Genomic DNA, 56,028 nt, shown 5'->3' with positions numbered 1-56,028 from the left:
CTCCCGTGCCACGGCGGCCGATCCGACCACACCCACCCGCTATGTGCCGTACCGCCCGGCCCCGTACCCGCGTCCCTACGACCTTGCCCACCCAGCCGACGGCCGGTGATGCCGTACGACCGCCCGCCGCGCCGGCGGTGGGCGGTCGTACGCTGTGCACCGTGGAGGACGACGACATCCTGGACACCCCGGTCACCTCGGAGGGCCCGCAGCCGCGACCTCAGTCGCTCATGCTCGCCTTCTTCGGCAATCACGTCCTGGAGGAGGGCGACCTGTGCGTCTACTCGGGCAGCATCATCGAGGTGCTCGGCCGCGTCGGGGTCGGTGAACAGGCCGTACGCTCCACGCTCACCCGCATGGTCAACCGCGGTTTGCTGCGGCGCCGGCGCGACGGCCGCAAGATGTACTTCGGCCTGACCCCGCAGGCGACGCGCGTCCTGGAGGACGGCCGTACCCGCATCTGGAAGCAGGGCGCGGTCAACGACGACTGGGACGGCTCCTGGACCCTGCTCGGCTTCTCCCTCCCCGACTCCTGGAAGCGCCGGCGCCACGACCTGCGCTCCCGGCTGGCCTGGTCCGGATTCGGCGCGCTGTACAGCGGGCTGTGGATCGCCCCCGGGAAGGTCGACGTCGCCGCGGTGGTCTCGGAGCTCGATCTGGCCGACCACGTCAAGATCTTCCACGCCCTGGCGGACGACAGCACCGACATCGCGCAGATGATCCACGGCACCTGGGACCTGGAGAGCATCGCCGCTCGTTACGTCACCTTCGACAAGCGGTGGACGGCCCACCTCGACGCCGGCTCCGGGGACGACCCGATCGGAACCCGGCTGCGGCTGGTCAGCGAATGGCTGTGGACCATCCGCACGGATCCGAGGCTCCCCGCCCGGCACCTTCCCCCCGAGTGGCCGGCCCGCGCCGCCCAGGAGACCTTCCGGCGCGTCGCCGAGCACACCGAGCTGCCCGCGCGGCGGATGGCCGGCGAGCTGCTGGAGACCACCCCGTTCGGGTAGGCGGGCGGCGCCGGGCAGCGGCGCGACCGGCCGGGAATGCGATCCGGATGGCGGACGGGAACCGGCGGCGAGCCGCGAAACGCCGCCGTGGTCCTTCGCGGCCCTCCCCCGACCGGCGATATTGCCTGTCATGGACATCTTGCTCGTCGCCAGCGCGTTCAACAGCCTGTCCCAGCGTGTGTACGCCGAACTGTCCGACCAGGGGCACCGGGTGGAGGTCGTACTCGCCTCGCACGGCCCCGAAGCAGTCCGGGCCGCCGTACGCGAGACGCGTCCGGAGCTGGTCATCGCTCCGATGCTGAAGACGGCGCTGCCGGAGGAGGTGTGGCAGGAGCACACCTGTCTGATCGTGCATCCGGGCCCACCCGGCGACCGCGGCCCGTCCTCCCTCGACTGGGCGATCGCCGAGGGGGCGTCCCACTGGGGTGTGACGGTGCTTCAGGCCGAGGCGGCGATGGACGCGGGCGCCATCTGGGCGGACGGGTCCTTCCCGGTGCCGGCGGCCGGCAAGAGCGACCTGTACCGCAACGAGGTCTCCGACGCCGCCTCGGCCGCCGTCCTGCTGGCGGTGGAACGGTTCGCCGACGGATCGTTCAAGCCGAAGGCACAGAGCGATCCCGCGATTGCCGTGGTGTGGCGCGACTTCCTCCGCCAGGAGCGGCGACGGATCGACTGGGAGAACGACAGCACGGCGACGGTGCTGCGCAAGCTCCGTGGGGCCGACTCGCAGCCGGGTGTCCTGGACGAACTGTGCGGCCGGGAGGTGTTCCTGCACGGCGGGCACGGCGAGGACCACCTGCGCGGGCGCCCCGGCGAACTGCTCGCGACGCGGTCCGGCGCGGTCTGCCGGGCCACCCGGGACGGCGCGGTTTGGATCCCGGAGCTGCGCCCCCGCAAGAGCTCAGGCGACCCGGCGCCGTTCCGCCGCCCCGCGGCCTCGGTGCTCGCCGGCTTCCCGGCTCCGTCCGGCACCGGCCAGGGGACCCCGCGCCATGACGGCGGCCCGCACTGGCTGCCGGAGGACACCGTCCCGCTCGAACCGCCCGCGGACCGCGCCACCTGGACCGACATCCGCTACCGGCAGCGCGGCGAGGTCGGCTTCCTGTCCTTCTCCTTCCCGGGCGGCGCGATGAGCACGGACCAGTGCCGCAGGCTGCTCGCCGCGTACCGTCGCGCGCTCACCCGTCCTACCTCGGTGCTGGTGCTCGGCGGCGCCCGCGACTTCTTCTCCAACGGCATCCATCTGAACGTCATCGAGGCGTCGGCCGACCCGGCGGGCGAGTCGTGGGCCAACCTCAATGCCATGAACGACCTGGTCGAGGCGGTAGTGCGCACGACCGACCGCCTGGTGGTCGCGGCCCTCGGCGGCAACGCGGCCGCCGGCGGCGTGATGCTCGCCCTGGCCGCCGACCAGGTGTGGTGCCGCACGGGCAGCGTCCTCAACCCGCACTACCGGCGCATGGGCCTGTACGGGTCGGAGTACTGGACGTACACGCTGCCGCGCCGCGTCGGAGCCGGGACGGCCGCGCGGCTGACGACCGAGGCGCTGCCGGTGAGCGCGGCGGCGGCCGCACGGATCGGGCTGGTGGACCGTCTGGTGCCGGTCCCGGCGCGGGAGTTCACCGGGGAGGTCGAGCACATGGCTGCCGCCCTCGCCGAGGACCCGGACCTCGCGGAACGGATCGCCGCCAGGGCCGCGGCGCGGCAGGCGGACGAGGCGCGGCGACCGCTCGGCGAGTACCGGCGGGACGAACTCGCCCGCATGCGCGCCATCTTCTTCGACCCGCGCGCCCCGTACCACTGTCTGCGCTCGGCCTTCGTCCGCAAGCAGCCGAGCGGCTCCGCCAACCCACTGGCCACCGGGGGTGCGCGATGAGTACCCGCCTTCTGGTGGCCGGCGTCGGCAACATCTTCCTCGGGGACGACGCCTTCGGCCCCGAGGTGGTCCGCGCCCTGGACCTGCGTCCGCTGCCGCCCGAGGTGCGGGTGCGGGACTTCGGCATCCGCGGCATGGACCTCGCGTACGAGCTGCTCGACGGTTACGACACGGCCGTCCTTGTCGACGCGTCCGTACGGGGACACGAGCCGGGCACCCTGTCGCTGATCGAGCCGGAGCTCCCCGACGGCACCGCGGGCGGGCCCGTTCCCGAGGCGCACGGCATGGACCCGGCGAAGGTCCTGGCGCTGGCCGGCCACCTGGGCGACGAGCCGCTCCCACGCGTCCTCGTCCTCGCCTGCGAGCCCGAGCTGCGGCCGCGCGGCGACGAGGACATCGCGCCGGGCATCAGCGCGACCGTGCGCGACGCCATCGGACGGGCCGTCGCCGCCCTGCACACGATGGTCCCGGTGCTCCTCGCCGACCCGGCGGCCACGCCCCCGTTGAGCCGCCCGGAGGAATCCACGGACCCGCGCGCGGCCGGTCTCCCGCGCCTGGTGGCCGAGGGCGCGGAGGATCGATAGCGGTCCGAACCCCCGATCCCCCGCTGGGAGCAGCGCTCATGTGCGATTCCGTGGACGAGGTCACTCAGGCCGTCCTGGCGAAGAACGACGATCTGGCCGCGAGCCTGCGCGAGGAACTGGCCCGGCGTGGTGTGAGCGTGGTCAACCTGCTGTCCAGCCCGGGCAGCGGCAAGACGGAACTGCTCGGGCGTGTGCTGGCCAGGGCGGTGGAGCGGACCATCCCGGTGGCCGCCCTCACCGCCGACCTGGCGACCGACAACGACGCCCGCCGGCTCGCCCGTTCGGGGGCGCCGGTGAAGCAGCTGCTGACCGACGGGCTGTGCCATCTGGAGGCCCGGCAGCTGCGCGGCCATGTGGAGAGCTGGCTGCCGGAGGGCACCTCACTGCTGTTCGTGGAGAACGTCGGCAACCTGGTCTGCCCGGCCTCCTACGACCTCGGCGAGAGCCTGCGGATCGTGCTCATGGCGGTGACGGAGGGCGAGGACAAGCCGCTGAAGTACCCCACGGCCTTCGGCTCCGCCCATCTGGTGGTGCTCACCAAGACCGACCTGGCCGGGCCCGCCGGTTTCGACCAGGCCGCCTTCGCCGCCAACATCCAGCGGGTCAACCCCGGGGTGGAGCTGATGTTCTCCTGCGCCCGGACCGGCGACGGGGTCGATACCCTGCTGGACCGGGTGCTCGCGGTGCGGGACGGGGCCGCGGTCCACCGGCCTCCGCTGGCGCCCCGCCCCCACAGCCACGCTCACACACACAGCGACACCCACACCCACGACCGCAGCCACACGCATGAGGACGCCGCTTCCGGCCTCGCGGCCGGCCGCGTCTCGTGACGGCGCCCACCACAGAGGCGTTGCGCCGCCGCGTCATCGTGCGCGGCACGGTGCAGGGCGTGGGTTTCCGCCCGTACGTGCACCGTCTGGCCTCCGACCTCGCCCTGGCGGGGTTCGTGAGCAACACGGCGAGCGGTGTCCTCATCGAAGTGGAGGGCCCGCCGGACGGTGTCGCCGACTTCTGCGAGCGGCTCGCCGCCCAGCCCCCGCCGCTGGCCTCCGTCACCGCCGTCGGGTTCGAGGATCTGCCCGTCACCGGCGCCGACGACGCCTTCACCATCCGCTCCACCGACCGCTCCCCCGGCCGCACGCTCCTGCCGCCCGACACGGCGACCTGCGCCGACTGCCTGCGGGAGCTGGCCGATCCGGCCGACCGCCGCCACCGGCACCCGTTCGTCACCTGCACGCACTGCGGGCCGCGCTTCACCATCGCCACAGGCATGCCGTACGACCGGGCGGTCACGACCATGGCCGGCTTCCCGATGTGTCCCGACTGCGCCCGGGAGTACGGCGATCCGGGCGACCGCCGCTTCCACGCCCAGCCCGTGGCCTGCCCCGACTGCGGCCCCCGGCTGCGCCTGGTGCCCGCTGCCGGGAGCGCCGTCCGGCCCGCGCGGGACGCCGATGCCCTGGCAGCGGCACGGGCGCTGCTCGCCGCCGGAGGGATCGTCGCCGTCAAGGGCCTCGGCGGCTACCACCTGGCGTGCGACGCCACCGACGCGCGGGCCGTCGACACGCTGCGCGCCCGCAAGGCACGCGGCGGCAAGCCGTTCGCGGTGATGTGCGCGGACCTCGATGTCGTGCGGCGGATCGCCGTGCCGTCCACACCCGAGACGGCCGCCCTCACCGGCCCCCGGCGCCCCATCGTCCTGCTGCGCCGACGCGCGGAGCACAACACCCTCGCGCCCGGCGTCTGCCCCGGCAGCCCGCACGTCGGTGTGATGCTGCCCTACACCCCCGTACACACCTTGCTGTTCGGCCTCCCCGGCGATCCGCCCGGCCCGCGGGTGCTGGTCATGACGAGCGGCAACCGCTCCGGGGAACCGATCGTCACGGACGACGCCGAGGCCCTGACCCGGCTGGCCGGGCTTGCCGACGCCTGGCTGGCACACGACCGGCCCATCGCGTCGCCGTGCGACGACTCCCTGCTGCGGGTACGCCCCGACGGCACGGAGCAGGTGCTGCGCCGGTCCCGGGGTTACGCACCCCGCCCGCTGCGTCTGCCGGTCGCGGTGCGGCCCGCGCTGGCCGTGGGCGGCGACCTGAAGAACGCCCTGTGCCTCGGCGAGGGCGACCACGCCTGGTTCGGGCCGCACATCGGCGACATGGGTGAGCTGGCCACCCTGGAGGCGGCCCGGCGGGCGGAGTCCCAGCTGCGGGCACTGACCGGCGTCAGCCCCGAACTCGTCGCCGCCGACCGGCACCCGGGATACCACTCGTCGCGCTGGGCCCGGCAGAGAGCCTCCCAACTGCCCGCGCACTCCCCCGTGTTCGTCCAGCATCACCACGCCCACATCGCCTCGGCGATGGCCGAGCACGGCCTCGACGGCACCACACCCGTGATCGGGGTCGCCTTCGACGGCACGGGCTACGGCGACGACGGCACCGTCTGGGGCGGCGAGATCCTGCTCGCCGACTACACCGGCTTCCGGCGCTACGGCCGGCTCACCCCGGCTCCGCTCCCCGGCGGCGACGCGGGCGTGGCCAACCCGTGCCGCCTTGCCCTGGCCCGGCTGTGGGCGGCAGGCGTGCGGTGGGACACGGACCTGCCCAGCGTGGGCGCTTGCGCTCCCGACGAACTTGCCTTGCTGGAACGCCAGTTGACGCGCGGTCTGGCCTGTGTGGCGACCTCCAGCATGGGCCGGCTCTTCGACGCGGTGTCGTCGCTCGTCGGCGTATGTCATCGCGCGCAGTACGAGGCGCAGGCGGCGATGGAGCTGGAGTCCGCCGCCGCGGGGGCCTGGGACGCCGACACCTCGGCGTACGCCTTCGGACTCGCCGACGGCGCCTACGATCCGGCGCCCGTGCTCGTCGCGCTGGTCGCCGATCTGCGCCGCGGCACACCGGCTCCCGTACTCGCCGCGCGCTTCCACCGCGGCGTGGCACGGGCCGTCGCGGCGGGCTGCCGGCGGGCGCGCCGGGACACCGGGCTGACCACCGTCGCCCTGAGCGGCGGGGTGTTCGCCAACGCGCTGCTGGAGGAGGAGTGCACTCGGCTGCTGGCCGGGGACGGCTTCACACTGCTCCGGCACGGCGAAGTCCCGCCGAACGACGGCGGGTTGGCCCTCGGCCAGCTGGTGGTCGCGGCGCACGAACGACAGAAGGAGTGACGCATGTGCTTGGCAGTGCCCGGCAAGGTCGTGGCCATCGACGACACCGCGGATCCGCTCACCGGGCTGATCGACTTCGGCGGGGTCCAGAAACAGGCGTGTCTGGAGTACGTCAGCGACGTGAAGGTGGGTGAGTACGTCATCGTGCACGTCGGATTCGCGCTCCAGCGCCTGGACGAGGAGTCGGCGCTTGCCTCCCTGAAGCTCTTCGAGGAACTGGGGCTGCTGGAGGAGGAGTTCGGGGACGCCTGGGACCAGGCGGCCAAGGAGGCGGGCGGCGCCGCGGTGGCGGATGGCCAGGACAGCGGGAGTGAGGCCCGGTGAAGTACATCGACGAGTTCAACGACCCCGATCTCGCCCGGCGGCTGCTGGACGAGATCCGCGCCACCGCCACCCGGCCCTGGGCCCTGATGGAGGTGTGCGGCGGGCAGACCCACTCGATCATCCGGCACGGCATCGACCAACTGCTGCCCGAGAATGTCGAGTTGATCCACGGCCCCGGCTGCCCCGTCTGTGTCACGCCGCTGGACGTCATCGACAAGGCCCTGGAGATCGCCTCGCGGCCCGACGTGATCTTCTGCTCCTTCGGCGACATGCTCCGGGTGCCGGGCACCGACCGCGACCTGTTCCGGGTCAAGGGCGAGGGCGGCGACGTACGCGTGGTCTACTCCCCGCTCGACGCCCTGGAGCTGGCCCGCCGCAACCCGGACCGGGAGGTGGTGTTCTTCGCGATCGGCTTCGAGACGACCGCCCCGGCCAACGCGATGGCCGTGCACCAGGCGCGCCGGCTGGGCCTGACCAACTTCAGCCTGCTGGTGTCGCATGTGCGGGTGCCCCCGGCGATCGAGGCGATCATGACGGCGCCCGAGTGCCGGGTGCAGGGCTTCCTGGCCGCCGGGCATGTGTGCAGCGTGATGGGGACGGCCGAGTACCCGGGGCTCGCCGAGCGGTTCGGCGTTCCGATGGTGGTGACCGGCTTCGAACCGCTGGACATCCTGGAGGGCATCCGCCTGGCGGTGCGCCAGCTGGAGCGCGGTGAGCACCGGGTGGAGAACGGGTACCCGCGCGCCGTGCGCGAGGAGGGCAACCCGGCCGCCGTGCGCATGATCGAGGAGGTGTTCGAGGTCACCGACCGGAACTGGCGCGGTATCGGGCGCATCCCGCTGAGCGGCTGGCGGCTGGCCGACGCCTTCCGGGCGTACGACGCCGAGCACCGCTTCGACGTCAGCGGCATCCGCACCGAGGAGCCCGCCGAGTGCCGCAGTGGCGAGGTCCTCCAAGGGCTGATCAAGCCGACCGAGTGCGCCGCGTTCGGCACCACCTGCACTCCGCGCACTCCGCTCGGCGCCACCATGGTCTCCAGCGAGGGTGCCTGCGCGGCCTACTACCTGTACCGCCGCATGAACGCGCCGACTCCGCAGGCCGACCGGGCCGCGCGGGAGGAGATGAACCCCGTTGCCTGAACAACTCGCCGAGACGGTGGACCCGGCCAACTGGTCCTGCCCCGCCCCACTGCGCGACCAGGGGGTCGTGGTGATGGGGCACGGCGGCGGCGGTGCGCTGTCGGCGGAGCTGATGGAGCAGATCTTCACCCCCGCCTACGGCAACGCCATGCTGGCCGGGCTCGCGGACTCCGCCGTCCTCGAACTGGGCGGTGCCCGGCTGGCGTTCTCCACCGACTCCTACGTGGTCAGGCCGCTGTTCTTCCCCGGCGGCTGCCTCGGCGACCTCGCGGTCAACGGCACCGTCAACGACCTGGCGATGAGCGGCGCCGGGCCCGCGTATCTGTCCGCCGCCTTCGTGCTGGAGGAGGGCGTCGGGCTGACCGTGGTCGAACGGATCGCGCGGGCCATGGGCGCGGCGGCCGGGGCGGCCGGGGTCACGATCGCCACGGGTGACACCAAGGTGGTGGAGTCCGGGCACGGCGACGGCGTGTACGTCACCACTGCCGGGGTGGGACTCGTGCCCGACGGGGTGGACATCCGCCCCCAGCGTGCCCGGCCCGGTGACGCCGTCATCGTCAGCGGACCGATCGGCCTGCACGGGGTGGCGATCATGAGTGTGCGGGAGGGCCTGGAGTTCGGGGTGGAGGTGGCCAGCGACACCGCGCCGCTGGCCGGTCTGGTGGCGGCCATGCTGGCGGTCACCCCGGACATCCATGTACTGCGCGACCCCACCAGGGGCGGCCTCGCCGCGTCCCTCAACGAGATCGCGCGGGCCTCCGGAACCGGTGTGCGGCTGCGGGAGCGGGCCATTCCGGTGCCGGACGCGGTGGCGAACGCCTGCGGTTTCCTGGGGCTCGACCCGCTCTACGTCGCCAACGAGGGCCGGCTGGTCGCCTTCGTGCCCCCGTCGGAGGCGGAGGATGTCCTCGCGGCGATGCGCGCCCACCCGCAGGGCGCCGGGGCCACTCTGATCGGCGAGTGCGTCGCCGACCACCCCGGGATGGTGGTGGTCGCGACGGGGCTCGGCGGGACCCGGGTGGTGGATCTGCCGCTGGGTGAGCAGTTGCCGCGTATCTGCTGATCCGGTCCGGACGTGCGTGGGCCCCGCCGATGGTGTTCGGCGGGGCCCACGCACGCTATGCCGAGGCCGGTAACGGCTCGATTCCGGTGATCTCCAGTTCCCGGCCGCTGCGCAGGTCCGTGGAGGGCTCGTCGCAGCGCGGGCACCAGAAGAACGGGGGCATGCCCACCGGGAACTCCTCGGCGCACGGGCCGCACCAGGCCTGCGCGGGGATCTGCTCGACCACGAGCCGTGCCTCGGCGAGGGGGGTCCCGTCTCGGGCCACCTCGAAGGCGAAATCCAGGGCGTCGGGGACGACGCCCGCCAGTTCGCCGACCCGGACGGTCACCGCCGAGACGGAGTCGGTCCCGTCGGCCCGGGCCAGCTCACCGGCCCGCTCGATGATCGCGGTCGCGATCGACAGTTCGTGCACAACCGGCTCACGGGTACCGGCGACCGGCGCGGAACCCGCCGGACATCCGCCAGATCCGCGCCTCGCGCCTGAGGCTGGGCAACTCCCAGAGCAGCGCGGCGAGGACCAGGCCGCCCACCAGGGCCGCCTCGGCCATCAGCACCCGCTGTCCGCTCATCCCGGCTCGTCTGCCCGTGGCAGCCGACCTATGTGCTCGTTGGACCTTCATGTGCGGCGACTCCCTGCTGTCTCTCATCCCGGTGAGATGTTCGGCATGGTCTCCACGAGCACGTCATGCCGTTTCCAATGGATCCCGGTGGAGCGGCGCGCGTCGGCGGTGCCGTCCTCGTGGTGGCCCTTCTGGTCCTTGTACCGCCCCCGGTTGCCCTGGTGCATGCCGGTCACGTGCCCGGGGGTGTCGGGCTTCGCCTGGGCCCGGCCCACTCTGATGCTGCCCATGGGGTGATCTCCTTCCTCGCCTCCGACCTGCGGAGTACGTGCTCAGGACCGCTCGGTGAGGTCCTCGAAGAACCGCTCGACGGCCGGCCAGACCTGGCCGCCGCCGGACAGGCCGCGCCACTCCCGGCGTACGACGGCGACCATCCGGTAGCAGTCGTCGATCGGCACGATCCAGTGGTGGTCGAGGCCGTGGACGGTGTTCACCAGCAGTGCCTCCACCTCGGGTTCCACGGAGGCGAGCTGCGGACACGTCTCGGCGAGCTGGACCCAGGCCGCCGCGTCCACCTCCCAGCGCATGGCACCCGCCGGGCTCGGGCCCTGCGCGGTGACGGTGCCGTCCGCACGGGGCACGAAGAAGACCAGGCCGACGGGTACGCCCAGCGCCGCCGTGTCGACCTTGGGCAGCCGGATCCGGCGCCGGGGCACCAGCCGGTAGTGCCCGTCACCCGCACCGGCACCGGCGAACAGCACCGAGCAGGGGCCGCAGACGCACCGCACCTCGTCCTGCCCGGTGTCGTACAGGTGCGCGTGCTCGTCCGGCACCGGCGCGGCGCACAGGTCGCAGGCCTCCGCCCCGGCCGCCGCGGTGCGGTCGGCCGAGGAGCGGATGAGGCGGGCCAGGGCTCCGTCGGTGGTCACCGTGCGCCCCGGTGCGTCAGTGTGGCGAGCGGTACGAACGCGGGAGCGGGGGCCGGGGGAGCGGCCGTCAGCGGTTCGACCGCCGTCAGCTCGGGAGCCATGGCGAGCACCGCCTCGCGGACCGCGTCGGTGACGTCCATGGCACCGGCACCGGCACCACACCCGGAGCCGGAGCCGCATCCGCCGCCCGACGTCATGCGCACCCGGGCCACCTGTCCCTCCACGCCGGCCCACTCCACGTCACCGCCGCGTTCCTGTACGGCGGGACGCAGCCGTTCCACCGCGCGGGCCGCCCGGCGCTCGGCGGGCTCCGGGTGGACGTCGTGCAGGACCAGCAGGTGGCCCAGCAACTCGTCGTCGGCCAGGCGCTCGGCCAGCTGACCGTCCGCGTGGTCCATGACGCGGGCCAGCGCCTCGCCGTAGACCTCGGTCAGCAGTCCCACCGCCTCGGTCGCGGAGCGCGTGGTGGGGCCGGGTGCGGACTCCAGGCCCGCCAGCAGCTCGTCGAGCCGGGCGAGCCGGGCCTCCACATCCGGGTCCGCCAGCCGGGCGGCACCGGCCTCAGCCATGGTTCGCCCCGTACGTCGGCGAGTGCAGGGTGGTGAGCGTCTTGCCCTTGCCGACGTACATGTGGACCCCGCACGGCAGACAGGGGTCGAAGCTGCGGACGGTGCGCATGATGTCGACGCCCTTGAAGTCGTCCGGCCCGTTCTCCTCGAAGATGGGCTGGCCCTGGACGGCGTCCTCGTACGGCCCGGGGGTGCCGTAGATGTCGCGCGGGCTGGCGTTCCACGGGGTGGGCGGGTACGGGTGGTAGTTGGCGATCTTCTTGTCCTTGATCACCAGGTGGTGCGAGAGCACGCCGCGGACCGCCTCGTGGAATCCGCAGCCGATGGCCTCGTCGGGCACCTCGTAGTTCTCGAAGACCTTGGTCTCGCCCGCCCGCACCAGCCCCATGGCCTCTTCCAGGAACTGCAGAGCCATGGCGGCCGCGTAGGCGACGAAGTAGGGCCGGGCGCGGTCGCGCTCGATGGTGTTGCTCCACTGCGGGATGCGCCACTCCAGGGTGGTCTCCGGCAGGGTCTCGCCCTTGGGCAGCGAGATGCGCACGCTGTGGCCGGTGGCCTTGATGTACGGGGTGTCGACCAGGCCGCTCAGCGCGGTCGACCACAGCCGGGCGAGCGGGCCGCCGCCGGTGTCGAGGGCGAGGTGCTGGTCGGTCCGCTTGTCGTACCAGCGCGGGCTCATGACCCAGCTGTACTTGTCGTCGAAGTTGCGCTTCTGCGGCACCGGGACGGTGGTCTGGTTCCACGGGTGGCGCATGTCGACGGGGTTGCCGAGCGGGTCGTGCGTGACGAAGGGCGATTCGTTCACCCAGTCCTCGTAGTACGAGCTGCCGAGCATGATGCGCAGGCCGAGGTTGATGTCGACGAGGTTGTTGGTGACGAGTTCGCCGTCGACGATGATGCCGGGCGTGACGTACATCGCCTTGCCCCAGGTGTTCATCGTCTCGTAGCGGTAGTCGACGACCTTGGGGTCCTGGAAGGCGCCCCAGCAGCCCAGCAGGACGCGGCGGCGGCCGACCTCCTCGTAGCCGGGCAGTGCCTCGTAGAAGAAGTCGAAGACGTCGTCGTTCATGGCGACGGCCTTCTTCACGAAGTCGATGACCCGCATGAGCCGGCTGAGGTAGTCGGTGAAGGCGGTCGGCTGCGGCATCGTGCCGACGCCGCCCGGGTACAGCGTGGACGGGTGGACGTGCCGCCCCTCCATCAGGCAGAACATCTCACGGGTGACGCGGCTGACCTTCAGGGCCTCTTTGTAGACCTCGCCCTCGAAGGGGTTGAAGGCCTTCATGATGTCGGCGATCGTCCGGTAGCCGTGGATCTCGCCGCGCGGTGCATCGGTGCGTTCGGCGCGGGCCAGCAGACCGGGGTTGGTGGCCTTGACCATCGCCTCGCAGAAGTCCACGAAGACCAGGTTGTCCTGGAAGATCGTGTGGTCGAACATGTACTCGGCCGCTTCGCCGAGGTTGACGATGTGCTCGGCCAGCGGGGGCGGCTTGACGCCGTAGGCCATCTGCTGGGCGTAGTCGGAGCAGGTGGTGTGGTTGTCGCCGCAGATGCCGCAGATCCGGGACGTGATGAAGCCCGCGTCGCGCGGGTCCTTGCCCTTCATGAACACGGAGTAGCCGCGGAAGAGCGACGAGGTGCTGTGGCATTCCACGACTTCCCGGTTGGCGAAGTCGATCTTCGTGTAGATGCCCAGGTTCCCGATGATCCGGGTGATCGGATCCCAGGACATGTCCACGAGTTGTGGCGGCTTGCGCTCCGTGGACCGGGCCTCGGTGGTGGTCATCTGCGGTGCTGCCCCTCGCTGTCGGTGATGTGCGGGTGGGTCGTGAGGTGGGGGTCGTGCGGCTTCGGGAGCTGCGCGCGGGGTGCCATCAGGGGCGCCAGTGCGGGTCGTAGCCGCTGGTCAGCTTGCGCTTGTTGTGGCGCCACCTGGGCTCGTGGTTGACCAGCTCGTTCGTCATGCCGCGCAGCCTGCGGATGACGGCCCCGTACGGCTTGATGGCCAGGGACGACAGCGTGCCGCCCGGGGGCTCGTCCATGAACGGCATGAACGCGTCGGGGAAGCCGGGCATCGTGCAGCCGATGCAGATGCCGCCGACGTTCGGGCAGCCGCCGATGCCGGCCATCCAGCCGCGCTTGGGCACGTTGCAGTTCACGACCGGCCCCCAACACCCGGTCTTCACAAGGCACTTGGGGGAGTTGTAGTCCTTGGCGAAGCTGGCCTGCTCGTAGTACGAGCCGCGGTCGCAGCCCTCGTGGACCGTCCTGCCGAACAGCCACTGCGGGCGCAGCATGTGGTCCAGCGGGGGCGGGGGCGCGGAGCCGGCCGCGTGGTAGAGGACCCAGACCAGGGTCTCCATGAAGTTCTCGGGCTGGATCGGGCAGCCGGGCACGTTGACGATCGGCAGGCCGCCCTGGGAGGTGTAGTCCCAGCCGAGGTAGTCGGCGAGGCCCATGCAGCCGGTGGGGTTGCCGGACATGGCGTGGATGCCGCCGAAGGTGGCGCAGGTGCCGGCGGCCACCACCGCCCAGGCCTTGGGGGCCAGTTGGTCGATCCACCAGTTCAGGGTCTGCGGCTCACCGGTCTCCGGGTCGTTGCCGAAGGACGTCCAGTAGCCGTCGCCCTCGATGATGTTCTGGTTGGGGATCGAACCCTCGATCACCAGGATGAACGGTGACAAATCGCCCCGCACGGCGGCCCGGTAGGGAGCGAGGAAGTCCTCGCCGCCCAGACTGGGCGAGAGCACCTTGTTGACCAGGTTCACCTTCGGCAGGCCCGGGATCAGACCGAGGACCAGGTCCTCGATGGAGGGCTGGTCGGCGGCCGTGAGGGAGACGGTGTCGCCGTCACAGCTCATGCCCTCGGAGATCCACAGGATGGTGATCTCGTCGAAGCCCTCGCGGTCCTCGCCGCGACTGGGTTCTTTGCTGACCTCGGCGGTACTGCTGTGCGTTGCCATGTCATCGGCCTCCGCTGCGGGGGGTTTCGGATGGAGCGGGCTCCAGTGGCTCGAGTTCGTCCGGCCGGAAGTAGAGGAAACGGCCGTACCAGGTGTGCAGTTCGGCCGCGGGATCGTCGTCGACGGTGACGGCGAGGTGCACGCTGCCGTCCACGTCATGGAACACGGCCGCGACCTCGGCGGTCCGCCCGGCCAGGAACATGTCCTGGGCGTCGGCTCCGCGTCCCCGCGGGCGGAGCCTTACGCGGCTGCCTGCGCCGAGGGGTACGCCGTCCACGAGCACGGTGTCGGTGGACGGCGAGAGACCGTCGTCGGCGCCTTCCTGCCACCAGGCCGGTCGTTCGGCGGGCGGGGTTGCCAGGGGCGCCGGGGCGGCGGGGGCGGCATGGGTTGACGGAGTCAGGGAACGGACGGCGCCGTGCAGCCGCTCGAAGACCTCCTGAGGCATGGTGTCGACCCGGTCGAGGATCGCGGCGGCCCGCGGGTCGGTGGCGCGCGCCTCCCGCTTCTCCTCGTCGGTCAGCAGCATCGTGCGGAGCGTGAGGATCTCGTCGATCTCCGCCGCGTCGTGCAGGTCGCCGGGGCTCTCCGGGGCGACCTGGGGGTGGTCGGGCAGGATGATCGGGGCGGACAGCAGGACGCGCCCGACCGCGTCGGGGTCACCGCCGAGCACGGGGAACGTGAACTCGTTGCGGCACGCGCTCGCATGGGCACGCAGGTCCGCGGGCGGATCGGTCGGCGAGACGAACTCCACGCCGTCACCGCCGATGAGGGTGTGCGTGGCGATGAGCGCTCGGCGCAGGGCCTCGTCGCGCGGGGTTCGCGGATCCGGCGCGGCTCCCGTGTTCGTTGTGCGCACCCGGAGCCGGCAGAGATACGGCGCGAGCCGCTCGGCGACGACGGTGAGGCTCGCCCGTACCTCCTCGCGGCGCCGCACCACCCGCGCGGCGTGTCCCGGCAGGTGCTCGACCTCCGCACCGGCCGGCGCTGTCACCGCAACGGTGTGCTCGCCACGAAGGAGCTCGTCCAGAGGCACCACGGCATCGAACTCGCGCGGTACGGCCTCGTCGAAGGTCAGATGTGTCGTGCCGTCGTCGGTGCGCAACGACTCGACGGGGCGGTGTTCGCCGTCCCGCCCCGTTTCCTCGACCTGTTTGCGCTGCATCTGCAGACAGCGAAGTCGCACCCGTACGGCCGCGCCGGGCTCCCGGAGCCTCAGCAGGCACTCGGTCTGCTGGTACCAGGAGTCGGCGGAGCCGGAGACACCGGGGACGACGGGACCGTCCGACTCCACCCAGTCCCGGGGGAACAGCACCCCGAACTGCCATCGGACGCGGTTCTTGGCCGAGGAGCGCCGATACGGATACAGCAGGTAGCCCTCGTAGAGGACGGCGTCGGCGACCGCGCTCACCTGCTCGAAGACGCCCACGTCCTGCCCGGGGTCAGCGCATGCAGTGCCGCCCTCGGCCCGTCCGTCCGCCGTCATCGCGCCTCCTCGTCGCAGTGTGCACGCGCATCCCTTCCACCACGCTCACACCACTCACCCACCCTCGCCTCCTCCGGCGCAGCGGCGATGGGCCATTCGGGTAGGAGGCTCAGTCCGTCGGCACGGTCGCCGGCAGGCCCAGCGCAGCGGAGACATGGCGCCAGATGGAGGTGAGCGCCGTGTCGAGGGTGACCGTCGGGTCGCGCAGCATGAGGCGGATGCCGTAGCCGTCGCTGAGGGACAGGACGAGGGTGCTGAGGTCGTCCACGTCGGTCGGCGTGAACTCGCCGGAGGCGATACCGCGTCGTACCGCGTCGCCCACCCAGGCGTGCAGCTGGGCGTACAGGTCCACGGCGAAGACGCGCGTGGTCTCGTCGCGCAGTGCCCGGACCCACAGTTCCTGCCAGAGCCGCCAGTCCTGGTGGAGCTGGGGGTCGGTGGGCAGGAGGTTGCGCAGGATGCGGGAGAGAATGACCGCCGCCGGGGCAGTTTCCGCGTCACGTTCGACGTCGACGGCCGTGTTGGCGAAGGAGTGGGTCATCGCCTCGGTGAAGAGCTTCTCGCGCGTGTCGAAGTGATAGTGCAGCAGCGCCGTCGACACACCGGCCCGCTCGGCGACCATGCGCATCCGGATCTTCTCGAACCCGATGTCGGCGATGACCTCGCACGCCGCGGTCAGGATGCGCTCGCGTGTGTCTGCCGTGCGCACCTTCGTGCTCACCCTCGGGCTCCCCTCGTTCCGTGGACGTAGGCCATGACCATCTTCCCTCACGGCCGCCCCGCCGGTGCCGCGGCCTCGGGACGGCCCTGTGCGTCGTACGCATGGAAGCCCCGCCCGGACTTCCGTCCCAGCAACCCGGCCTCCACCATGCGGGACAGCAGTGGGGGTGGCGAGTACTGGGGCTCGCGGAATTCGGCGTACAGCGACTCGGCGATGGCGCGTGTGGTGTCCAGGCCGATCAGGTCGGTCAGGGCGAGCGGGCCGAGCGGGTGCGCGCAGCCGAGGACCATGCCGCGGTCGACGTCCTCGACGGTCGCGCTGCCCGACTCCACCATGCGGACGGCGGCCAGGAGATAGGGCACGAGCAGCGCGTTGACGACGAACCCCGCCTTGTCCCGGGTCCGGACCACCTCCTTGCCGAGGGTGCCGGTCACGAACTCCTCGGCCCGTGCCGCCGTGGTGGGCGAGGTGAGCAGCGACGGCACGAGTTCGACGAGCCGCAGGACCGGAACGGGGTTGAAGAAGTGCACGCCGACGACCCGGTCGGGGCGGGTCGTCGCGGCGGCGAGCCTGATGACCGGGATGGAGGAGGTGTTGGTCGCCAGGATCGTGTCGTCGCCTGTGATCACGGAGTCGAGGCGGGTGAAGACGTCGATCTTGAGGGCCTCGTCCTCGGCGACCGCTTCGATGACCAGGTCGTGGTCGTGCAGCGCCTCGATGTCATGCACGACGGTGACCAGGGCCGCGGCGGCCTCCCGTCGTTCGTCGCTGAGCCTGCCGTGTGCGGTGGCCCGGTCGAGCGAGCGGGTGATGCGGAGGCGGCCGGCCCGGGCCGCCTCCGCGTCGCGCTCCACGACCGTGACCGGTACGTCGGCCCGTGCGCAGACCTCGGCGATGCCGACGCCCATCAGCCCGCAGCCGACGACTCCCACGCGGTTGATGTCGGTCATCCGTGTCCCTCTCTCTGGTCTGCGGCGGTGCGGGTCAGGCGCTGGGCAGGTCCAGGACCCCGGAGCCGCGCTTGATGAGCTCGTTGGCGATGATCAGCCGCTGGATCTCGGAGGTGCCCTCCCAGATACGGTCCACGCGCAGCTCGCGGTAGAGCCGTTCGACGGCATACGAGCGGTCGTAGCCGCGCCCGCCGTGGATCTGGAGGCACCGGTCGATCACGCGGCCCGAGGCCTCGCTCGCCGCGAGCTTGGCGATGGCCGCCTTGGCGTGCAGGGTCTTGCGGTCCTCGGCCGAGGCCTGGTCGATCTCCCAGGCGACCTGGTGGGTGTAGGCACGGTTGACGGCGATGTCCACGGCGCAGTCGGCGAGCATGCCCTGGATCAGCTGGTACGAGGAGATCGGCGCCCCGAACTGCTCGCGCTCCACGGCCCAGTCACGGGACAGCTCCAGCGCCCGCTCGGCCGCGCCGATCGTACGGGCGGCGATCATGAGGCGCTCCTCGGTGAACCACGAGCGCGTGATGTCGTACCCCTCGCCGATACCGCCGAGCACCGCGTCCTCGCCGACCTGGACGTCGGTGAAGGTGAACTCGGGGTGCTCGTAGACGAAGGTGTGCATCCAGCGCGGGACACGCGTCATCTCGATGCCGGGGGTGTCCTTGTCGACCAGGAAGAGGGTGGGGGCACGCTCCGGTCCTGCTGCGGCGAGCACGATCATGAAGTCGGCGTGGTCGCCGACGGTCACGAACCACTTCTCGCCGTTGAGCACCCAGCCCTGGTCGTTCTTCGTCGCCGTGGTGGCCAGGTTCTGCGGGTCGGAGCCGGCGCCGGGCTCGGTGACGGCGTAGCAGTCACGCCGCTCGCCGTTGATCACCGGGACGAGGAAGCGTTCGCGCTGCTCGGGGGTGCAGAACCGCAGCGCGTTCGCGGGCCGCCACACCATGTCCCACAGGGCGCCGGTGAGCCGCCCCAACTCCTCCTGCACGGTGACCTGTTCGGCAATGGTGAGGCCGGCGCCGCCCCACTCGGCCGGCATGTTGACGGCATGGAGTCCGGCGTCCAGCACGGCGTCGCGAACCTTGGCGTGGGCGTCGGCGGGCAGGCCGTTGTCCTCCTCGCACTGGATCTCGTAGCCGGCGATGAAGTCGGTGAGGGCGCGCGCGTCGGCCTTGAGCTGAACCTGGCGCGGGGTGAGACGGAAGTCCATGGAAGTCCTCGCTGTGCGGTGATGTGACGGGTGGGCGGTTTCAGGGCGTGGGCAGAGCAAGGGCGCGCGTGCCGCGCTTGATGAGCTCGTTGGCGATGATCAGGCGCTGGATCTCGGAGGTGCCCTCCCAGATGCGGTCGACGCGCAGCTCGCGGTACATGCGCTCGACGGGGTAGGTGCGGTCGTAGCCCCGGCCGCCGAAGATCTGCAGACAGCGGTCGGCGACCCGGCCGGCGGCCTCGCTGGCGGCGAGCTTGGCGGTGGAGGCCTTGGCGTGCAGCGTCTTGCGGTCGGTGCCCGGCTGGTCGGCCTCCCACGCGACCTGGTGGGTGTAGGCACGGTTGACGGCGATGTCGACGGCGCAGTCGGCGAGCATGCCCTGGATCAGCTGGTACGAGGCGATGGGCGCCCCGAACTGCTCGCGCTCCACGGCCCAGTCCCGGGCGAGTTGCAGGGCACGCTCGGCCGCGCCGACGGTGCGGGCCGCGATCATGAGGCGTTCGTCGGTGAACCATTCCTTCGTGAGCTCGTAGCCGTTGCCGACGCCGCCGAGCACGTCCTCGTCGGCGACGAAGACGTCGGTGAAGGTGAATTCGGGGTGCCCGTTGACGGCGGAGTGCATGAAGTGCGGGACCCGGGTCATCTCGACGCCGGGCGCGGCCCGGTCCACGAAGAACAGGGTGGGCTGCCGCTCGGGTCCGGCGTCCGCCTGCACCAGCAGGAAGTCGGCGATGTCGCCGCAGGTGACGAACCACTTCTCACCGTTGAGCACCCAGCCGCCGTCGGTGCGGTCGGCGGTTGAGGTGCCGGAGGACGGGTCGGATCCCGCGCCCGGCTCGGTCACCGCGAACGCGTCGAACTTCTCCGCGCGGATCACGGGCAGCAGGTACTTCTCGCGCTGCCGCTCGTCGCCGTACGCCAGCACGTTGGCGGGCCGCCACGGGATGTCCCAGAGGCAGTTGGTGACCTTGCCGAACTCCTCCTCGACGATGACCTGGTCGAGCAGGCTGAGTCCGGCGCCGCCCCATTCGGCGGGCATATTGATGGCGTAGACGCCGGCGTCCATGGCGGCCCGGGTCAGTTCGGTCACCAGCTGCTGCGGCAGGGGTCCGCCGGCCTGCTCGGACTGGTCCTCGTACCGCATCAGCAGGCGGGCGTACTCGGCGGCGCGGCGCTTGAGGTCGGCCTGCTCGGGGGTGTAGCGCATGTCCATGGGGGCCTCTTCGGTCAGGTCGGGGGTTCGGCGTGCGGGGAGGGGTGGGTCAGGCGAGTACGGCGCGGGAGTCGAGGGCGAGTGCTCCGTCGGGGCGTACGAGAAGGGGGTTGACCTCGATCTCGGCGATCTCCGGGTGGGCGGCGGCGAACGCGGTGATCGCCTCGACGGCCTTCGCGGCCGCTTCGACGTCGACGGGCGGTTTGCCCCGCACCCCGTCGAGGAGGGCGGCGGTGCGCAGTCCGCGCAGCAGACTCACGGCTCGTTCGGCGGGCACGGGGGCGAGGGTGAAGGCGACGTCGTGCAGGGCCTCCGCCAGCACTCCGCCCAGGCCGACCATGGCGACCGGGCCGAAGCGCGGGTCGCGGTTGACGCCGACGATCAGCTCGATGCCGTCGGTCAGGTCGGCCATGGCCTCCACGGAGTAGGAGGAGGCGCCGAGCCGGGCGTGCATCTCCCGGAAGGCGGCGAGCAGTTCGTCGGGTCCGGCCAGGCCGAGTACCACCCCACCCGCGTCGGACTTGTGGAGCAGATGGAGGGCCTTGAGGACGTAGGGGCCGGTGAACTCCTCGGCAGCTGCGAGCAGTTCGGTCTCGTCGTGGATCTCGCGGGCCGCGGGGAAGCTGAGGCCGGCCTCTTCGAGGGCTCGGCGCGTCTCCATGTAGCCGCTCTCGCGCAGCGGGGACGCCGGCACGGGAAGGGGGGTGACACCGGTGCGCTGTGCCGCGGGTGCCGTCGCGGCGAGGGCGCGGGCGGAGTCCTCGGTGGCGGCGAAGACCGGGATGCCGGCCGCGGCGAGGGTACGGCAGCTCGGGGACTCGGGGTACATGGACTGCACCACGAGCGGCTTCGCGGTGGCGCGGTGCCGGGCGGCGATGAGGCGAGCGGCCTCCTTCTCGCCGTCCGCAAGGGCCTTGCCGCCTCCGCCGAGCCCGCCTTCGGCCGCCGCGTAGCCGCCGAAGTAGCCGGTCATCAGCACGGCGTCGACCTCCTCGGCCGCGAGGAGCGCGGCGATGGTCTCCGCGTACGAGGCGGGGTCCTGCTCACCCATGCCGGCGAGGTCCACGGGGTTGGCGACGGCCGACTGCTCCCACAGGGCTTCCCTCAGCCGCTGCCGTGTCGGCTCGTGGAGTTCGGGCACGGTCAGGCCGGCCGCTTCGACGGCGTCGGCGGCGACGACGCCGTGTCCGCCGCCGTCGGTGAGCACGGCGACCCTGCGTCCCGACGCCCGCCTCGCGCCGCTCAACGCAGCTACGGCGACGGTGAGTTCGCGGGGTGTGGCGACGAGTTCCACGCCGGCGTCCCGGCAGGCCGCGGTCACGACGTCGGCCGACGTGGTCAGCGCGCCGGTGTGGGACTGTGCGCTGCGCGCGGAGGCGTCGCCGCGTCCGGCGGTGAGCAGCACCACGGGCTTGCCGGCGTCGGCGGCGGCCTCGGCGAAGGCGCGTCCGTCGCCGAAGTCCTCGGCGTAGACCGCGATGGCCCGGGTGCCCTCGTGCCGGGCGCAGTCGGCGAGGAGGTCGACGAGGGTGACGTCGGCCTGGTTGCCGAGCGAGACGAACCGCGAGAAGCCGAGGCCGTGCGGGCGGAAGCGGAGCTGGAGTTCGAGGGCGAGGTTGCCGCTCTGGCTCAGGAGCGCGACTGCGCCGGGGGTGAAGGTGTCGGAGGCCAGGAAGAGGTCGGTGGTGTTGTCGGCGATCCCAAGACAGTTGGGGCCGACCATCACGGCACCGGCGGCACGTACGCGTTCGGCGACGGCCTGCTGCCGTATCCGCCCCGCGTCGCCGGTCTCGGCGAAACCGGCGGTGATGGCGACGATCGCCCGGGCCCCGCACCGCAGGGCCTCGTCGACGGCGTCCTCGAAGCCGGCGGCGGGCACGGAGACCACCGCCAGGTCGACGGGCTCACCGATCGCGCTCAGGCTGGGGGCGACGGTACGGCCGAGCACCGTGCCGCCGCGGCGGTTGACCAGGTGCACGGGACGGCGGCCGTCGGCGCGGACGGCCTGGGCGGCTATCGCGTGGCCGTACTTGGCCGGGTCGTCGCTGGCTCCCACGACGGCGACGGAGACGGGGTCGAAGAGGGCCGACAGGTCACGTCCCATGTCACTTCACCAGCCGCAGTGCGGAGTTGGGGCAGGCGGCGACAGCGGCCTCGGCGGCTTCCTCGTCGCCCTGCGGCACTTCGGTCGCGCGCATCTGGGCGTAGCCCCACTCGTCGAGGTCGATCAGCTCGGGTGCGGGTTCCTGGCAGAGGCCATAGCCCTGGCAGCGGGTGGAGTCCAGCAGGAGTTTCATGGTGCGGTCCTTTCGGTGCGGCGGGTCGGGGGCGTACGGGGCCTGGATGCGGCTCAGGGCACCGGCACCGTGAACCGGCGCCCGTCCTCGGGTGCCGCGCCCGCGCAGGCGGGGCAGTCGGAGCGGCGGTGGGCGTCGATCCGGTCGGGGAAGTGGGCGAGGAGGCTGCCGACGATGCGGGCGGCGGCGTCCAGCAGCCCGCAGGCCCCGCGGCCGGGCAGCTGCTGTGACCAGCGGCGCAGCTTGTCGACGGAGTCGTGGCCCGCCTCGCCGTGGGCCGCGGCCGTGAGGGTTGCGGCCAGCGCCCCGGTGCCGGACACGCACACCCCGCACTGCCGGGCGCTCTGAGCGGCCAGGTAGGCGGTGGCCTCGGCGGCCACGCCGACCGGGCAGTCCTCGGGGTGCAGGAAGTGCAGCGCTCCGCAGCCGAGGGCTCCGCCGGCCTCCTTCAGGCCGTCGTGGTCGAGGGGCAGGTCCGTCCAGCCCTCGCCGTACAGCCCGCCGAACATGCCGCCCAGCACGACCGCAGTGGCCGTACCGTGTCCGCACAGGTCGGCGAGGACCTTCAGATGCGTACCGGCGGGAACCTCCGCCAGCGCGGCACCGGCGGCACCGGCGCCCGAGAGGGTCACCAGATGAGCTCCGGCGACGGAGTCCGCCTCGTCCGGGCGCGAGTACATCACCGCGACGCGGGCCAGGGTCTCCACGTTGGCGACCAGCGTGGGCGCCCCGCCGACACCGCTCTCGAACGGGCGGGGAGGCTTCGCCGTGGGCAGGGCCGGGCCGCCGTTGACAGCGCGTACGACCGCGGTCTCCTCCCCCGCGACGTAGGTGTGCTGCGTGCGTACGACGTCGATGCGCACCTCGGGCGCGGACTCGGCGAGCGCCTGTCGCACGGCCTGCTCGGCGCGGTCGTCGGAGAGGTACACGAAGCCGCGTTCGGCGCCGGTCATGGCCGCGGCCAGCCGCACACCGTCGAGGACCACATGCGGGCGGTGCCGCAGCAGCCAGCGGTCCTTGACGGAGCCGGGCTCGCCCTCCTCCCCGTTGGCGACGACCACGCGCGGGCCGGGAGCGTCCCGGACGGCACGGAGCTTGACCGCGGCGGGGAACCCGGCCCCGCCCCGGCCGCGCAGTCCCGTCGCGGCGATGCGGTCGAGCAGGCGGTCCGGGGCGACGAGCGGCGCGTAACCGCCCACGGCGAGGTAGCCGTCGACGTCCTCGCCGCCTCCGGGCGGAGCGAGCAGGCCGTGGCGCCCTTCGGGGAGGAGGGAGTACACGCCGGTCATACGGTGCTCCTGTGCTGGTGGTGTCCAGTGCGGGCAGGGGTGCGGCGGGCTCGCAGGAGTCCCAGCGCCCGTTCCAGATCCCGGCGCTGCGTCGCGGTGCGGGCGTATCCGGTCCCGGGCAGGCCGATCAGCATGCGGTGGTGGTCGAGGACGACCTCGCCCGCCACCTGCGCCGCCCGTGGATCGGCGGTCCCGGAGCCGGCGGCGGCCTCGACGACCAGGTCGGTGACCTCGCCGAGGTAGCGCAGCCAGCCGCGTTGTGTACCGCGCAGGACCAGTCGCTCGACGCGGTGCCGTTCGGCGGTGACCAGGGCCGGCGGCGGGCTGCCGTCCTCCGGGGCGCGCAGGGCGGCCACCGCGGTGGGCAGTTCCTGTTCGGGCTCCGGTGTGAGGCCGAGCCATACGAGACTGCGGCGAGCGCTCATGCGTGCCTCCGGGTTCGCACCGTTCCCGGGTGGTCCGGAGACGGGGGCGGCGCGGCGATGACGTGAGTCGGGATGACGTGTGTGCGGATGCTCCGGTGCCGTGACGCGAAGGGGCGGGAGCTGTGCGGGGTGTCCGGATCCGGACGCCCGCTGTGGCGCGGACGGTGGTCCGCGGGCTTGCGGTGTGCGCCCGGGCATCGGTCTGCGGGTCCCGGGCCATCCGCCTGCCACGAGACTAACTAACTAATTAGTCAGCCCACAAGTCTTGACTTGCCACCTCGATGGTCCCACTCTGACTAACCAATCAGTTAGCCGGATTGCGGCTGGTCCGGCGCCCTGCAACGAGCAGACCTGGCGCCCCACCGGCCGTCGGTACCGGCCCTCACCCCCTCACCGCCCATCGCCGCCGTAGCGGCGCGGAGGAGGACCCCAATGCATCCCTCGACCACGCGGGCAGACACCGTCTCCGCTCCCCCGCCCGAGTCGCCCCAGCCGACCCGGTCGCCCCTCGATCACCCCGGGGAAGCGCTGCCCGCCCGCTACTACACGGATCCGGCCATCGCCGAGGCCGAGACCGAGAGCATCTTCGCCAAGTCCTGGCAGCTCGTCTGTCACGAGTCCGACCTTCCCGGCCCCGGCGCCCGGCTGACCGCCACCGCCGCAGGCCGTGAGGTGCTGGTCGTGCGCACCGAGGACGGCGGACTCGCCGCCCACCTCAACGTCTGCCGGCACCGCGGCACCCGCCTGGTCACCGAGCCGGAGCCGTCGGGCAAGGCGATCCGCTGCCCGTACCACGGCTGGACCTACAAGCTGGACGGACGGCTGGTCGGGGCCCCCGAGGCCCGTCGGATCCCCTGCCTGGACAAGCCCAAGCTGGGACTGCACCCGGTCAACGTCGAGTCCTTCCTCGGCTTCGTCTTCGTCAACCTGGACATGGAGGCGACCCCGCTCGCCGAGAGCTGCGCCGGGCTGGCCGAGGCCGTCGGCCACTACGCCGGGCCCGGCCTGGTCCCGGTCGGCAAGCACCGTATCCACGACGTCTCGGACGGCGAGGAGCAGAACGCCAACTGGAAGGTGATCGTCGACAACTATCTGGAGGGCTACCACGTCCCCGTGGCCCATCCCTCCCTCATGCGACTGCTCGACTACCAGGCGTACACGGTGGACGTGCAGCAGAACTACGTACTCTTCGAGTCCCCGCTGCGCGACAAGCCGTCCTCGAACTGGACCGAGCGGCTCTACCAGCGGCTGGCGACCCCGATGCCGGGGCTGACCGAGGCCGACCGGAGGGTGTGGCGGTACGCCGTGATCTATCCCAATACGCTCATCGACTTCTACCCTGACCACGTGCTCGCGTGGACCGCCCTCCCGACCGCCCAGGACCGGGCGGCGATTCCGGGCGGCTTCTACACCCGGCACGGGGAGAGCGTCCGCACCCGGCTGGCCCGGCGGATCAACATCCACATCGGCTGGGTCACCAACGACGAGGACGCCGAGCTCGTGGAGCGCGTGCAGGCCGGTATGCGCACCCCCGGTTTCGAGCCGGGCCCGCTGTCACAGCGCGAGGCCGGCGTCGGCTGGTTCGCCCGCCGGGTCCGGGAGGACCTGGAGAGGGACGCCGGGTGACGCCCTTCGGCGCGGCGCGTCCGCCGCATCCGCACGAGGCCGCCGTAGGCCTGCGTGCAGCCTTACCGCGCGCAGTCTGACGCGCGCACGCACCCTCCCCAGACCGGTCTTCACTGCGGAATCAGGGCCCCAAGTGAGCCGACCAGCCGGTCCCGCCCTGGAGTTGTGCCGTTCCTCGACGGAGAGGACGTTCATGTCCCCCGAGGCAATACCGCCGTCTCGACGCGCCGTGCTGCGGGCAGGCGCCTTCGGCCTGCTGGGCGCCGCGGCCGGCGGCTGCGGGTTCATGCCCGCGAAAACGCCCGACGCCGAACAGCTGGCGCCTGTGAAGGCGCGCGTCGACGGCGATCTCGTCTACTTCAACTGGGCCGACTTCGTCGACCCGTCCGTGTTCAAGGGTTTTGAGAAGGAGTACGGCGTCAAGGTCATCCAGTCGAACTTCGACTCGATGGAAGGCATGGTCGCCAAGCTCAACGCCGGCAACCGCTACGACATCATCTTCCCCACGGCCAAGTGGGCCCAGCGGCTGGTCCGCGGAGGCCGGCTGCGCCGTATCGACCACTCCGGGCTCGCCCACTCCCAGGCCATCTTCGGAACGTACGACTACTTCGCGGATCCGTGGTACGACCCCGGCTCCGCGCACACCGTCCCCTTCACCGCGTACAAGACCGGCATCGGCTGGCGGCGCGACAAGATCGGTGAGCTCACCGATTCCTGGCGGGACCTGTGGAGCGACCGGGCCAAGGGCAAGGTCTTCCTGCTGGACGACCGCGACGAGGTCCTCGGCATGGGCGCCCTCGCCCTCGGTCTCGACGTCAGCACCGGCGACACCGGCGATCTCGACCGCATCACCTCCCTGCTGGGCACCCTGCGGCCACGGCTGCGCGGCTTCTCCAGCGACAGCTACAACAACCTCCTCAACGGCAACGCGCTGATCCAGCAGGCGTGGAGCGGTGACATGGCCGCCATGCTCAACCAGGCCGACGACCCCTCCGTGTTCGGGTTCCAGGCCCCCAAGGAGGGCACGCCGATCAACTCCGACTGCTACGCCATCCCCTGGAACGCCCCGCATCCCGGCACCGCGATGCTGTTCATCGACTACATGCTGCGGCCGGAGAACGTGAAGAAGAACATCGAGTACATCGGCTACCCGATGCCGGTCGCGGGCACCGAGAAGGTCTATGCCGACCTGGTCGAGCCCTTCCCCGAGTGCCTGGTCACCCAGGACGACCTGAAGGCCGACGTGTTCTTCCGCAACGGCGGCAGCGCGGCGGAGGACGCCCGCGACGCCGCCTGGACCCATGTGAAGGCGGGCTGACCCATGGCACTGCCCCGCCCCTCCTCACGCAGCCGGCGCCACGGCCCGAACGCCAACGGCACCCGTATCTGGACCTGGCTCATGCTGCCCGGCACCCTCTGGATGACGGGCTTCCTGATCGCCTCGCTGGTCCTCGTCGGCGTCCTCGCCGTCGGCACCACCGACGAACTGGGCAACCCGCGCTTCGGCTTCAGCCTCGCCGGAGTCCGCGCGCTCGCGGACCCCGCCTACACCGAGGTCATGGCCCGCTCCCTCGGCTACGCCCTGCTGACCTGCCTGATCTCGCTGCTGATCGCCTATCCGGTGGCGTACACGATCGCCCTGTACGGCGGGCGGTACAAGCACGCGCTGATCGCCGCGATCGTGGTGCCGTTCTTCGCCAACTACCTCGTGCGGATGTACGGCTGGTCGGTGGTCCTCTCCGACGACGGGCCCGTGCTGCGCACGCTCCGCGCGGTCGGGATCGCGGACGGCGGCACGAAGATCCTCAACAGCGGCCTGGGCGTGGTCGCGGGACTCGTCTACGGCTTCGTCGTCTTCATGATCATCCCGCTGTACGCGGCCCTGGAACGGCTGGACGTCTCCCTCATCGAGGCCGGCCGCGACCTGTACGGCGGCCCGGTCCGCACCTTCTTCTTCGTCACCCTGCCCGCCACCCGGCAGGGCGCGGCGGCCGGGCTCGTCCTGGTCTTCCTGCCCGCCATGGGCGACTTCGTCAGCGCACAGCTCATGGGAGGCCCGGACCAGATCATGATCGGCAACCTCATCCAGGACAAGTTCTTCCAGGGCCAGAACTGGCCGCTGGGCTCCGCGCTCACCATGCTGCTGATGCTGGTCCTGCTGATCGGGATGCTCGGCTATCTGCGGCGTACCCGCAAGGACGAGGCGGAGGCCCGCGGATGACCCTGCTCAAGCTGCCGACCGCCACCGCTCCGTCGGCCCGCCCGAAGGCCCGGACCCGCACCCGGCGCGGCCGCGCCAACCGCAGGCCCCGCGGTCTCATCGCCGTCACCGGGCTGTTCTTCGCGCTGCTCTATCTGCCCATCGCGGTGGTGGCGCTGTTCTCCTTCAACTCCCAGAAGTCGCTGACCGTGTTCGACGGGTTCAGCCTGCGCTGGTACCGCGCCTTCGTCCACGACGACGTCCTCATCGCCTCCCTGGGCACCAGCCTGCGTATCTCCCTGGTGGCGATGGCCGGTTCGGTGATCCTCGGGGTGGCGCTGGCCCTCGGTCTGGTCAGGTCTCGCACCCGGCTGGGCTCGCTGGCCGGCCTGATCATGCTGGTTCCGCTGATCACGCCGGAGATCGTCACGGGCGTGGCGTCGATGCTGCTCTTCAAGGGGCTGGGCATCCCGCTGTCCACCGGCACCGTGATGCTCGCCGAGATCACCTTCTCCATCTCCTACGTCACGGTCATCCTCCGCTCCCGGGTCGCCGCACTGAACCCGGAGGTCGAGGAGGCCGCGATGGACCTCGGCGCCACCCGCTGGCAGGCGGTCCGGCTGGTGACGCTGCCGGCCCTGCTGCCCGCCGTGCTCGCCGCGGCCGTACTGATCTTCGCGCTGGTCTTCGACGACTTCGTGCTCGCCTACTTCACCACCGGAGTCGACCCGCAGCCGCTGTCGGTGCGGATCTACTCGGCGATCCGCTTCGGGGTGCAGCCCACCATCAACGCGGTCGGCACCCTGATGCTCGCGGGATCCATCGCCCTGATCGCCCTGGCCCTGTTCATCCCGCGCCTCTTCGGCCGCCGCGGCGGCCTCGACATCCTCTCCGGGGAGTGACTTCCATGGACGCGACCCCCGCCGTCCGGCTCGACGGCGTCTCCAAGCAGTTCGCCGACTCCTACGCCGTGCACCACCTGGACCTCGACATCGAGGCCGGCCACTTCTTCTCCCTGCTGGGCCCGTCCGGCTGTGGCAAGACCACCTCGCTGCGCATGATCGGCGGGTTCAGCGACCCCACCGAGGGATCGGTGCTGCTCGCGGGTGAGGACGTGACGGCGCTGCCGCCCAACAAGCGCAACGTCAACACGGTCTTCCAGAGTTACGCCCTGTTCGATCATCTGAGCATCGCCGACAACGTCGCCTTCGGCCTCAAGCGCTCAGGCGTCGCCAAGACCGAGATCCGGCAGCGCGTCGGGGAGATGCTGGACCTGGTCCAGCTCGCCGGGTTCGCGGACCGGAGGCCCCGTACGCTCTCCGGCGGGCAGCGGCAGCGCGTCGCCCTGGCCCGGGCGCTGGTCAACCGTCCGGCCGTCCTCCTCCTCGACGAGCCGCTGGCCGCCCTCGACCTGAAGCTGCGCCGGCAGATGCAGGTGGAGCTGAAGCAGATCCAGCGCGAGGTCGGCATCACCTTCGTCTTCGTCACCCACGACCAGGACGAGGCGCTGACCATGTCCGACCGGATCGCCGTGATGAACGCGGGCCGCATCGAGCAGTGCGGCACCCCCGAGGACATCTACGAGCACCCCGCCACCGGCTTCGTCGCCTCCTTCATGGGCACCTCCAACCTGATGACCGGCACCTACCGGGGCGGTGAGGTGACCCTGGAGAAGGGGCCCGCCCTGCCCGTCGGCCCCCGTTCCGACATCGCGGACGGGACTGCGGTGAGCGTGTCCGTGCGCCCCGAGAAGATCTGGCTGTCGGACTTCGAGCCGGGCATGTCGATGCTGAGCGGCGTGATCCGCGAGACCGTCTACAGCGGCCCGACCACGACCTACCTCATCGAACTCGCCCCGGGCGTCACGCTGTCGGTGCTGGAGCAGAACACGGCCCGAGCCCGCATGGAGGACCGCTGGAGCGGCGGCGAGACGGTGGAGTTCGGCTGGCGGCCCGAGCACTGTCTGGTCCTCGCCTGACTCTCTGTCACTTCACGAGCTCTGCCGTACGACAGAGCTGTCTCTTCACCAGCTCTGTCGTACGAGCTCTTGTCACGAAAGCGAAGCTGATGCATCACGACGTGATCGTGCTCGGCGCCGGTCTGGCGGGCCTGAGTGCCGCCCGTGACCTGGCCGCCGCCGGCACCGACGTGCTCGTCCTGGAGGCCCGGGACCGCGTCGGCGGCCGGGTCGAGCAGACCCGCACCCCCGACGGCCGTTTCGTCCAGCTGGGCGGCGAAGTGGTCGGCCGTGCCCACACCGCGTACCTGCAACTGGCCAAGGAACTCGGCCTGGAGCTGGTTCCCAGCTATGTCGCCGAACCCGGCCGTATGACCCGCGCCACGCCGGAGGGCAGCTCGGCCGGCGATCCCCCGCACTGGTTCGGCCCCGGCGACGCGGCCCTCCACGAGCGGCTCGGCGCGGAGTTCGGCGCGCTCGCCGCCACGGTCGACCCCGACGACCCGTGGTCGCACCCCGACGGGAGTGCCCTGGACCGGCTGTCCGTGGCCGACTGGCTGCGCTCCCGGCAGGCCTCCCCTGCCGTCGTACGACTGTGGGAGATCGGCCAACTCGCTCTGGCCGGCGGCTCGTACGAACGGATCTCGCTGCTGGCCGCGCTGCGCAAGAGCGCGGCGGTGCCCGGATCGGGGAAGGGCGACTACGACTACGACGACTGGGAGGGACTGCGGCTCGCGGACGGCTCGGCGACGCTCGCCGAGGTGATGGGCCGTGAACTGGGCCCGCACATCCGGCTGGGCTCCCCAGTCGCCGCCCTGGACATCCGCCCCGACCGCTGCGCCGTACGCCTGGTCACCGGCGAGGTCCTCACGGCGACGGCTGTGGTGAGCGCACTGCCGGTCGGACCGCTGCGGGACGTCTCCGTCAGCGGAGTCAGCGAGGCCCGGCTCGCCTCCCTGCACCGGCAACGCCACGCGACGGCCGCGAAGTTCGCCGCCGTCTACGACCGCCCCTTCTGGCGGGACGCCGGCCTGAACGGCCTGTCCGAGGCGGAGGGGGTGCTGGGCAGCACCTGGCCGCAGAACGAGGGCGTCCTGTCGGCCCTGATCCCGCCCGAGCGCTACGGCGTCCTGCTCGGGACGCCACCTCATCTGCGCACGCCCGAACTGCTCGCCGAGATGGCCGGCATGTTCGGCGACGAGGCACTGCGGCCGGCCGCCTGCCATCTGCGGCTGTGGGGCACCGACCCGTGGACCCAGGGATACGTCACCCAGTGGCCGCCGGGCGAGGTCATGGCCGTCGGTCCGCTGCACGGCACGCATGAACCGCCGTTCTACGTCTGCGGCTCCGACCAGTGGGTCGCCGGATACATGGAGGGCGCCGTCCGCACCGGCCGCGCCGCCGCCGAGGAGGCGCTGCGCCGTGGCTGACACCGACGACCTCGCAATCGTCCTCAACCACATCGGCGGAAAGGAGGTGCCGGCCGCGTCCGGCGCCACCCTCCGGCTGATCGACCCGGCCACCGGACTCCTGCACGGCACGGCGCCGCTCTCCGGCGCCGAGGACGTGGACGCGGCCTGCCGGGCGGCCGAGGAGGCCTTTGCCGGCTGGTCGCTGACGACTCCGGCCGAGCGGCAGACCGCACTGCTGCGGATCGCCGACGCCCTGGAGAGGGAAGCCGGTGCGGTGGCGGGCGCCGAAGTGGCCGACACGGGCAAGCCGCGCGCCCTGTTCCTGGGCGACGAACTCCCGGCGGTCGTGGACGTGTTGCGGTACTTCGCCGGAGCCGCCCGCAACCTGCCGGGCGCCGCCGCCGCGGAGTACACGCCGGGCCGCACCTCCGTGCTGCGGCGCGAGCCGGTCGGCGTCTGCGCCCAGATCACCCCGTGGAACTACCCGCTGATGATGGCCGTGTGGAAGGTCGCCCCCGCGCTGGCCGCCGGCAACACGGTCGTCCTGAAACCGTCCGACACCACCCCGTCGTCGGCCACGCTCCTGGCCCGGCTGGCCGCCGAGCATCTGCCGCCCGGCGTGCTCAACGTCGTGTGCGGAGACCGCGACACCGGACGCTCTCTCGTCGCCCATCCGCACGTCCGGCTGGTGGCCGTCACCGGAAGTGTCCGCGCGGGGCAGCAGATCGCCGCCGCGGCAGCCGCCGACCTGAAGCGGCTGCACCTGGAACTCGGCGGCAACGCGCCGGTGTTGATCCACGCGGATGCCGATCTCGACGACGCGGTCGAGCAGTTGTCGTCACTGGCCTACTACAACGCGGGCCAGGACTGCACGGCCGCGGCCAGGATCCTGGTCGACCGGCGGATCCACGACACCTTCCTGGACCTCTTCGCCGACCGGGCGGCCCGGCTGCTGCCCGGCGCCCCGGACGACGAGAGCGCCGACTTCGGGCCGCTCGCGAACGCCGCTCAACTGGCGGGAGTCAGCGGCCTGTTGGAGCGGCTGCCCGGCCATGCCGAGGTGGTCACGGGCGGCTCCGCGCTGCCCCGCCCCGGCTACTTCCACCGGGCCACGGTGGTCGCCGGGGTACGGCAGGAGGACGAGATCGTACGCAGCGAGGTGTTCGGGCCGGTCGTCACCGTCCAGCCCTTCTCCGACGAGGCCGAGGCCTTCCGCCTGGCCAACGGGGTCACCCAGGGACTCGCCGCGAGCGTCTGGACCCGCGACCACGACCGGGCGATGCGTGCGAGCCGTGCGCTGCGGACCGGCATCGTCTGGGTCAACACCCATGGCACGACGGTGTCGGAGATGCCGCACGGCGGCGTGGGCCACTCCGGGTACGGCAGCGACCTCTCCATGACCGGCCTGCTCGACTACACGCAGGTCAAGCACGTCATGCTGTGACGGCCGGCGGCGCGGGACGCTACCGCCGGCCACGGCTTCGGCTTCACTGCTTGGCGCCGAATACCTGGGTCCACCACGGGCCGCCGGAAGCCTTGTGGATGCCCACGCCGATGTCCTTGAACGAGCAGTTGAGGATGTTGGCACGGTGGCCCGGGCTGTTCATCCAGGACTCCATCACCGCCTCGGGCGTCTGCTGGCCCTGGGCGATGTTCTCTCCGTACGTCGACCAGGTGTAGCCCGCGGCGGTGACGCGCTGCCCGGGGTCGGCGCCGTCCGGGTTGGTGTGGTCGAAGAAGTCGCGGGCGTCCATGTCCTCGGAATGGCGCAGCGCGGCCTGGTTCAGCTCGGAGTCCTCCGACAGCGGACCGCAGCCGGCCGCCGACCGCTCCTTGTTCACCAGCGCCACCACCTGCGCGACGGCGCCCGAGGGGGCCGCCTGTGTCTGCGGGGTGCTGGTCGCGGTCCGGGTCGGCCGGCTGGAGGGCCGGGGGTCCGGCACGCTCTTCTTGGTCGGACGGACCGACGGGGAGGGGCTCGCCTTCTTCGAGGGCGACGCGGACGGGGACGGCGACTTCGACGCCGACGGGGAGGTCTCGATGGGGCTCGGTTCCGAGAGCTCCGCGGCGGGAGCGCCGGGGGTCCCCGCGGCGGCCGCCTCCTCCTTGCCGGTTCCGGGGTCCGTGTCGAAGTACCACAGGGCGCCGCCCGCCACGCAGGCCGCCACGACTGCGCCGCCGACGGCCCGGCGGCGGTTGCGGCGGCGTCGACGCGCCTCGGTACGGGAGGCGGACCGGGCGCCGGCTCCCCGGCCCGACCTGCCGTGGCCTCCCGACGCGCTCAGCTGGGTCGCCGAGCCGGCCAGGGCCATACCGCCGGCGGCGGAGAGCACGCTCTCCAGCAGCGCGGGTGCCGCGGCGACCAGCGCCAGACCGGCCAACAGCCCCTCTGCGGGCATCAAACCGCTCCACAAACCGGAGCAATGGGAGCAACCACGGGCATGCCGGGCTATTCGCTTGCGCCACAGCGCCGAGGGCCGGCCGTCCCAGGAGGCCAGCACGCCCTGCAGTTCCTCGCAGCGCGGCCGCGCGTCGAGGGCCCGCACCACCACGCGGGCCGCCTCCAGCTGAGCCTTCATCCGTTGCACCCGGACCGCCGCGTGCTGCGGCGACAGCTCCAGGGCCTCGGCGACCTCGGACCGCGTCAGCTCGCCGGCGCACTCCAGCCACCACAGCGACAGCAGCCCCCGGTCGTCGGGCTCCAGCCAGCGGGTCGCCCGTGCGGTCTCCATGCGCTGTCCGGACAGCTGGAGCTGCATCAGGGTCAGGTCCACGAAGTCGGCGCCCGGATCCGCGAGATCCTCGGCCTCCTCGACTCCGCCCGGCGCCGACTGCCGGTGATGCCAGTGCGCCCGCACTTGGTTCATCGCGATGGCGACGAGCCAGGAACGGAAGTTCTCGGGAGCACGCAGCCCGCCCAGCGCGTCGAGGGCTCGGAGCATGGTGTCCTGCACGACGTCGTCGACGTCGACCGAGCCGTTCAGCGCCCGGCCCACGACGTTGTAGACCAACGGGAGGTAGGCGCTGACCAGGGCGTCCTGAGCCGCCGGCTCGCCGCCCCGGGCAGCGATCACCAGTGCCACCGACTCCGAGTTGCGCTCTGTACTCATCAAAACTTCCCTGTCCTCGACGCCGAACGATGCTGTCCGATACTTGGGAGATCGATCGGTGAGCCCGGGATAACAGTTCTTCGGACGCATGTTCCACGAGAGACTCACGGGACCGTTCGGGCGGCGCAATGGGGAAAGTCACATCGGCCTGAAAACCTTCACGACTCCCTGCCAAGAACGCCCTGTTTGGGTCCGTTTTGACAGTTGAGTACGGCCATGTACCGGCGAGATATCAAATACCGTGACCTGCCCCGCCGATTCGGCGCCGCAACGCGCTGCGGCGCCGAATCGGGCGCCCGCCTCAGGCCACGGCCAGCACCGGACCCCGCGCGCCCAACAGAGCGCGTAGGGACGGGATTTGACGCCAGGTCAAGCCGAGCGCGAGGGCGGCGAATCGGAGAGTGACATGCGGGGCGCCCTGTGCCGCGTCACGTATCGCCTCCCATGCGGCCGGTTCGGTCCAGGGCAGCGCGGCTCGGGCGGGTGCCGACGGCTCCGCTGCCGCGACGCGCTCTCGGTCGAGCTCGTGGATCTGCGTGAGCTCGGCCGAGAGGTCGGCGGCGGCCTCCAGGGTCGCCGGCAGTACGCCGAGCAGGTGGGCGGCGACCGTGTTGTGGGCGAGGGCATCGTCCAGGGTGGCGGACTGGATGCGGGCGGACGCGTCCGTGAGCGGGATGAGGTGGTTCACCGTACGGATCGGTCCGCGTACGCCGTCGACGGCCGCCGCAAACAGGGCGGAGGCTTCCGAGGGGTGCCAGGACAGGGCTGCGCGGACCGCGGCCACGTCCTGCGCGAGCGGGGTGAGAGCGTCGCCGTCCAGGCGGTCCAGTACGTCGGCCTGGGGGATCTCCCCGTCGGCTCCGGGCCCGGCGACGTACACGGTTGCGGGCACCCCGGCGAGCCGGCAGGCGGCGAGGACCAGGGCGTCCACGAGGGGGCTGCACAGGGTGTCCTCGTCGCCGTGCGCGAGGATGTCGCCGCCGACGTCGACGATGCGGACGTGGTCGCGTCCGGTGTCCGCGAGGCGCCGGATCTGTTCGGCCAGTGCCGGCAGCCCCTGCCATGGGTCGAGCAGGGCCAGGCGTGCCGGCAGGTCCGCCGCCAGGGCCGGCAGCGTGGAGCCGGCGGGCGGGATCGGCCGTGTGGTGGGGGCGATCACCGGCATGCCCGCATGGTGTGCGAGGTCGGCGAAGTGCACGGCCCCGAGCGGGCCGGGGGTGGGGTCGACTTCGAGGCGTTCCCAGGCGTACGTGGCGATCGTGGTCTCACCGAGGGGTGTGCCGGTGAGGACGCGGCCCACGGTCGCCGCGGTGATCGCGGTGCCCAGGGGGTCCCCGCCGCCGCCCGCGGCGATGAACAGGTCGCTCACACCGTCTCCCGTGCGGTGCCGATACCGGTGATCCGCACCGGCGTACCCATGTTCTTGCGCGCCCGTGTGTTGGCGTCGTGGAGGCCCTCGTAGTACTCGCGGTCGAGCTTCTTGACGTGGTCGGAGTAGAACATCCAGGACAAAACGTCCCGGTACTTGAAGCCCTTCGGTGTGAGCTGGACGCGGCGCGGGCCGACGCGGTGGATCAAGCCGTTGGCCTGGGCCGCGTCGAGGATCCGGTCCACCTCGGGGGCGATCGCGTCCAGGCCGAAGCGGTCGAGTTCGGACAGGTCGAGGTCGAAGGTGTCGAGCACGAGCCGTTTGCGGACGATCTCCTCCGGGGTGAGGGCGAACCCCGTCGTGGGCCGGAGGCGGTGGGCCCTGGCGTTCTCGATGTAGTCGGCGACCTCGCTCAGGGACGGCTTGACGCTGCCGGTCATGTAGTCGAGGACGGAGCTGTAGGAGCGGGCGCCGACACCGAGGCCGAGCAGGGGCACGCCGTGGAAGGTGAGGACCTTCTGCACGTACCCGCCGCGGCCGGGCTTCTTGTAGCGGACGGAGCCCTCCTGGACGTAGCCATGGGCGGTGAACACCTCGCGGGCGTAGTCGTAACGCTCGTACAGCTCCGGCTTCCACATGTACTGGTACGCGCCGGTCCTGGAGAACCACGCGTCCGGTCGCACCGTGAGGAAGTAGGTGGAGATCGTCGTCGGGGCGAGCTTGGCCAGCTCGTCCACCGAGTGCCGCCAGGTCTCGGGGGTCTGCCCCGCGAATCCCATGATCAGGTCCGTCGACAGGTCCGGCAGTCCGCGTTCGTGGACGATCTCGACGGCCCGGCGGATGACGTCCTCGCCCGCCTGGCCCCGCCCCGCTTCGCGGATCTCCTGCGGGACCAGCGACTGGATGCCGATGTTGGCGCGCGTCAGCCCCATGCCGAGCAGCCGGCCGAAGCCGTCGGGGTCGGCGACGATGGAGTCCGGGGTGGCCTCCAGGGCCACTTCCTCGACGGTGGAACGCCAGTTGGGGTAGATCTCGCCGAGGGTGGCGAAGATCTGCTCGAAGTGCCGGGTCGACAGCAGCGCGGGCGTGCCGCCGCCGATGTAGACGGTCCGCAACCGGCGCGCCCGGATGATCTCCGCGTGGTCGCGGAGCTGCGTACAGAGCGCGTCGGTGTAGGCGTCGTACAGGTCCTCGTCGGTGGAGATGACGGTGTAGAGATTGCAGAACCCGCATTTGTAGCGGCAGAACGGGACGTGCAGATACAGGTTGAGTTCCGGGACCGGGTGGTTGGCCAGGTCCCTCGCCCATACGTCGTGGATGTCCCAGGCGCCCTCCTCGAGCGGCCGGTAGGTGGAGCGGGGCGGATACGAGTACTGGTACGGGGGTATGACGCCCTGTTGGATGTACTCGGCGAGCTGGTCGTGCGGGCTGTTCACGAGGATGACTCCTTCGCACCATGCCGTTCGGTTGACCGTGCACCCCGATCCGAACACGCAACAATTTGTTGAAGCTATCGGTGTTGTGCACCAACTCCCGCACCCCGGCGGGACGTCATCGTTGTGGCTTCCGCCAACTCGGGCCTGTCATCAGCAAGTTGTTTTCAGAGAACAGCCCGATGGACGGTGCGCCGCCGTGACCGATCCACTGGGATCGTGGACAGCAGCGACGAGCCGGGCACGACCGGCGTGATGGTGATCGAGCCGATGGGCAACGCGGGACGCTTCCTCACGGAGGCAGCGGACCGCTTGGGCATACGGCTGTACGCGGCCACCGACGAGCGGGTGCACGCCGGCTACGAACCGTGGCTGGCCCGCGGCCTCGCCGGGGTGTGCCTGACCGAACTGGCCGACACCAAGCGCGCGTTGGACGACATGGAGGTGTTCTGCCGGGAGCATCGCATCGCAGGAGTCGCGGCCTGCTGGGAGTTGCTGACCCCGCTGGCCGCCCTGCTCGCCGCGCGCCTCGGCCTGCCGGGCAACGATCCGCTGCGCGCCAAGGCAGCCCGCAACAAGATCCTCATGGCGGAGGCGTTTCGCGCGGCGGGTGTGGCGGCCCCCGCGGAGGCGGTGGTCACCGGCGCCGAGCAGGCGCACGCCGTGGCCGCCTCCGGCCGGTTGGGGTGGCCGCTGGTCGTCAAGCCGGCCGAGCAGGGCGGCTCCTGGGGCGTGAGCGTGGTGGCGGGCCCGGACGGACTCGATGCCGCGGTGGCCGCCGCCGGGCGGTTCACCCGCGCCGAGCCGCACGGTCTGCCGCTGGACTCACGGGTGTTGCTGCAGAGCTATGTGCCCGGCGAGGAGTTCTCCGCCGACACGGTCGTGCACGAGGGCGTGCCCTATCCGCTGCCCGTGGTCCGCAAGGACACCACGGCGGGCACCTACCGGGTGGAGACCGGGCACTCCTGCCCGGCCGGCCTCGACCCGCGCACGGTACGGGCGGTCCAGGACACCGCGGCGCGTGCGGCGCTCGCCGTCGGGGTGCGCAACGGCATCGCCCACACCGAGGTGAAGGTCCCTCCCGGCGGCGAGCCTGTCGTCATCGAGACCGGGGCCCGGCTGCCCGGCGACAACATCTGCGAGATCGTCGAGGCCGCGACCGGCGTCAGTGAAGCGGTCGCCTATCTGCAGGCCGTCACCGGGCGGCTGCCGCACATCGCGCCGACCCGCGAGGAGGCGGCCGCACTGCGCTTTCTGCTGCCCGACCGGGCAGGGGTGGTGGAGGACGTCCTCATCCCCGACCTGCCCGGCACCCACAGCCACATCGACATTCGTCCCGGACAACGGGTGCCCGCACCGGCCGACAGTTCCGGCCGGGTCGGGCACGTCGTGGCACGCGCCGCGTCCGTCGACGAGGCCCGCCGCCTTGCCGGCCAAGTGATCGCCGACTCCCTGGTGAAAGTGAGCTGATCCGTGCCCAGTCCCGTCCGGAAGATCGCGTTCCTGCGGTCCGTGGAGATCCGACGCGCCGACCCGTACATCCAGCGAACCGTCCGCGACCTGGCCCGACAGGGCGTCGAGAGCTGCCTGTTCCACACGCACGGCACGGCGGACGAAGGGGACTTCCCCGGCACGCGCCGCCGCCTCGATCCCGCCGTCACACCCGCCGAACTGGCCCACGAGGTCGCCGCGTGGGGCGCGGACGCCGCCGTGTCCATCTCCCTGCCCTGCGAGAACGCGCTGCGGGACGCCACCGTCAAGGCAATCCTCGACGCCCGGGGAATCCCCACGGTCATGACCCCGCTGGCGTCGACCCTGGCCCTGTGCGACAAGTGGGAGACCAAGCAACTCCTCGCCCGCGCGGGCCTGGACACCCCGCGTGGCGTCAAGGTCGACTCCGATCTGCTCGCCGGGCGCGGGGTGGCGTTTCCCGCCTACACGGACGCCCTGCGCGCCTCGGCCGCCGGCATCGGCCATCCGCTGCTGTCCAAGCCGTTGTGGGACTCCACCAGCATGGGGATCAGGGCGCTGCCCGACGCCGCCGCTCTGGACGCGTACCTCGCCGATCCGCCCGAGGTGTCCGCGGTGATCGAGGAGTGTGTGGCGGGAGCGCTGTGCTCGGTGGATGTGGTGGGCGAGCCGGGCAAGTACCGTGTACTGCCCGTGTGCTGGACCGGCACGGCGGGCACCGAGCCGGTGTTCACCTTCGCCGACCTGCGCTGGTGCGGGCCCCGGCCGCAGGCCGACGCCGATTTCGAACCCGTCGCGGCGAAGCTGATCGCCTTGTGCGAGGGCCTCGGCGTCCACGGCTCCGTCAACGTCGACATGATCTACACCGGGTCGCGGTACGTGGTCCTGGAGATCAACCCCCGGATCGGCGGCGCCACCACACTGTCCTGCGCCGCCTCCACGACGAACACCTTCGACGCCCTGGCGGCCATGGCCCGCGGCCACTACAGCCCGGCCCCCGTGCGACGTACGGGATGGGCCATCGAGTTCCTCTCCCCCGAACGCCTTCCGGAGCCGGCACGGACGGAACTGACTGCCCGTCTGAATCTGGTGACGGCCCACGAGTTGGTGATCGACGACACCAGTCACGGTGACATCGTCGTGTTCACGCTTACCGAGGGGGACGAGCAACAGACCGTCAAGCAACTGGAGGAGTTGCACCGGACAGTGGGCTGGCCGCGTCAGGAGATCCTGGGCAAGATCCGGGCCCTGCTCACCCCATGACCGGCACCGTCACGCCCCGTGCCCCCTGTGTGTCCCGGCTGCGTCGCGTGCTCGGCATCCCGGCCACACGCGGACACGGCCGGTTCATCACCGGCAACCTCATCGACTCCCTCGGCAACGGCATGCTTCTGCCAGTGGGTCTGCTGTACTTCACGACCGTGCGCGATCTGCCCCTCGCCGCGGTCGGAGCGGCCGTCACCGTGGGCCAGTTGGCCGCCCTGCCCGTCGTCTTCGTCGCCGGCCGGGTCATGGACCGGCGCGGTCCCAGAGGCCTCACCGTCATCGCCAACGTCGTCAGCGCGGCCGGTTTCCTCTCCTTCCTCCTCGCCGAGCGGCCCTGGCAGATCGCCGGCGCCTACCTTCTGGTGCAGTCCGGCATCAACTCCTACTACACGGCACAGCGCACGCTGATCCTGCACGCCGCACCGGCCGCGGAGACACGCAGCTGGTTCGCCTTCACCGGCAGCCTGCGCAACATAGGCATCGGTGTCGGGGCGCTGCTGGCGGCAGGCACGCTGGCCCTGTTCGGCACGGACGCCCTGACGTGGCTCGTCGCCACGGCGGCACCGCTGTATCTGCTGGCGGCGTTCTGCTTCGCCCGCGTTCCGACGAGCCCGCCGCCGCGGCCCGTTCCGAAGAGCCCGTCGACGCAGGGCGCCCCCGAAGAGCCGCCGAGCGAGGACCGGGCGGCACGCGCCAGGTCCGACGCCGGCGACATGCGCCGATACCTGCTCCTGGTGACGTGCAACATCCCCTTCGTCCTGTCCCAGGCCATACTGTCGGTGCTCATCGCCGTGTACGCCACCGAGACGCTCGGGCTGCCTGCCTGGTCCGCGAGCATCCTGCTCGCGGTGAACACCGCGATGGTCTCCACCCTCACCAGCCCGTTGACGGCACACGCCGCCCCCGGGCAGCCCCGGCACACCATGGCCCTGGGCCATGTCCTGCTGGTGTGCGCCATGCCGGCGTTCGCCGCGCCGGCGCTGCCCGACGCCGACCTGCCCGCATGGCCGGCACTGGTCACTGCGATCGTGCTGTTCAGCCTGGCCGAGATCTTCTACTCGCCGGCCGTCAGCGAGCTGTCCGTGACGCTCACCCCCGGCGCCGCCCGTGGCAGCCGGCAGAGCCTCTACCAACTCTCCTGGTCCGCGGGCAACATCGCCGCCCCCGCCCTGTTCACCGGCCTCCTCGACACCCACGCCCTGCTCCCCTGGACCGTGCAGGGCGTGGCGTGTCTCGTCGCCCTTGCGGCGATCCCCGCCCTCAAGTCCCCTGCCGCGCACGGCGAAAGGAAGCAGACATGAAGACCGAGATCGTCAGCAGCGTCCACGACGTGCCGGCGGCGGACTGGGACCGGCTCGCGGAGCACGCGGGGGTGTACCTGTCGCACCGCTGGCTCGCCGGCGAGGAGAGCGACCCCACCGCGACCGCCTCGTACGCGGTGATCCGCGACCACGACGGCGCCCTGGCCGCGGCCGCGCCCCTGTACCTCGTGCACAGAGAGCCCAACACCTACTACGAGCCCGCGCATCTGCCGCCCGGCGCGCAGAGGCCGCGCGTGATCGCGGGCGCCCGACGCGGCTACCACAACACGCCGTTGACCGACCCGGGCCTTCCCGGCGATGTCGAGCTCCAATGCCTGTCCCTGCTCCGCGCTGCGGCACGCGACCACGCCGGCCGGCACGGGACCTCGCACTGGTGGCCCTATCTGACCGAACCCGCCATGCAGCGGCTCGCGCCCCTGTACGACACGCCCCCGCACCGCATGGAGGACGACGCGACGATTCCGCTGCCCGGCGCCGGGTTCGACGACTATCTGGCGGCCCTGCCGTCCAAGCGCCGCGTGGCGATACGCCACGAACGTGCGGCATTCGAAGCGGCGGAGCTCGACGTACGTCACCTGTACCTCATGGACTGTTACGAGGACGCCGGGCGGCTTCTGGCCGCGCTGCAGCGATCCCACGGCCACGGTGACGACACCGACGCGATGACGGGCCTGCTGAAACGACAGGCCGACGCCATGGGCGAACGCGCCCGAGTCGTCGCCGCCTACGACGGTCACCGCATGACCGGCTTCTGCCTCTACTACCACCAGGGCGGCACCACTTGGCTGCGCGCGGTCGGCATCGACCCCGAACGCCCGGCTCCGTTCGCGTACTTCGCCCTCACATACTACGAGCCGATCGAGGACGCGTACCGCCATGGCACGACCGCCTTGCACGCCGGGATGAAGGCGATCGAGGCGAAGCGGTTGCGTGGGGCGCGGGTCAGTGGGTTGTACGCGCTCGTTGACACGCGGGCGGAGGGGCGTGCATGAGGTACGCCGAGGCCCGGGCACTCGGCCCTAGGCGCGGAGGGCGTCGAGGACCTCCGACCGCGAGGGGCCCGGCGGCATACGCTGCTCGACTTCCGGTACGGCCCGCGTCACCGCCTCCACCAGGGCCGGAGCGCTCAGCTCCTCCCCCGCACCGGGCAGGAGATGTGCGCCGGCCCGCTCCGCCCGCAGTGCGTCGGGGTCGCGGCCGGCAAGGAGCGTCAGTGCCCTCGCCCGGTCCCGGTCGGGGTGCCGGTAGGGGCGGCCGGCTGCGTGAGCGTCCATCTCGGCGAGGCGGTGCCGGGTGTAGGAGGTGCACTGCCGGTACACCTGCCCCAGCCCGTCCCGCGTCGCTCGGCCGAAGGCGGTGACGAGGGCGACCGGGTCACCGGTGCCGTTCTGCCGGAGGACGTCACGCAGCATCAGACTGTGCTGGAGGCTCATCGCCAGTCCGCGGCCGATGCTCGGCACGGTGACCGCCCACGCGTCGCCGACGGCCACCAGCCCGGTGGCAAGGGGCAGTTCGGCGTCGTACAGGGTCCGTTTGCGGTCCGTGAGTCCGGCCATGATCTGGACCCCGTCGGTGAGGGAACCGCCCTCCAGCCAGGCGTCCGCGCCGGGGAACAGGCGCACCGCGGCCGACCATGCGCGTTCGTGACGCAGCAGCCGACGCAGTTCGTGGTCGTCGCTGCGGCTGATGAGGCCGAGCGAGTAGGTGCCGTGGTCGGCCGGGATGCGGAGAAGGCCGAGCGAACCGTGCTCCTCGATCAGGGGGAACGTACTCGCGGGCAGGGCGCCGTCGGCCGACCGGAAGTAGCGGCAGTAGTACGTGAATCCGCGCCGCCCCGCTTCCTCGACCGGGCCCGGCACACCGAGGTCACGCAGCCACGAGGGCAGCGGCGAACGGCGCCCAGTGCAGTCCACGACGAGATCGGCGGTCCGTGGTCCCGTGCTGGTGTCCACCCCGGTGACGTGCGGTGCGCGGGAGTGGGGCGCGGAACGGCCGACGCCGCGTCCGCCATCCGGCCGGCTCCGCAGGCCCCGGCACGCGACCCCCCGCTCGATGCGGACACCGGCGGCCTCGGCCGCGCGCGTGGCGACGTACTCCAGCAGACACCGCCGGGCCGCCAGCGTGTCGAAGCGCGCGTCGGCGGCCAACAGGCCACCGCGCAGGCCCGGTTCGGGTGCCAGCGCGTTCATGCGGACGGCCCCGGCCGCCGTCATCTGCCCGGCCAGGTCCGGCAGGTGTGCCTCAGCCAGCTGAAGCCAACGGGCGAGGGGGAGGTGGGTGAGGCGCAGCTGCGGGATGCCGGGGCGCTGCCACCGCGCCCACGCCACGTCCGGATCCGACGGCGGGGGATGCGGGTCGCGCTCCAGCACGGTCACCTGATGGCCGTCCGCGGCCAGCAGCAGAGCGGTCTGCAGGCCGCCGAGCGCGGCACCCAGTACGACGATGCTCGCCATGAGGGTCATCCTTCCCCGCGGGGCGGGTCTCCGTACCGGGGCGGCGGCGACGCTCCCCTACCGGGTGGGACCGGTCTCCGGCACCGTCTGAGCCTGCGTCGGTGCCAGCTCCCGTTCCGCAACCACCCGAAACCCGTTCGGCGGGCGGCCGGTCACGCGCAGGACGGTGTCGGTGGTCCGGTCCTCCGCTCCCCCGGCGATGGCGCGGTCCATCTCGGCCAGCATCGTGGCGAACTCCAGCGGGATCATCGCTGCGAGACGGTCACGCATGTCGTCGTGGGTCAGGCGGTCGTGGGTGACGGGGCGGCCGGTGACCTGGGTGACGATCGCGGCGATGTCGTCGTGGCTGAGTGCTTCCGGCCCGGTCAGGATCAGGTCCGAGTCGGGGGCGCGGTCGTCGGTCAGGGCACGTACGGCGACGGCGGCGATGTCGTCGGCGTCGACGAAGCCGACCTGTCCGCCCCCGGCGGCGGTGCGGATGACGCCGTGGTCGCGGATGCTGTCGGCGTGGGCGTGCGTGCCGGTGAAGTTCTGCATGAACCACGAGGGCCGCAGCACCGCCCATTCGTCGAACAGGCCGGGCAGGGCCCGGTGCACCGCTCCCACCGCCGGGCCGCCCTCGGGGATCGCCGAGGAACTCAGCAGTACGGCACGCTCCACACCGCAGGCGCGGGCCTGCCGGAGGAAGGGCAGCATGACCGCGGCCGGGTCCGGATCGCCGATCGGCGGCACCAGGTAGACGCTGTCGGCCCCGCTGAGGGCGGCGCCGAAGGTGGCGGTGTCGTACCAGTCGAAGCGGACCGGTTCCGTGCCCGGCAGCAGCGTGGCTCGACGGCTCGCGGCCTTGACGCGGTGGCCGGCGGCGATCAGCTGTGCGGCGGTACGGCTGCCCGTGGTGCCGGTGGCGCCCATGACCAGGGCGGTGCGGGTGAGAGCGGTGCGGGCGACGGTCATCGGGCGCTGGTTCCGGTGAAGTCCACGCCGGGTGCCTGGACCGCGAGGGGGTTCCAGTAGTCGCGGTAGGAGGTGAAGCGACCGTCCTGGACGGTCACGACGGCGATGTAGGTCATGTCGAAGACACCTCCGGTCTCGACCGTACGGCCCACTCCGCGCATCTCGACCACGATGGTCCCGGCGTCGGTCGTCTCGTGAATCCGCAGGTCGGGGAAGTCGTGCAGGTCGATGTGGTCCGGGTAGTGGCGCATGTAGTCGGCGATGGCCTCCCGGCCCTCCAGCCGCGCGGGCCAGCCCGTGGGCGCGAAGGGGAACTCCATGACGCCGTCGTCGGCCCAGAGGCCGACCCAGGCGGGAATGTCCTTGTCGAGCAGCAGCCGCAGGCTGTGGCGGTACAGATCTGCCGGTGAGGTGGTTGCGGGCATGGGCGTGTCCTCCCGTACGATACGGACCAGCGGTCCGCTTCTTCCGTGAACGATACGGACCGCAGGTCCGCTTTTCAAGCGGAGGAGCAACGGAGGAGCCCCATGCCGACGCCCACGGCCGAACGCAAGCCCCGCAAGGACGCGGCCCGCAACCGGGCAGCCGCCTTCGCGGCCGCCGACACCCTCTTCGCCGAATGCCGGAGCCCCGACGAGGTCACCATGGCCGACATCGCGGCGGCGGCCGGCGTCGGCAAGGCGACCCTCTTCCGCGCCTTCGGCGACCGCACGGGCCTGATCCACGCGCTGGTGAGCGCGCGACTCGAACCCCTGAGGATCGCCGTGGCAGAGGGCCCTGCGCCGCTGGGCCCGGCCACGCCGCCCCTCCAGCGCGTGCCGGCCCTGCTCGACGCCGTCCTGTGCTTCAAGCTCGACAACCGCCATCTCGCACTGGCACTTGAGGCAACCGGCGCCGACAGCCCCTACCACGCGGACCACTACGAGCGCTGGCACTCCCTGCTCCGCGATCTCCTGGACCGCGTTCCGGGCATGTCCGGCAGCGACTTCGCCGCCCACGCGCTGCTCGCCGCCACCCGGGCCGACCTCGTCGCATACCTGGCCGGGGAGAAGGCGGAGCCACGCGAGGAGCTGCGTGAGCAACTAGCGAGGTTCACCGCCAAAGTGCTCGGCAGCGGCGCGTGAAGCGGTCCAGGTGTCAGCGGGCCACCGAGTTCGCCCCCGCCTGCGCGAACTTCTCGTCCAGCGTGCCGGACGGAGCGCCCGCGACGCCGATGCCGGCGATGGGCGCGTTGCCGGCGGTGACGGGGACGCCGCCCGCGAGGAACAGGGTGCCGGGGATGTCCTTCAGGTTCGGGGCCTGCTCCAGGCGCTCGGCCAGCTGGGAGGTGGGGGCGTTCCAGGAGACCGCGGTGAACGCCTTGCGCTCGGCGGACTCGTAGGACTGCGGGCCGGCGCCGTCGCCGCGCAGGGTGACGACGGTGTTGCCGTTGCGGTCGACGACGGCGACGGTGACGCGCTGGTTCTCCTTCTCGGCGGCGTCGAGCGCGGCCTGTGCCGCCTTGGTGGCGGCGTCGATCGTCAGATGGGTGGAGGTGGTCGTGGCCCGGGCAGCGGCGTTGGCCGAGGTGGCGGTCGCGGGCGTCGCGGCGGGCGCCGAGGCGTTGGCGGACACGGCACCGAAGCCGGCCAGGGCGACGACGGCGAGCACGGCACCGCCGGTGGCGACGCGAGCGCGGCGGGAGAACTTCTTGTGCACGGGGTTCATGGGTCGGTCCACTCCTTCGGTGGGCGGGCGGCCCGGTTGCCGCCCCGCTTCGTCCGCTCTCCACCCTCGGCCCGAAACAGGGCCGGGACCGTCGACGTTCCGGCTGGATGGGGGCAGCGCGACGGACGACACCGGGGTCATCCGATCGGTTGACCTGCCCGGGCCCTGCGCCGGGTCACAATGGAGGTGTTTGCCCAGTTCAGCGGGCGTGAGCAGGGAAGGAGGCGGGTCCAGGATGCCGAACCGGTCGTACGAGCCGAGCACCGTGGACACCCGGTGGCTCGGCGTCGTGATGCACGCGGCGTTCTTCCTGCTGCTCGGCGGAGCGCTGGCCCGGTTCGTGCTGCGTCATCCCGGCGAACCGCGTACTCCCTGGATCATCGCGCTGTGCGTGGTGCTCGCCGTCCTGCATCTGCTGGGGCCGAGGGCCGGCGGCACGCGCCCCCGGCCCACGCGGCGGCACTCGGCCTGGCTGGCGCTGGTCGTCGTGGTGTGGATGGTCCTGGTCGTGCTCGCGCCCAGCTTCGCCTGGTGCGCGGTGCCCCTCTTCTACACCGGTCTTCGCACGCTGCCGGCCCGCGCGGCTCTGGTGCTCGTGGCGGTCCTGACGGTGTTCGTCGTCGCCGCGCAGGTGCAGCTGTCGGGCCGCTTCGACCCGAACCTGGTCCTCGCGCCGCCCGCCGTCGCCGCCCTCGCCACCGCCGTCTTCCTCCAGATGGAACGGCACACCGCGCGCCAGCGCGTCCTGATCGACGACCTGATCCGCACCCGCCACGAACTCGCCGCCTCCGAACGCCGCGAGGGCACTCTCGGCGAACGCCAGCGGCTCTCCATGGAGATCCACGACACGCTCGCCCAGGGCCTGTCCAGCCAGCAGATGCTGCTGCAGGCGGCGGACCGGGTGTGGGACACCGAACCGGACAAGGCCCGCACCCATGTGCGCACCGCCGCGTCCGTCGCCGCGCACAACCTCGCCGAGGCCCGGCGCTTCGTACACGACCTGGCCCCCGCCGACCTCGCCGGCGGTGGCCTCGATCAGGCCCTGCGCACGCTGGCCGGGCGAGAGTCCGGCGCCGACCTTTCCGTACACGTCCACGTCGACGGTGCCGAGCGCCTCCCGCAGTTGCCCGACCGCGTCCAGTCCGCCCTGCTGCGCATCGCCCAGGGCGCCCTGGCCAACGTCCGCGAGCACGCCTGCGCGAGCAGCGCCGCCCTCACCCTGACCCTGCTCGACGACGAGGCCGTCCTGGACGTCTCCGACGACGGCCACGGCTTCGACCCGGCCGCAACTCCCGACTCCCCCGGCGCCGAACGCGGCCACGGACTGCCCGCCATGCGGGCCCGGCTGCGCGCGCTCGGCGGAACCCTCACCGTCGACTCCGCGCCCGGTGAGGGCACCGTCCTGTCCGCGGCCGTTCCCCTGGAGGCGCCCCGATGACCCCCGACCGCGCTGCCGTACGCATCCTGGTCTGCGACGACCACGCCGTCGTACGGGCCGGCCTGCTCGCGCTGCTCGACAGCGCGCCTGACATCGAGGTCGTCGGGGAGGCCGGCACCGGCGAGGAAGCGCTCGCGCTGGCCGCGAGACTCGCGCCGGACGTGGTGCTGATGGATCTGCAACTGGGCGAGGGCATCGACGGCGTGGAAACCACCCGCCGCCTGACGTCGGCCCCCGGCGCCTCCCCCCACGTCCTGGTCCTGACCACCTACGACACCGACGCCGACATCACCCGCGCCATCGAGGCGGGCGCCACCGGCTATCTGCTCAAGGCCGAGCGCCCCGACGAACTCTTCGCCGCGATCCAGGCCGCCGCCGAGGGACGCCCTGCCCTGTCCGCGCCGGTCGCGGGCCGCGTCATGGCCAACCTCCGCCGACCCCGCCCCACCCTCACCGACCGCGAACGTGACATCCTCACCCAGCTCGCCCGCGGCATCGGCAACCGCGACATCGCGCGCGCCCTGTTCATCAGCGAGGCCACCGTCAAGACCCACCTGCGCCGCATCTACGACAAGCTCGGCGTCGACACCCGGGCAGGCGCGGTGGCGGTGGCGAAGGAACAGCGTTTGCTGCCGTGAGGGGCGCCGGGCCTGGAGCGGTACGCCAACTTGCAGCTCAAGGGGTGACGCTGCTGAGGAAGATCCCCCACTCGCTCTTGAAGATGTCGGCGCCCTCGGCACAGATGCTCTCGGCCTCTGCCCGAAGCGGCGGCGGAGGCTCTGCCGCGTCGCTGAGTCCGTAACAGGGAATCGGGTCACGCAGCCGGTCGATCCCGTCCTTGACTGCGCTGGTGGTGAGGAAGACGTGGCTGTACAACACGTCCGCGTACTCGGGTTTCTTGACCCGCAGCCGTCGTTCCGTGTCGGCGGCGACGTTCTCGGCCGCTTTGAGCGCGGCCCCGCAACGCCTGTCGTCCAGGGAAGTCGTCCTCGTGCACTTGTCCAGGTCGACGTCCGGGTACGCGTCGGTCGCGGCATCGTAGGCGGCCTTGATGTCCCGCGTCAGGTGCGATGTCGTTGCGGACGCGGAGGAGTCCGGGACCACTGAAGCGGTGGCCGACGCCGACGATCTCGCCTGCGACGGCGTCGGCTTGGCAGGCGCCGGATCGCCACTGCACGCGGCCAGCAGCACTCCGGCGGCCACAGCCGGCGGTAACGGCCACGTCCGCCTGATCGCACCTCGTCCCGAGAACATGCCGCGATCGTAGGGACGACCCCCGGGAGGGGTCCCGACTTCGCTGCCGCAAGCGGCGACACGGGACACCGGGTTCGAGCGGACCTCGGTGGTGTGCGAGTCGTGCAGGTTGAAACTCGTAGGAATCAAGGGCTTGTAGGGAGATTTAACGAGGGTTAGCTCAACCGTCACTCGAGGTGCGCGTCGCTGTTCTACTTCCGCCTGCCCCGGGAGCAGTGGCGCGAGAGGCTCGAACAGGTGCGGGCGTCGGGATACACCTGCGTCGACGTCTATCTGCCGTGGAACTTCCACGAGTTGGCGCCGGGCCGCTGGTCGTTCGAGGGCCGGCGGGACGTTGCGGCATTCCTGGACCTCGCGCATGAGGTGGGTCTGTACGTCATCGCACGGCCGGGCCCGTACATCTGCTCCGAGTGGGACGGCGGCGCCCTGCCCGCATGGCTGGGCCTCGACGGGGAGTTGGGGGTACGTCAGAACGAACCGCGGTATCTGGAGCGGGTCATCGCCTGGTTCGACCAGGTGCTGCCGCTGCTCGCCGAGCGGCAGCATCCGGCGAACGGGCCGGTCATCATGGTGCAGTTGGAGAACGAGCTCGACTTCTTCGACTGCACGGACCGCCCGGGCTACCTCACCGCCCTGCGCGAGGCGGCACGCGGTCACGGCATCACCGTCCCGCTGATCGCCTGCTCCGGCCAGGGCGACCTCGCGGGCGCCACCGGGGACGTGGACGGTGTCGTGCCGGCCTGCAACTTCTACCCGGACGACGACTCCCCGGACATCGAGGCCGAGGTGCGCCGCTATGCCGCCCTCGTCGCGGAGCGCGGAGTGCCGCTGCTCGTCACCGAGACCAACCGGCGCCATCGGACGCTACGGCGGCTGCTGGCGGGCGGAGCCAAGCTGATCGCGCCGTATCTCCAGTCGTCCGGCTGGAACTTCGGGTACACCCCGTCGAGCGGCAACTGGGGTCGCCCCGGCAACTTCATGAGCCATGGCTACGACTTCGGCGGCTACGTCACGTCGACCGGCGTGGAGCGGCCGGAATACGCCGAGGCGCAGGTGCTGGCGCGGGTCGTCGAGGTGTGGGGCGACCGACTGGCCGTCGCCGTCCCGGGCGCCCTGGACACCGAGGTGGCCTGCGACTTCCCGACGAGCTCGGACCCGGCGGCGCTGGGCTTCCCCGAGGGCGGCCGACTCGTGGCCGTGGCGCATCTGGGAACGGCTCCCGGTACGGCGGTCGTCCGGGGCGTGCCGGTCGCGGTCGCACCGGGTTCGTGTCCCCTGATGGCGGTGGATGTGCCGTTGCGGCCGTGGGGCATGGACGCGACCCTGACGCTCGCTTCGGCGGACCTCGTGGCGGCGGCCGACGGGGTGCTGGTGTTCTCGTCCGACGTGCCGGTCACCGTCGTCCTGGACGGGACGCGGACCGAGGTCCCGGTGTCCGAGCGGCAGGCCGTGGGCGGAGTGGCGCTCGTCGTCCTGCCGACGTCTCAGGCCGCGCGGCTGCGGTCGGTCGAACCGGGCGGCACGGTGCAGGTGGACGACGCGCCGCACCGGCCCGGCGAGTCCGCGCCGAGTGCCGTACATGAGGTGCGGCGGCGGCGCGACAGGGCCCCCGAGGAGCCGGCCGGGCTGCACGCGCTGCCGCCGGCGCTGGAGTCACTCGGGGTGTATCGGGGCCGTGGCGCCTACCGGACCGCCACGGATCTGACGGACATCGATGAGCTGCTGCTCACCGGCGCGGCGGACATCGTCGACCTGTCCGTCGCGGGCCGGTCGCACCCGCCGATCGCCGGGTTCGGCGCGGCGCGGCGCATCGACGTGCGCGACGTGACGGGCAGCGTCGCGATCGAGGCCGTCGTGGAGATCTGGGGCCACGCCAACTTCGATGACGCCCGCCTGCCCGCGCTCCGCCTCGGCGCGCTGCGCGGGCTGGGCACCCTCTGGAAGGTCCGCACGACGACGGACGTGTCGTCGCTGTGGACCGTGCACGGACACTGGGCGGGCACCCCGGCGCCGACCCGCGCGCTCGGCGGCTGGAGCAGCACCCGCGTCGCGGCCCCGGTCGGCTACTCCCGTACGGTCCACTCCCCCACCCCGTCGGCGCTGCGTCTGCGCGGGGTCGTCGAACCGCTGCGGGTGAGCGTCGACGACGGCGAGCCGGTGACCGTCCACGCCGAGAACCCCTGGCTGCTGCTGCCCGCCGGCACCCACCACGTCACGGTCACGCTGCCGCACCACCCCAGCGGTCCCGGCCTGCGCGCCGAACTGCTCGCGCTCGACGCCGTACGGGACTGGTCGTGCGCGGTGCAGGACGACGAGCTGCTGACGGAGTTCGCCACCCGCCCCGGCCACCGTACGGAGGCGGTGCGACTGCCCCTTGCCCTGAAACCGGGAGAGGAGGCGTGGCTCGACGTCGACCTGCCTTCGTCCGCGGACGGATACCTCGTCCGGCTGGACGCCGCGCAGGTGCGGGTGACCGGATGGGCCGGCGGTGAGTGCGTGGGCCGCGTCTGGGTCGGCGACCGGCCCGCCTTCTCGGGCGGGGACCCGGACTCGCTCTGGGTACCGCCGGGATGGCCGGGCCTGACTCTGCTCGTCCAGGGGATCGAGGGGCCGAACGGCCCGGACGTCGGTCCGGAGGTCCGTGCGCTGTGGCTGGGGGCGCCGACAGGCTGAGGGGGTGGGGCGTGCGGCGCTACCCGCTCCGGTCCGCGTCGACGGACTCGTCGACGCGTTCCGCCACCCAGGCCAGGAAGCCCTGTACGTCGTTGGCGGGCAGAGTGGTCGCGGCAGTGCGGGAGGGGCGTTCGTAGCTGTGCAGTGCGGCATGCAACAACGGACGGAAGCGTTCCTCGGCTGCCGCGACCGCCTCCGCCGCCCGGCGCTTCGCCTGCCAGCGGCCCGTACGGCAGAACTGCACGGAGCGGCAGCCGTTGAGGACCCGGTTGTCCGCGAGATGCCCTTCACCGGCACTGTGCTCCCGGACCGAGGCCCGGAGCGCCCTGAGCACGTCGGCGCGTGCGGGCTCGGCGATCACCTCCCGCGCCGGCCTGCCGTACAGCACGCGGCCTGCTTGCCGGGCGACGGAACGGTCGATGACGTACCAGAACGCGGGCGACTGCGACGGGTCGAGGCTGGCCCGTTCGGGCAGGAGCGGTCCCGTGTTGATGTCCAGCAGGTACCCGGCCTCGCCGGAAGGCCGGGCCGCGAAGTCGCGGTCGTAGACGACGAGTTCAAGTCCCGTCGCGGGGCAGGGCAGGGCGGGGTGGGCCAGTGCGGCGGCCAGCTCGGGGAGGACTCGGCCGGGGCGCGCTCGGCCGGGGAGGGCGCCGTCCACGACCACCGTCACGTCGACGTCGCTGCGTCCGTGCCGGTAGTCGCCGAGCGCGACGGAGCCGACGGCGATGACGCTCACCAGGTGCGATCCGTACAGGGCGTGCGTGCGGTGGACGACCTCCTGGAGGTAGGGACGCAGTTCGTCCGGGACGGAGTACGGGTCCACGAGAGTCCGGGTCATACCGTCAGTGTCCGCCCAGGCCGGAAATCGACGAATGCCCGAGAACCTCCGCACCGGGCGACGCGCCACGGCACCCGGCACATCCGTAATCACGCCAATATCGGCATCAGTCACCTCGCGGGCTACGGGCACTTCGCCGCACCCGGCAGGCGGCCCGTCCCGCCTCTTGCCGTGCACATATGCGCCCCCAGCAGGGGATTCACATCGTCGACGCACACCCATTACACGAGGCACACATTCGGCCGGTCGATGACCGCAGCGCCGTTCGAGGGGCAGACGACGTACACGCCGGATGCCTAGCCTCCCGGGCCATGCGATCACCACGTATGAGACGCCTGGGTCTCTCCGCCGTCCTCGGTCTCCTGCTCGCCGTGTTCGGTCTGGCCCCCAGCGCGAGCGCCGACCCGGCCCCGGCCGCCCTGACGTTCACCGCCGACTCCGCCACCACGACACCCGGCGGCACGGTGCAACTCTCGATGACGCTGACCAACAACAAGACGTACGACGTCCTGTTCGTTTACCAGACGATCGAGCCGACGTGGCTCACCACGCAGCGCCCCGACCTGAAGTACGGCTTCACGGGCTGCACCCTCGCCACCGCCGCCGGCAGCACGCCCTGCGCCGGCACCGGGCCCAGCAACCTCGGCCAGAACTACGGCGCCACCATCCCGCCCGGGCAGAGCCGCACCGTCACGCTGACCCTCCAGGTCGCCGCCGACTCGGGCTGCAACGGCAACATCGGCTTCTACTCGTACTACTACGCCGAGTTCAGCGACGCGACGAACGCCAGCGGCGGCCCGGTCTTCACGCCGGAGACGCGCGTGCTCTGCGCCTGACTCCGCACAACCCGCCGACGCCCCGTGCAGGTGCCTTCCTGCGCGGGGCAAGACGGCAGCATCACGAGGTACCGGACGTGCACCGCGCCATGGCCGGCGCCCCCTTCGACCGGCTGTCACTGAATGGTCGACGGACCGTCCGGGACCCCCAGCAGCGCCAGATGGGCAAGGTCACCAGGCGGTGGCGTGCTCACCGACCACAGGGGCGCCGGACTCCCGTCGGCGACGGCGGCCGGGGCGTCGGTCAGGTTCATCCGCTCGCGCAGCCGGCCGTAGAAGTCCATCGGGCCGAGCCGTACGGCCCGCAGCCGGCGCGGCGCCGCGTACACGCCGATCCAGTCTCCCGGGTCCAGCACGCCCCGCACCTGCCCGTCGATGCTGACGGCCGCCGGTCCCGACCGTTCGAGGACACGCAGTCCGACGACCTCGTTGGGAGCCGTGACGATCGACCGGTCGAAGGCCATGTGCGGGGCGACCGGCGTGAAGACGAGGGCCTCGGCGCGCGGCGAGACGACGGGCCCGCCGGCGGCGAAGCTGTAGGCGGTCGAGCCGGTCGGGGTGGCCACCAGCAGCGCGTCCGCGGAGTAGGCGGCCAGGAGCCTGCCGGAGACGTACACACCGACCGACACCTGGCGGTCCCGGGCCAGCTTCTCCAGCACGACGTCGTTGAGCGCGGTCACGTCGAGGGGGATGCCCCACTCGTCGTTGATGTCGCAGTCCGGGCGCACCGGGGGCGGCGGCAGGAGCGGGCCACGGCCGTACCGCACCCATTCCTCCAGACCCGCCGGCACTTTCAGGGGGCAGGAGGCGCGCATGGCGAGCAGCATGCGAGTGTCGAGCGTCAGCCGGTCCTCGCGCACCGCGTCCAGCGCGGCACGCACCCCGGAGGCCGGCACCTCCGTCAGAAAGCCCACCCGCCCGAGATCGACGCCCAGGACCAGGGCGTCGTTCTGCGCGGCCAGCCGGGCGCCGCGCAGGAAGGTGCCGTCTCCGCCCAGGGTGACGACGAGGTCGGGACTGCCCGCGGCCTCGACCTCCGCACGGGCACCGCGGCGGTGCCCGTCCTCGCCCCACACGTCGATGTCCGTGCACCGCACGGCGTGCTCCTCACACCACGCTCGAACCACCCGAGCCGCCTCGACGGCCTCCGGACGGCCGCCGTGCACGACCAGGCCGAGCCGGTTCAACGTCATCTCCGCCTCCAGGGCATCTCGTCCGGTCGGCTGATGGCTGCCGGCCGGCAAGCCGACCCATTCGAGCATCCCTGCATTGCGCCGCCCCCGCACGCGCGGTCAGCGGCCGAGGAGAAGGCACCTCGCCCCTGGCCCCTGTGCCTCGGCGGCGAGCCGTTCAGTCGTCGGCGGTCAGCGCGGCCTCCGCTCTCGTGAGGGCCGCCTGGTGACCGAAGAGTCCGGGTAGGCCGCCCGAGTGCAGGAAGACGGTGCGCCGGCCGGGGCGGATGTCGCCGTCCTCGACGGCTGCGGCGAGGCCCGCCATCGCGCGCCCGGTGTAGACGGGATCGAGCACGAGACCTTCGGTACGGGCGGTGAGGGTCAGCGCGGCCATGACGGGCTCGGTCAGTGCGGCGTATCCGTCGCCCACCTGGTCGAGCCGCACTCTGAGCGCTTCCGGGACCTGGTGTGTGGCGGACAGCCCGGAGACGAGCGCGGCCACGGTCCCGGCAGGGTCGGGGACGGCGCCGCAGTGGACGCCGAGGACGCGCTCGGCACCCAGTGCGCCGACCAGACCGGCCATGGTCCCGCCGGAGCCGAGTGCGACCACGACGGTGGAGATGTCCGGGGCCTGCGTGAGGAGTTCACGCCCGCACTCCTCATAGCCGCGCGCACCGGTCACGCTGGAACCGCCGAAGGGGATCAGCACCGGGACCTCGCCCCGGGTGCGCAGCTGCTGCTCCACCTGAACCGCCGTGGCGGCGAGCGCTTCGCCGCCTGCGGACCCCGCCCAGACGACCCTGGCGCCGAAGAGCCCGTCCAGGGCCAGGTTTCCGGACGCCGACGATCCGGGTGTGCCGGCGAGCACGAGTACGGCACCCAGGCCCAGCCGGGCCGCAGCGGCCGCGGTCAGCCGCGCGTGATTGCTCTGCGGGGCGCCTGTGGTCACGAGGGTCGTCGCGCCGTCGGCCAGCGCCGCGCCGCACAGCCACTCGAGCTTGCGGATCTTGTTTCCGCCGCCGCCCAGGCCCGTGAGATCGTCCCGTTTGACCCACAGGTCGTCCGGCCCGAGACCGAGTGCGCGGGCCAGGCGCGGCACGGGCTCGAGCGGGGTCGGCCAGGTGCCGAGTGAGGCCGGTTGTGGGAATCGGCCGTCGGAGGTCATGCGCACCACCCTTGTCAGGACTCTGCGGGAACGCCGACAGCGTTGCCGGCGAGTTCCATCCTGCCCGGCCCGAAAACGCTCGGCGGCCGTTCGAGCAGGCGGGCCGGTGCCGGGATCGAACAGGGCGACGTCACCCGCTGATCCGAGCCCGCCCGGTGCCTGCGGCACTTCGGCCGGCAGGGCATCGGGCGGGCTCGTCCGCCTCAGGGGGCGTGGTGCGGCACGCGTCAGTCCACGATCAGTTCGGCGCCGGCCGCCGGTGCCCGCCCGACGAGCGCGCCGCCGAAGTTCCCCTCGACCTCCGCCTTCTCCGCCGCGTCCGGGTACGGGTTCGTGCATGCGGTACCGGCGCTGGAACCGGACATCAGGCTGGAGCACGGTCCGGGCTTGCGGTCGGGCAGGCCCAGGATGTGCCCTAGTTCGTGGGCGGAGATGCGGATCGTGTCGTAGCCCTGGTCGACGGCCTGGCGCCCGATGTAGACGGTTCCGTTGCCCAGCGTGGTGGGCAGGGCGCGCGGCCAGCCGTTGTCCGCGAGGACCCGTATGTTCGCGCGCTGCCCGGCGTCGGCCGGCCGCAACTCGACGGCGTCGACGCTCTCGTT

The 56,028-nt window shown here is 72.0% G+C and carries 53 protein-coding genes (2 of these 53 running past the window's edge); 25 read left to right on the top strand and 28 right to left on the bottom strand.

Features of this window, described 5'->3' with window-relative positions; all coding sequences use genetic code 11:
• The 9 genes from OG331_RS44235 to hypE form a co-directional block, all read left to right on the top strand.
• Nucleotides 1-109 carry the 3' portion of an alpha/beta hydrolase family protein gene (locus OG331_RS44235; protein WP_406207989.1) on the top strand. Its footprint begins 1,313 nt before the window's first position, so only the last 109 of its 1,422 coding nucleotides appear in the window; its start codon lies off the left edge, out of view; it ends in the stop codon at nucleotides 107-109.
• Between the two features lie 52 nt (nucleotides 110-161).
• Entirely contained in the window at nucleotides 162-1,013 is an 852-nt protein-coding gene (locus tag OG331_RS44230; protein WP_406210714.1) for a PaaX family transcriptional regulator C-terminal domain-containing protein, read from the top strand.
• Between the two features lie 130 nt (nucleotides 1,014-1,143).
• On the top strand, nucleotides 1,144-2,889 hold the full coding sequence (locus OG331_RS44225) for a hydrogenase maturation protein (protein WP_406207986.1): 1,746 nt from the start codon (nucleotides 1,144-1,146) through the stop codon (nucleotides 2,887-2,889).
• Nucleotides 2,886-3,473, top strand: coding sequence for a hydrogenase maturation protease (locus OG331_RS44220; protein WP_406207983.1), 588 nt, complete (start codon nucleotides 2,886-2,888; stop codon nucleotides 3,471-3,473). Before OG331_RS44225 ends, OG331_RS44220 begins: the two co-directional genes overlap by 4 nt.
• Before the next feature lie 38 nt (nucleotides 3,474-3,511).
• Nucleotides 3,512-4,303 (top strand): hydrogenase nickel incorporation protein HypB, encoded by a 792-nt coding sequence (gene hypB / locus OG331_RS44215; RefSeq protein ID WP_406207980.1) that lies wholly within the window; start codon nucleotides 3,512-3,514, stop codon nucleotides 4,301-4,303.
• The gene (gene hypF, locus OG331_RS44210) at nucleotides 4,300-6,633 is read left to right on the top strand and encodes a carbamoyltransferase HypF (protein ID WP_406207978.1); all 2,334 of its coding nucleotides are present in this window, start codon (nucleotides 4,300-4,302) and stop codon (nucleotides 6,631-6,633) included. The genes hypB and hypF overlap by 4 nt, the downstream gene beginning before the upstream one ends.
• A 3-nt stretch (nucleotides 6,634-6,636) precedes the next feature.
• Nucleotides 6,637-6,957, top strand: coding sequence for a HypC/HybG/HupF family hydrogenase formation chaperone (locus tag OG331_RS44205; protein WP_406207975.1), 321 nt, complete (start codon nucleotides 6,637-6,639; stop codon nucleotides 6,955-6,957).
• Nucleotides 6,954-8,096 (top strand): hydrogenase formation protein HypD, encoded by a 1,143-nt coding sequence (gene hypD / locus OG331_RS44200; RefSeq protein WP_406207972.1) that lies wholly within the window; start codon nucleotides 6,954-6,956, stop codon nucleotides 8,094-8,096. The genes OG331_RS44205 and hypD overlap by 4 nt, the downstream gene beginning before the upstream one ends.
• Nucleotides 8,089-9,159: a hydrogenase expression/formation protein HypE gene (gene hypE, locus OG331_RS44195; RefSeq protein ID WP_406207969.1), complete on the top strand. Its 1,071-nt coding sequence runs from the start codon at nucleotides 8,089-8,091 to the stop codon at nucleotides 9,157-9,159. The genes hypD and hypE overlap by 8 nt, the downstream gene beginning before the upstream one ends.
• A gap of 55 nt (nucleotides 9,160-9,214) precedes the next feature.
• On the opposite strand, the gene hypA is transcribed toward hypE, so the two are convergent.
• The 16 genes from hypA to OG331_RS44115 form a co-directional block, all read right to left on the bottom strand.
• A complete protein-coding gene (gene hypA / locus OG331_RS44190) occupies nucleotides 9,215-9,571 on the bottom strand; it encodes a hydrogenase maturation nickel metallochaperone HypA (protein WP_406207966.1) in 357 nt (118 codons plus the stop codon).
• Nucleotides 9,572-9,578: 7 nt separating this feature from the next.
• Nucleotides 9,579-9,728, bottom strand: a complete 150-nt coding sequence (locus OG331_RS44185; RefSeq protein WP_406207963.1) for a hypothetical protein — start codon at nucleotides 9,726-9,728, stop codon at nucleotides 9,579-9,581.
• Between the two features lie 74 nt (nucleotides 9,729-9,802).
• Complete coding sequence (locus OG331_RS44180) at nucleotides 9,803-10,009, bottom strand: hypothetical protein (RefSeq protein ID WP_406207961.1); 207 nt, start codon at nucleotides 10,007-10,009, stop codon at nucleotides 9,803-9,805.
• Between the two features lie 42 nt (nucleotides 10,010-10,051).
• Nucleotides 10,052-10,648 (bottom strand): DUF5947 family protein, encoded by a 597-nt coding sequence (locus OG331_RS44175; RefSeq protein WP_406207958.1) that lies wholly within the window; start codon nucleotides 10,646-10,648, stop codon nucleotides 10,052-10,054.
• Nucleotides 10,645-11,217, bottom strand: a complete 573-nt coding sequence (locus OG331_RS44170; protein WP_406207956.1) for a NifU family protein — start codon at nucleotides 11,215-11,217, stop codon at nucleotides 10,645-10,647. Before OG331_RS44170 ends, OG331_RS44175 begins: the two co-directional genes overlap by 4 nt.
• A complete protein-coding gene (locus OG331_RS44165; RefSeq protein WP_406207954.1) occupies nucleotides 11,210-13,003 on the bottom strand; it encodes a nickel-dependent hydrogenase large subunit in 1,794 nt (597 codons plus the stop codon). The genes OG331_RS44170 and OG331_RS44165 overlap by 8 nt, the downstream gene beginning before the upstream one ends.
• Before the next feature lie 88 nt (nucleotides 13,004-13,091).
• Nucleotides 13,092-14,180, bottom strand: a complete 1,089-nt coding sequence (locus OG331_RS44160) for a hydrogenase expression protein HypE (protein ID WP_406207952.1) — start codon at nucleotides 14,178-14,180, stop codon at nucleotides 13,092-13,094.
• Nucleotide 14,181: 1 nt separating this feature from the next.
• Nucleotides 14,182-15,666 (bottom strand): hypothetical protein, encoded by a 1,485-nt coding sequence (locus OG331_RS44155; RefSeq protein ID WP_406207950.1) that lies wholly within the window; start codon nucleotides 15,664-15,666, stop codon nucleotides 14,182-14,184.
• Between the two features lie 109 nt (nucleotides 15,667-15,775).
• Nucleotides 15,776-16,387 carry a TetR/AcrR family transcriptional regulator gene (locus tag OG331_RS44150; protein WP_406207948.1) on the bottom strand — a complete coding sequence of 204 codons (612 nt, stop codon included), beginning with the start codon at nucleotides 16,385-16,387 and terminating at the stop codon, nucleotides 15,776-15,778.
• A gap of 47 nt (nucleotides 16,388-16,434) precedes the next feature.
• Complete coding sequence (locus OG331_RS44145) at nucleotides 16,435-17,337, bottom strand: 3-hydroxybutyryl-CoA dehydrogenase (RefSeq protein ID WP_406207945.1); 903 nt, start codon at nucleotides 17,335-17,337, stop codon at nucleotides 16,435-16,437.
• Between the two features lie 34 nt (nucleotides 17,338-17,371).
• Entirely contained in the window at nucleotides 17,372-18,544 is a 1,173-nt protein-coding gene (locus OG331_RS44140) for an acyl-CoA dehydrogenase family protein (RefSeq protein ID WP_406207942.1), read from the bottom strand.
• A 40-nt stretch (nucleotides 18,545-18,584) separates the two neighbouring features.
• On the bottom strand, nucleotides 18,585-19,757 hold the full coding sequence (locus OG331_RS44135) for an acyl-CoA dehydrogenase family protein (RefSeq protein ID WP_328883622.1): 1,173 nt from the start codon (nucleotides 19,755-19,757) through the stop codon (nucleotides 18,585-18,587).
• A 49-nt stretch (nucleotides 19,758-19,806) separates the two neighbouring features.
• Nucleotides 19,807-21,861 carry an acetate--CoA ligase family protein gene (locus OG331_RS44130; RefSeq protein WP_406207940.1) on the bottom strand — a complete coding sequence of 685 codons (2,055 nt, stop codon included), beginning with the start codon at nucleotides 21,859-21,861 and terminating at the stop codon, nucleotides 19,807-19,809.
• A gap of 1 nt (nucleotide 21,862) precedes the next feature.
• The gene (locus OG331_RS44125) at nucleotides 21,863-22,054 is read right to left on the bottom strand and encodes a ferredoxin (RefSeq protein WP_406207937.1); all 192 of its coding nucleotides are present in this window, start codon (nucleotides 22,052-22,054) and stop codon (nucleotides 21,863-21,865) included.
• A gap of 53 nt (nucleotides 22,055-22,107) precedes the next feature.
• A complete protein-coding gene (locus tag OG331_RS44120; RefSeq protein WP_406207935.1) occupies nucleotides 22,108-23,343 on the bottom strand; it encodes an NADH-ubiquinone oxidoreductase-F iron-sulfur binding region domain-containing protein in 1,236 nt (411 codons plus the stop codon).
• Nucleotides 23,340-23,768, bottom strand: a complete 429-nt coding sequence (locus OG331_RS44115; RefSeq protein ID WP_406207932.1) for a hypothetical protein — start codon at nucleotides 23,766-23,768, stop codon at nucleotides 23,340-23,342. Before OG331_RS44115 ends, OG331_RS44120 begins: the two co-directional genes overlap by 4 nt.
• A 432-nt stretch (nucleotides 23,769-24,200) precedes the next feature.
• Here OG331_RS44115 and OG331_RS44110 point away from each other — a divergent pair, with 432 nt between their 5' ends.
• The 7 genes from OG331_RS44110 to OG331_RS44080 all read left to right on the top strand — a co-directional run bounded on the left by OG331_RS44110 (nucleotide 24,201) and on the right by OG331_RS44080 (nucleotide 32,407).
• Nucleotides 24,201-25,394 (top strand): aromatic ring-hydroxylating dioxygenase subunit alpha, encoded by a 1,194-nt coding sequence (locus OG331_RS44110; RefSeq protein WP_406207930.1) that lies wholly within the window; start codon nucleotides 24,201-24,203, stop codon nucleotides 25,392-25,394.
• A gap of 193 nt (nucleotides 25,395-25,587) precedes the next feature.
• Complete coding sequence (locus tag OG331_RS44105; RefSeq protein WP_406207927.1) at nucleotides 25,588-26,712, top strand: spermidine/putrescine ABC transporter substrate-binding protein; 1,125 nt, start codon at nucleotides 25,588-25,590, stop codon at nucleotides 26,710-26,712.
• 3 nt (nucleotides 26,713-26,715) lie between these two features.
• On the top strand, nucleotides 26,716-27,615 hold the full coding sequence (locus OG331_RS44100) for an ABC transporter permease (protein WP_406207924.1): 900 nt from the start codon (nucleotides 26,716-26,718) through the stop codon (nucleotides 27,613-27,615).
• Nucleotides 27,612-28,496, top strand: a complete 885-nt coding sequence (locus OG331_RS44095) for an ABC transporter permease (RefSeq protein ID WP_406207922.1) — start codon at nucleotides 27,612-27,614, stop codon at nucleotides 28,494-28,496. The genes OG331_RS44100 and OG331_RS44095 overlap by 4 nt, the downstream gene beginning before the upstream one ends.
• Nucleotides 28,497-28,501: 5 nt before the next feature.
• Nucleotides 28,502-29,572, top strand: coding sequence for an ABC transporter ATP-binding protein (locus OG331_RS44090; protein ID WP_406207919.1), 1,071 nt, complete (start codon nucleotides 28,502-28,504; stop codon nucleotides 29,570-29,572).
• A gap of 89 nt (nucleotides 29,573-29,661) precedes the next feature.
• Nucleotides 29,662-30,981, top strand: a complete 1,320-nt coding sequence (locus tag OG331_RS44085) for a flavin monoamine oxidase family protein (RefSeq protein ID WP_406207916.1) — start codon at nucleotides 29,662-29,664, stop codon at nucleotides 30,979-30,981.
• On the top strand, nucleotides 30,974-32,407 hold the full coding sequence (locus tag OG331_RS44080) for an aminobutyraldehyde dehydrogenase (protein ID WP_406207913.1): 1,434 nt from the start codon (nucleotides 30,974-30,976) through the stop codon (nucleotides 32,405-32,407). Before OG331_RS44085 ends, OG331_RS44080 begins: the two co-directional genes overlap by 8 nt.
• Nucleotides 32,408-32,450: 43 nt before the next feature.
• On the opposite strand, the gene OG331_RS44075 is transcribed toward OG331_RS44080, so the two are convergent.
• The 3 genes from OG331_RS44075 to OG331_RS44065 all read right to left on the bottom strand — a co-directional run bounded on the left by OG331_RS44075 (nucleotide 32,451) and on the right by OG331_RS44065 (nucleotide 36,878).
• Complete coding sequence (locus tag OG331_RS44075) at nucleotides 32,451-34,073, bottom strand: sigma-70 family RNA polymerase sigma factor (protein ID WP_406207910.1); 1,623 nt, start codon at nucleotides 34,071-34,073, stop codon at nucleotides 32,451-32,453.
• Nucleotides 34,074-34,374: 301 nt separating this feature from the next.
• A complete protein-coding gene (locus OG331_RS44070; protein ID WP_406207908.1) occupies nucleotides 34,375-35,442 on the bottom strand; it encodes a DUF1152 domain-containing protein in 1,068 nt (355 codons plus the stop codon).
• Nucleotides 35,439-36,878, bottom strand: coding sequence for a coproporphyrinogen-III oxidase family protein (locus tag OG331_RS44065; protein ID WP_406207905.1), 1,440 nt, complete (start codon nucleotides 36,876-36,878; stop codon nucleotides 35,439-35,441). Before OG331_RS44065 ends, OG331_RS44070 begins: the two co-directional genes overlap by 4 nt.
• Before the next feature lie 216 nt (nucleotides 36,879-37,094).
• Between OG331_RS44065 and OG331_RS44060 the strand changes: the two genes are divergently transcribed.
• From OG331_RS44060 to OG331_RS44045, 4 genes are read left to right on the top strand one after another with little or no spacing between them, the layout of a single operon-like run.
• Complete coding sequence (locus OG331_RS44060) at nucleotides 37,095-38,345, top strand: ATP-grasp domain-containing protein (protein ID WP_406207903.1); 1,251 nt, start codon at nucleotides 37,095-37,097, stop codon at nucleotides 38,343-38,345.
• A gap of 3 nt (nucleotides 38,346-38,348) precedes the next feature.
• Nucleotides 38,349-39,608: an ATP-grasp domain-containing protein gene (locus tag OG331_RS44055; RefSeq protein WP_406207901.1), complete on the top strand. Its 1,260-nt coding sequence runs from the start codon at nucleotides 38,349-38,351 to the stop codon at nucleotides 39,606-39,608.
• Entirely contained in the window at nucleotides 39,605-40,912 is a 1,308-nt protein-coding gene (locus tag OG331_RS44050; RefSeq protein ID WP_406207898.1) for an MFS transporter, read from the top strand. Before OG331_RS44055 ends, OG331_RS44050 begins: the two co-directional genes overlap by 4 nt.
• Nucleotides 40,909-41,925: a peptidogalycan biosysnthesis protein gene (locus OG331_RS44045; protein ID WP_406207895.1), complete on the top strand. Its 1,017-nt coding sequence runs from the start codon at nucleotides 40,909-40,911 to the stop codon at nucleotides 41,923-41,925. The genes OG331_RS44050 and OG331_RS44045 overlap by 4 nt, the downstream gene beginning before the upstream one ends.
• 27 nt (nucleotides 41,926-41,952) lie before the next feature.
• Here the strand turns inward: OG331_RS44045 and OG331_RS44040 are convergent, their stop codons facing one another.
• The 3 genes from OG331_RS44040 to OG331_RS44030 are packed head-to-tail and all read right to left on the bottom strand — an operon-like array spanning nucleotide 41,953 to nucleotide 44,765.
• Entirely contained in the window at nucleotides 41,953-43,386 is a 1,434-nt protein-coding gene (locus OG331_RS44040) for a hypothetical protein (RefSeq protein WP_406207892.1), read from the bottom strand.
• A 57-nt stretch (nucleotides 43,387-43,443) separates the two neighbouring features.
• Entirely contained in the window at nucleotides 43,444-44,340 is an 897-nt protein-coding gene (locus OG331_RS44035) for an NAD(P)H-binding protein (protein ID WP_406207890.1), read from the bottom strand.
• The gene (locus tag OG331_RS44030; protein ID WP_406207888.1) at nucleotides 44,337-44,765 is read right to left on the bottom strand and encodes a nuclear transport factor 2 family protein; all 429 of its coding nucleotides are present in this window, start codon (nucleotides 44,763-44,765) and stop codon (nucleotides 44,337-44,339) included. Before OG331_RS44030 ends, OG331_RS44035 begins: the two co-directional genes overlap by 4 nt.
• A gap of 102 nt (nucleotides 44,766-44,867) precedes the next feature.
• On the opposite strand from OG331_RS44030, the gene OG331_RS44025 reads away from it, so the two are divergent.
• Nucleotides 44,868-45,464: a TetR/AcrR family transcriptional regulator gene (locus OG331_RS44025; RefSeq protein WP_406207885.1), complete on the top strand. Its 597-nt coding sequence runs from the start codon at nucleotides 44,868-44,870 to the stop codon at nucleotides 45,462-45,464.
• Nucleotides 45,465-45,477: 13 nt separating this feature from the next.
• Here OG331_RS44025 and OG331_RS44020 read toward each other — a convergent pair whose 3' ends face one another.
• Complete coding sequence (locus tag OG331_RS44020; RefSeq protein WP_406207882.1) at nucleotides 45,478-46,047, bottom strand: heme-binding protein; 570 nt, start codon at nucleotides 46,045-46,047, stop codon at nucleotides 45,478-45,480.
• Nucleotides 46,048-46,282: 235 nt separating this feature from the next.
• Between OG331_RS44020 and OG331_RS44015 the strand changes: the two genes are divergently transcribed.
• Both OG331_RS44015 and OG331_RS44010 read left to right on the top strand, forming a co-directional pair.
• Nucleotides 46,283-47,485, top strand: coding sequence for a sensor histidine kinase (locus OG331_RS44015; RefSeq protein ID WP_406207879.1), 1,203 nt, complete (start codon nucleotides 46,283-46,285; stop codon nucleotides 47,483-47,485).
• On the top strand, nucleotides 47,482-48,123 hold the full coding sequence (locus OG331_RS44010; protein ID WP_406207876.1) for a response regulator: 642 nt from the start codon (nucleotides 47,482-47,484) through the stop codon (nucleotides 48,121-48,123). The genes OG331_RS44015 and OG331_RS44010 overlap by 4 nt, the downstream gene beginning before the upstream one ends.
• A 37-nt stretch (nucleotides 48,124-48,160) precedes the next feature.
• Here OG331_RS44010 and OG331_RS44005 read toward each other — a convergent pair whose 3' ends face one another.
• Nucleotides 48,161-48,739, bottom strand: coding sequence for a hypothetical protein (locus tag OG331_RS44005; RefSeq protein WP_406207873.1), 579 nt, complete (start codon nucleotides 48,737-48,739; stop codon nucleotides 48,161-48,163).
• A gap of 186 nt (nucleotides 48,740-48,925) precedes the next feature.
• On the opposite strand from OG331_RS44005, the gene OG331_RS44000 reads away from it, so the two are divergent.
• The gene (locus tag OG331_RS44000) at nucleotides 48,926-51,412 is read left to right on the top strand and encodes a beta-galactosidase (RefSeq protein ID WP_406210711.1); all 2,487 of its coding nucleotides are present in this window, start codon (nucleotides 48,926-48,928) and stop codon (nucleotides 51,410-51,412) included.
• A 19-nt stretch (nucleotides 51,413-51,431) separates the two neighbouring features.
• Here OG331_RS44000 and OG331_RS43995 read toward each other — a convergent pair whose 3' ends face one another.
• Nucleotides 51,432-52,253, bottom strand: coding sequence for an aminoglycoside adenylyltransferase domain-containing protein (locus OG331_RS43995; RefSeq protein WP_406207870.1), 822 nt, complete (start codon nucleotides 52,251-52,253; stop codon nucleotides 51,432-51,434).
• 326 nt (nucleotides 52,254-52,579) lie between these two features.
• Between OG331_RS43995 and OG331_RS43990 the strand changes: the two genes are divergently transcribed.
• The gene (locus OG331_RS43990) at nucleotides 52,580-53,089 is read left to right on the top strand and encodes a hypothetical protein (protein WP_406207867.1); all 510 of its coding nucleotides are present in this window, start codon (nucleotides 52,580-52,582) and stop codon (nucleotides 53,087-53,089) included.
• Between the two features lie 116 nt (nucleotides 53,090-53,205).
• On the opposite strand, the gene OG331_RS43985 is transcribed toward OG331_RS43990, so the two are convergent.
• The 3 genes from OG331_RS43985 to OG331_RS43975 all read right to left on the bottom strand — a co-directional run.
• Nucleotides 53,206-54,282 (bottom strand): NAD(+)/NADH kinase, encoded by a 1,077-nt coding sequence (locus tag OG331_RS43985; RefSeq protein ID WP_406207864.1) that lies wholly within the window; start codon nucleotides 54,280-54,282, stop codon nucleotides 53,206-53,208.
• Between the two features lie 157 nt (nucleotides 54,283-54,439).
• Nucleotides 54,440-55,426, bottom strand: a complete 987-nt coding sequence (locus OG331_RS43980) for a pyridoxal-phosphate dependent enzyme (RefSeq protein ID WP_406207862.1) — start codon at nucleotides 55,424-55,426, stop codon at nucleotides 54,440-54,442.
• A 227-nt stretch (nucleotides 55,427-55,653) separates the two neighbouring features.
• Nucleotides 55,654-56,028, bottom strand: the 3' portion of a protein-coding gene (locus OG331_RS43975; protein ID WP_406207859.1) for a snapalysin family zinc-dependent metalloprotease. Its footprint extends 189 nt past the window's final position; 375 of the gene's 564 nt are visible here — the last part of the coding sequence; its start codon lies off the right edge, out of view; it ends in the stop codon at nucleotides 55,654-55,656.

This window comes from Streptomyces sp. NBC_01017 (assembly GCF_045162795.1).
In the GTDB taxonomy this organism is placed as follows: Bacteria; Actinomycetota; Actinomycetes; order Streptomycetales; family Streptomycetaceae; genus Streptomyces; species Streptomyces machairae.
This window is presented reverse-complemented; position numbering and strand designations above follow the sequence as displayed.

What these genes read in the sequence shown, in the direction of transcription:
- OG331_RS44030 (WP_406207888.1), bottom strand. Translation starts at nt 44,765, where the DNA reads ATGCCCGCAACCACCTCACCGGCAGATCTGTACCGCCACAGCCTGCGG.
- OG331_RS44160 (WP_406207952.1), bottom strand. Translation starts at nt 14,180, where the DNA reads ATGGCAACGCACAGCAGTACCGCCGAGGTCAGCAAAGAACCCAGTCGC.
- OG331_RS44140 (WP_406207942.1), bottom strand. Translation starts at nt 18,544, where the DNA reads ATGGACTTCCGTCTCACCCCGCGCCAGGTTCAGCTCAAGGCCGACGCG.
- OG331_RS43990 (WP_406207867.1), top strand. Translation starts at nt 52,580, where the DNA reads ATGAGACGCCTGGGTCTCTCCGCCGTCCTCGGTCTCCTGCTCGCCGTG.
- OG331_RS44095 (WP_406207922.1), top strand. Translation starts at nt 27,612, where the DNA reads ATGACCCTGCTCAAGCTGCCGACCGCCACCGCTCCGTCGGCCCGCCCG.
- OG331_RS44115 (WP_406207932.1), bottom strand. Translation starts at nt 23,768, where the DNA reads ATGAGCGCTCGCCGCAGTCTCGTATGGCTCGGCCTCACACCGGAGCCC.
- OG331_RS44130 (WP_406207940.1), bottom strand. Translation starts at nt 21,861, where the DNA reads ATGGGACGTGACCTGTCGGCCCTCTTCGACCCCGTCTCCGTCGCCGTC.
- OG331_RS44100 (WP_406207924.1), top strand. Translation starts at nt 26,716, where the DNA reads ATGGCACTGCCCCGCCCCTCCTCACGCAGCCGGCGCCACGGCCCGAAC.
- OG331_RS44145 (WP_406207945.1), bottom strand. Translation starts at nt 17,337, where the DNA reads ATGACCGACATCAACCGCGTGGGAGTCGTCGGCTGCGGGCTGATGGGC.
- OG331_RS44120 (WP_406207935.1), bottom strand. Translation starts at nt 23,343, where the DNA reads ATGACCGGCGTGTACTCCCTCCTCCCCGAAGGGCGCCACGGCCTGCTC.
- OG331_RS44170 (WP_406207956.1), bottom strand. Translation starts at nt 11,217, where the DNA reads ATGGCTGAGGCCGGTGCCGCCCGGCTGGCGGACCCGGATGTGGAGGCC.
- OG331_RS44135 (WP_328883622.1), bottom strand. Translation starts at nt 19,757, where the DNA reads ATGGACATGCGCTACACCCCCGAGCAGGCCGACCTCAAGCGCCGCGCC.
- hypB (WP_406207980.1), top strand. Translation starts at nt 3,512, where the DNA reads ATGTGCGATTCCGTGGACGAGGTCACTCAGGCCGTCCTGGCGAAGAAC.
- OG331_RS44075 (WP_406207910.1), bottom strand. Translation starts at nt 34,073, where the DNA reads ATGAGTACAGAGCGCAACTCGGAGTCGGTGGCACTGGTGATCGCTGCC.
- OG331_RS44225 (WP_406207986.1), top strand. Translation starts at nt 1,144, where the DNA reads ATGGACATCTTGCTCGTCGCCAGCGCGTTCAACAGCCTGTCCCAGCGT.
- OG331_RS44045 (WP_406207895.1), top strand. Translation starts at nt 40,909, where the DNA reads ATGAAGACCGAGATCGTCAGCAGCGTCCACGACGTGCCGGCGGCGGAC.
- OG331_RS44050 (WP_406207898.1), top strand. Translation starts at nt 39,605, where the DNA reads ATGACCGGCACCGTCACGCCCCGTGCCCCCTGTGTGTCCCGGCTGCGT.
- OG331_RS44005 (WP_406207873.1), bottom strand. Translation starts at nt 48,739, where the DNA reads ATGTTCTCGGGACGAGGTGCGATCAGGCGGACGTGGCCGTTACCGCCG.
- OG331_RS44205 (WP_406207975.1), top strand. Translation starts at nt 6,637, where the DNA reads ATGTGCTTGGCAGTGCCCGGCAAGGTCGTGGCCATCGACGACACCGCG.
- OG331_RS44040 (WP_406207892.1), bottom strand. Translation starts at nt 43,386, where the DNA reads ATGGCGAGCATCGTCGTACTGGGTGCCGCGCTCGGCGGCCTGCAGACC.
- OG331_RS44035 (WP_406207890.1), bottom strand. Translation starts at nt 44,340, where the DNA reads ATGACCGTCGCCCGCACCGCTCTCACCCGCACCGCCCTGGTCATGGGC.
- OG331_RS44015 (WP_406207879.1), top strand. Translation starts at nt 46,283, where the DNA reads ATGCCGAACCGGTCGTACGAGCCGAGCACCGTGGACACCCGGTGGCTC.
- OG331_RS44180 (WP_406207961.1), bottom strand. Translation starts at nt 10,009, where the DNA reads ATGGGCAGCATCAGAGTGGGCCGGGCCCAGGCGAAGCCCGACACCCCC.
- OG331_RS44085 (WP_406207916.1), top strand. Translation starts at nt 29,662, where the DNA reads ATGCATCACGACGTGATCGTGCTCGGCGCCGGTCTGGCGGGCCTGAGT.
- OG331_RS44020 (WP_406207882.1), bottom strand. Translation starts at nt 46,047, where the DNA reads ATGAACCCCGTGCACAAGAAGTTCTCCCGCCGCGCTCGCGTCGCCACC.
- OG331_RS44090 (WP_406207919.1), top strand. Translation starts at nt 28,502, where the DNA reads ATGGACGCGACCCCCGCCGTCCGGCTCGACGGCGTCTCCAAGCAGTTC.
- OG331_RS44125 (WP_406207937.1), bottom strand. Translation starts at nt 22,054, where the DNA reads ATGAAACTCCTGCTGGACTCCACCCGCTGCCAGGGCTATGGCCTCTGC.
- OG331_RS44220 (WP_406207983.1), top strand. Translation starts at nt 2,886, where the DNA reads ATGAGTACCCGCCTTCTGGTGGCCGGCGTCGGCAACATCTTCCTCGGG.
- OG331_RS44105 (WP_406207927.1), top strand. Translation starts at nt 25,588, where the DNA reads ATGTCCCCCGAGGCAATACCGCCGTCTCGACGCGCCGTGCTGCGGGCA.
- OG331_RS44025 (WP_406207885.1), top strand. Translation starts at nt 44,868, where the DNA reads ATGCCGACGCCCACGGCCGAACGCAAGCCCCGCAAGGACGCGGCCCGC.
- OG331_RS43995 (WP_406207870.1), bottom strand. Translation starts at nt 52,253, where the DNA reads ATGACCCGGACTCTCGTGGACCCGTACTCCGTCCCGGACGAACTGCGT.
- OG331_RS44165 (WP_406207954.1), bottom strand. Translation starts at nt 13,003, where the DNA reads ATGACCACCACCGAGGCCCGGTCCACGGAGCGCAAGCCGCCACAACTC.
- OG331_RS44010 (WP_406207876.1), top strand. Translation starts at nt 47,482, where the DNA reads ATGACCCCCGACCGCGCTGCCGTACGCATCCTGGTCTGCGACGACCAC.
- OG331_RS43980 (WP_406207862.1), bottom strand. Translation starts at nt 55,426, where the DNA reads ATGACCTCCGACGGCCGATTCCCACAACCGGCCTCACTCGGCACCTGG.
- OG331_RS44110 (WP_406207930.1), top strand. Translation starts at nt 24,201, where the DNA reads ATGCATCCCTCGACCACGCGGGCAGACACCGTCTCCGCTCCCCCGCCC.
- OG331_RS44155 (WP_406207950.1), bottom strand. Translation starts at nt 15,666, where the DNA reads ATGACGGCGGACGGACGGGCCGAGGGCGGCACTGCATGCGCTGACCCC.
- OG331_RS44185 (WP_406207963.1), bottom strand. Translation starts at nt 9,728, where the DNA reads ATGAGCGGACAGCGGGTGCTGATGGCCGAGGCGGCCCTGGTGGGCGGC.
- OG331_RS43985 (WP_406207864.1), bottom strand. Translation starts at nt 54,282, where the DNA reads ATGACGTTGAACCGGCTCGGCCTGGTCGTGCACGGCGGCCGTCCGGAG.